This window comes from Citrobacter sp. Cb080, from assembly GCF_030334745.1.
In the GTDB taxonomy this organism is placed as follows: domain Bacteria; phylum Pseudomonadota; class Gammaproteobacteria; order Enterobacterales; family Enterobacteriaceae; genus Citrobacter; species Citrobacter braakii.
The window spans coordinates 1-57671 of sequence record NZ_JAOWDG010000079.1; the positions used below are offsets into that span (position 1 = coordinate 1).

49 protein-coding genes and 3 pseudogenes (1 of these 52 running past the window's edge) are annotated in these 57671 nt (G+C 53.2%); 25 read left to right on the forward strand and 27 right to left on the reverse strand.

Annotated elements, in window-relative coordinates:
- Positions 1 to 69: 69 nt before the first annotated feature.
- From OGV38_RS18435 to OGV38_RS18445, 3 genes are all read left to right on the forward strand, one after another.
- Positions 70 to 1050, forward strand: coding sequence for an IS5-like element ISKpn26 family transposase (locus OGV38_RS18435; RefSeq protein ID WP_000019450.1), 981 nt, complete (start codon positions 70 to 72; stop codon positions 1048 to 1050).
- A gap of 188 nt (positions 1051 to 1238) precedes the next feature.
- Entirely contained in the window at positions 1239 to 2333 is a 1095-nt protein-coding gene (gene ompD / locus OGV38_RS18440; protein ID WP_269517274.1) for a porin OmpD, read from the forward strand.
- Positions 2334 to 2416: 83 nt separating this feature from the next.
- Complete coding sequence (locus OGV38_RS18445; protein ID WP_029139539.1) at positions 2417 to 2857, forward strand: GFA family protein; 441 nt, start codon at positions 2417 to 2419, stop codon at positions 2855 to 2857.
- On the opposite strand, the gene OGV38_RS18450 is transcribed toward OGV38_RS18445, so the two are convergent.
- Positions 2858 to 4345 carry an MFS transporter gene (locus tag OGV38_RS18450; RefSeq protein WP_047417428.1) on the reverse strand — a complete coding sequence of 496 codons (1488 nt, stop codon included), beginning with the start codon at positions 4343 to 4345 and terminating at the stop codon, positions 2858 to 2860.
- 117 nt (positions 4346 to 4462) lie between these two features.
- Between OGV38_RS18450 and OGV38_RS18455 the strand changes: the two genes are divergently transcribed.
- From OGV38_RS18455 to OGV38_RS18485, 7 genes are all read left to right on the forward strand, one after another.
- Positions 4463 to 5041, forward strand: coding sequence for a TetR family transcriptional regulator (locus OGV38_RS18455; protein ID WP_047417424.1), 579 nt, complete (start codon positions 4463 to 4465; stop codon positions 5039 to 5041).
- A gap of 212 nt (positions 5042 to 5253) precedes the next feature.
- Positions 5254 to 6639 carry a NarK family nitrate/nitrite MFS transporter gene (locus OGV38_RS18460; protein ID WP_286474369.1) on the forward strand — a complete coding sequence of 462 codons (1386 nt, stop codon included), beginning with the start codon at positions 5254 to 5256 and terminating at the stop codon, positions 6637 to 6639.
- 113 nt (positions 6640 to 6752) lie between these two features.
- A complete protein-coding gene (locus OGV38_RS18465) occupies positions 6753 to 10493 on the forward strand; it encodes a nitrate reductase subunit alpha (RefSeq protein ID WP_286474373.1) in 3741 nt (1246 codons plus the stop codon).
- Positions 10490 to 12034, forward strand: a complete 1545-nt coding sequence (gene narH, locus OGV38_RS18470; RefSeq protein ID WP_016156550.1) for a nitrate reductase subunit beta — start codon at positions 10490 to 10492, stop codon at positions 12032 to 12034. Before OGV38_RS18465 ends, narH begins: the two co-directional genes overlap by 4 nt.
- Positions 12034 to 12729 carry a nitrate reductase molybdenum cofactor assembly chaperone gene (narW, locus tag OGV38_RS18475; protein WP_016153117.1) on the forward strand — a complete coding sequence of 232 codons (696 nt, stop codon included), beginning with the start codon at positions 12034 to 12036 and terminating at the stop codon, positions 12727 to 12729. The genes narH and narW overlap by 1 nt, the downstream gene beginning before the upstream one ends.
- The gene (gene narI, locus OGV38_RS18480) at positions 12726 to 13406 is read left to right on the forward strand and encodes a respiratory nitrate reductase subunit gamma (protein WP_149381950.1); all 681 of its coding nucleotides are present in this window, start codon (positions 12726 to 12728) and stop codon (positions 13404 to 13406) included. The genes narW and narI overlap by 4 nt, the downstream gene beginning before the upstream one ends.
- 135 nt (positions 13407 to 13541) lie before the next feature.
- Positions 13542 to 14435: a PhzF family isomerase gene (locus OGV38_RS18485; protein ID WP_269517272.1), complete on the forward strand. Its 894-nt coding sequence runs from the start codon at positions 13542 to 13544 to the stop codon at positions 14433 to 14435.
- A 57-nt stretch (positions 14436 to 14492) separates the two neighbouring features.
- On the opposite strand, the gene nhoA is transcribed toward OGV38_RS18485, so the two are convergent.
- Positions 14493 to 15338: an N-hydroxyarylamine O-acetyltransferase gene (gene nhoA, locus OGV38_RS18490; RefSeq protein WP_269517271.1), complete on the reverse strand. Its 846-nt coding sequence runs from the start codon at positions 15336 to 15338 to the stop codon at positions 14493 to 14495.
- Positions 15339 to 15495: 157 nt separating this feature from the next.
- Here nhoA and OGV38_RS18495 point away from each other — a divergent pair, with 157 nt between their 5' ends.
- Positions 15496 to 16068 carry a flavin reductase family protein gene (locus tag OGV38_RS18495; RefSeq protein ID WP_181545738.1) on the forward strand — a complete coding sequence of 191 codons (573 nt, stop codon included), beginning with the start codon at positions 15496 to 15498 and terminating at the stop codon, positions 16066 to 16068.
- A 220-nt stretch (positions 16069 to 16288) separates the two neighbouring features.
- A pseudogene (locus OGV38_RS18500) lies at positions 16289 to 18265 on the forward strand (alkyl/aryl-sulfatase).
- 38 nt (positions 18266 to 18303) lie between these two features.
- On the opposite strand, the gene pptA reads toward OGV38_RS18500, so the two are convergent.
- On the reverse strand, positions 18304 to 18531 hold the full coding sequence (gene pptA, locus OGV38_RS18505; protein ID WP_016156554.1) for a tautomerase PptA: 228 nt from the start codon (positions 18529 to 18531) through the stop codon (positions 18304 to 18306).
- A 34-nt stretch (positions 18532 to 18565) separates the two neighbouring features.
- Entirely contained in the window at positions 18566 to 19618 is a 1053-nt protein-coding gene (locus OGV38_RS18510; protein ID WP_370468755.1) for a LacI family DNA-binding transcriptional regulator, read from the reverse strand.
- Between the two features lie 271 nt (positions 19619 to 19889).
- Between OGV38_RS18510 and OGV38_RS18515 the strand changes: the two genes are divergently transcribed.
- Positions 19890 to 21086 (forward strand): L-talarate/galactarate dehydratase, encoded by a 1197-nt coding sequence (locus OGV38_RS18515; protein ID WP_016153126.1) that lies wholly within the window; start codon positions 19890 to 19892, stop codon positions 21084 to 21086.
- Positions 21087 to 21159: 73 nt separating this feature from the next.
- Positions 21160 to 22470: an MFS transporter gene (locus tag OGV38_RS18520; RefSeq protein ID WP_269517270.1), complete on the forward strand. Its 1311-nt coding sequence runs from the start codon at positions 21160 to 21162 to the stop codon at positions 22468 to 22470.
- Positions 22471 to 22538: 68 nt separating this feature from the next.
- Here OGV38_RS18520 and OGV38_RS18525 read toward each other — a convergent pair whose 3' ends face one another.
- From OGV38_RS18525 to OGV38_RS18555, 8 genes are all read right to left on the reverse strand, one after another.
- Entirely contained in the window at positions 22539 to 23156 is a 618-nt protein-coding gene (locus OGV38_RS18525) for a glutathione S-transferase family protein (protein WP_016153128.1), read from the reverse strand.
- An 83-nt stretch (positions 23157 to 23239) separates the two neighbouring features.
- Entirely contained in the window at positions 23240 to 24013 is a 774-nt protein-coding gene (locus tag OGV38_RS18530; protein WP_181545744.1) for an amino acid ABC transporter ATP-binding protein, read from the reverse strand.
- A complete protein-coding gene (locus tag OGV38_RS18535) occupies positions 23997 to 24923 on the reverse strand; it encodes an amino acid ABC transporter permease (RefSeq protein WP_016153130.1) in 927 nt (308 codons plus the stop codon). Before OGV38_RS18535 ends, OGV38_RS18530 begins: the two co-directional genes overlap by 17 nt.
- 9 nt (positions 24924 to 24932) lie before the next feature.
- Positions 24933 to 25442 (reverse strand): GNAT family N-acetyltransferase, encoded by a 510-nt coding sequence (locus OGV38_RS18540; protein ID WP_016153131.1) that lies wholly within the window; start codon positions 25440 to 25442, stop codon positions 24933 to 24935.
- 10 nt (positions 25443 to 25452) lie between these two features.
- Positions 25453 to 26385, reverse strand: a complete 933-nt coding sequence (locus tag OGV38_RS25155; protein ID WP_019076809.1) for an ABC transporter substrate-binding protein — start codon at positions 26383 to 26385, stop codon at positions 25453 to 25455.
- A gap of 12 nt (positions 26386 to 26397) precedes the next feature.
- A complete protein-coding gene (locus OGV38_RS25160; RefSeq protein WP_016153133.1) occupies positions 26398 to 27711 on the reverse strand; it encodes an LLM class flavin-dependent oxidoreductase in 1314 nt (437 codons plus the stop codon).
- 25 nt (positions 27712 to 27736) lie between these two features.
- Positions 27737 to 28858, reverse strand: a complete 1122-nt coding sequence (locus OGV38_RS18550) for an amidohydrolase (RefSeq protein ID WP_016153134.1) — start codon at positions 28856 to 28858, stop codon at positions 27737 to 27739.
- Entirely contained in the window at positions 28858 to 29856 is a 999-nt protein-coding gene (locus OGV38_RS18555) for an MsnO8 family LLM class oxidoreductase (protein ID WP_269517268.1), read from the reverse strand. Before OGV38_RS18555 ends, OGV38_RS18550 begins: the two co-directional genes overlap by 1 nt.
- A gap of 516 nt (positions 29857 to 30372) precedes the next feature.
- On the opposite strand from OGV38_RS18555, the gene OGV38_RS18560 reads away from it, so the two are divergent.
- A complete protein-coding gene (locus OGV38_RS18560; RefSeq protein WP_032931561.1) occupies positions 30373 to 31914 on the forward strand; it encodes a methyl-accepting chemotaxis protein in 1542 nt (513 codons plus the stop codon).
- A 93-nt stretch (positions 31915 to 32007) separates the two neighbouring features.
- On the opposite strand, the gene OGV38_RS18565 is transcribed toward OGV38_RS18560, so the two are convergent.
- From OGV38_RS18565 to OGV38_RS18575, 3 genes are all read right to left on the reverse strand, one after another.
- Positions 32008 to 32241: a hypothetical protein gene (locus OGV38_RS18565; protein ID WP_016156562.1), complete on the reverse strand. Its 234-nt coding sequence runs from the start codon at positions 32239 to 32241 to the stop codon at positions 32008 to 32010.
- Between the two features lie 29 nt (positions 32242 to 32270).
- Positions 32271 to 32750: an Hcp family type VI secretion system effector gene (locus OGV38_RS18570; protein WP_016156563.1), complete on the reverse strand. Its 480-nt coding sequence runs from the start codon at positions 32748 to 32750 to the stop codon at positions 32271 to 32273.
- Between the two features lie 239 nt (positions 32751 to 32989).
- Positions 32990 to 33682: a hypothetical protein gene (locus tag OGV38_RS18575; protein ID WP_019076815.1), complete on the reverse strand. Its 693-nt coding sequence runs from the start codon at positions 33680 to 33682 to the stop codon at positions 32990 to 32992.
- Between the two features lie 69 nt (positions 33683 to 33751).
- Here OGV38_RS18575 and OGV38_RS18580 point away from each other — a divergent pair.
- Both OGV38_RS18580 and ansP read left to right on the forward strand, forming a co-directional pair.
- Positions 33752 to 34386 (forward strand): annotated as a pseudogene (locus OGV38_RS18580) (Tn3 family transposase); the annotation flags it as partial.
- A 224-nt stretch (positions 34387 to 34610) separates the two neighbouring features.
- Positions 34611 to 36053 (forward strand): L-asparagine permease, encoded by a 1443-nt coding sequence (ansP, locus tag OGV38_RS18585; protein ID WP_286474386.1) that lies wholly within the window; start codon positions 34611 to 34613, stop codon positions 36051 to 36053.
- A 41-nt stretch (positions 36054 to 36094) separates the two neighbouring features.
- On the opposite strand, the gene OGV38_RS18590 is transcribed toward ansP, so the two are convergent.
- Both OGV38_RS18590 and yncE read right to left on the reverse strand, forming a co-directional pair.
- Positions 36095 to 36316 (reverse strand): YgdI/YgdR family lipoprotein, encoded by a 222-nt coding sequence (locus tag OGV38_RS18590; protein WP_003020157.1) that lies wholly within the window; start codon positions 36314 to 36316, stop codon positions 36095 to 36097.
- 136 nt (positions 36317 to 36452) lie between these two features.
- On the reverse strand, positions 36453 to 37514 hold the full coding sequence (gene yncE / locus OGV38_RS18595; RefSeq protein ID WP_269517266.1) for a 7-bladed beta-propeller protein YncE: 1062 nt from the start codon (positions 37512 to 37514) through the stop codon (positions 36453 to 36455).
- 260 nt (positions 37515 to 37774) lie between these two features.
- Between yncE and pqqU the strand changes: the two genes are divergently transcribed.
- The gene (gene pqqU / locus OGV38_RS18600) at positions 37775 to 39895 is read left to right on the forward strand and encodes a TonB-dependent receptor PqqU (protein WP_269517265.1); all 2121 of its coding nucleotides are present in this window, start codon (positions 37775 to 37777) and stop codon (positions 39893 to 39895) included.
- A gap of 30 nt (positions 39896 to 39925) precedes the next feature.
- Here the strand turns inward: pqqU and curA are convergent, their stop codons facing one another.
- Together curA and OGV38_RS18610 are read right to left on the reverse strand one after the other, a co-directional pair.
- Complete coding sequence (gene curA, locus OGV38_RS18605; RefSeq protein ID WP_080858791.1) at positions 39926 to 40963, reverse strand: NADPH-dependent curcumin/dihydrocurcumin reductase; 1038 nt, start codon at positions 40961 to 40963, stop codon at positions 39926 to 39928.
- Positions 40964 to 41021: 58 nt separating this feature from the next.
- Positions 41022 to 41597 carry a helix-turn-helix domain-containing protein gene (locus OGV38_RS18610; protein WP_046275593.1) on the reverse strand — a complete coding sequence of 192 codons (576 nt, stop codon included), beginning with the start codon at positions 41595 to 41597 and terminating at the stop codon, positions 41022 to 41024.
- 37 nt (positions 41598 to 41634) lie between these two features.
- Between OGV38_RS18610 and OGV38_RS18615 the strand changes: the two genes are divergently transcribed.
- Positions 41635 to 42153 (forward strand): GNAT family N-acetyltransferase, encoded by a 519-nt coding sequence (locus OGV38_RS18615; protein WP_016156571.1) that lies wholly within the window; start codon positions 41635 to 41637, stop codon positions 42151 to 42153.
- Positions 42150 to 42599, forward strand: a complete 450-nt coding sequence (locus OGV38_RS18620) for a DMT family transporter (RefSeq protein WP_016156572.1) — start codon at positions 42150 to 42152, stop codon at positions 42597 to 42599. The genes OGV38_RS18615 and OGV38_RS18620 overlap by 4 nt, the downstream gene beginning before the upstream one ends.
- Before the next feature lie 66 nt (positions 42600 to 42665).
- On the opposite strand, the gene OGV38_RS18625 is transcribed toward OGV38_RS18620, so the two are convergent.
- Together OGV38_RS18625 and OGV38_RS18630 are read right to left on the reverse strand one after the other, a co-directional pair.
- A complete protein-coding gene (locus OGV38_RS18625; protein ID WP_016153143.1) occupies positions 42666 to 42899 on the reverse strand; it encodes a YdcY family protein in 234 nt (77 codons plus the stop codon).
- A gap of 17 nt (positions 42900 to 42916) precedes the next feature.
- Positions 42917 to 44515: pseudogene (locus tag OGV38_RS18630) on the reverse strand (ABC transporter substrate-binding protein).
- A gap of 282 nt (positions 44516 to 44797) precedes the next feature.
- Between OGV38_RS18630 and OGV38_RS18635 the strand changes: the two are divergent.
- The 3 genes from OGV38_RS18635 to OGV38_RS18645 are packed head-to-tail and all read left to right on the forward strand — an operon-like array spanning position 44798 to position 51247.
- The gene (locus OGV38_RS18635) at positions 44798 to 46105 is read left to right on the forward strand and encodes an SrfA family protein (RefSeq protein WP_269517264.1); all 1308 of its coding nucleotides are present in this window, start codon (positions 44798 to 44800) and stop codon (positions 46103 to 46105) included.
- A 4-nt stretch (positions 46106 to 46109) separates the two neighbouring features.
- The gene (locus tag OGV38_RS18640) at positions 46110 to 49091 is read left to right on the forward strand and encodes a virulence factor SrfB (RefSeq protein WP_046275606.1); all 2982 of its coding nucleotides are present in this window, start codon (positions 46110 to 46112) and stop codon (positions 49089 to 49091) included.
- Positions 49088 to 51247, forward strand: coding sequence for a virulence factor SrfC family protein (locus OGV38_RS18645; protein ID WP_286474393.1), 2160 nt, complete (start codon positions 49088 to 49090; stop codon positions 51245 to 51247). Before OGV38_RS18640 ends, OGV38_RS18645 begins: the two co-directional genes overlap by 4 nt.
- 19 nt (positions 51248 to 51266) lie before the next feature.
- Here the strand turns inward: OGV38_RS18645 and OGV38_RS18650 are convergent, their stop codons facing one another.
- Positions 51267 to 51440 carry a GhoT/OrtT family toxin gene (locus OGV38_RS18650; RefSeq protein WP_016153148.1) on the reverse strand — a complete coding sequence of 58 codons (174 nt, stop codon included), beginning with the start codon at positions 51438 to 51440 and terminating at the stop codon, positions 51267 to 51269.
- Between the two features lie 192 nt (positions 51441 to 51632).
- Between OGV38_RS18650 and yncL the strand changes: the two genes are divergently transcribed.
- Positions 51633 to 51728, forward strand: a complete 96-nt coding sequence (gene yncL / locus OGV38_RS18655; RefSeq protein WP_071524268.1) for a stress response membrane protein YncL — start codon at positions 51633 to 51635, stop codon at positions 51726 to 51728.
- A 119-nt stretch (positions 51729 to 51847) separates the two neighbouring features.
- Here yncL and OGV38_RS18660 read toward each other — a convergent pair whose 3' ends face one another.
- Positions 51848 to 52627: an AraC family transcriptional regulator gene (locus tag OGV38_RS18660; protein ID WP_269517263.1), complete on the reverse strand. Its 780-nt coding sequence runs from the start codon at positions 52625 to 52627 to the stop codon at positions 51848 to 51850.
- 101 nt (positions 52628 to 52728) lie between these two features.
- On the opposite strand from OGV38_RS18660, the gene OGV38_RS18665 reads away from it, so the two are divergent.
- A complete protein-coding gene (locus OGV38_RS18665; protein ID WP_269517262.1) occupies positions 52729 to 53856 on the forward strand; it encodes a multidrug effflux MFS transporter in 1128 nt (375 codons plus the stop codon).
- A gap of 194 nt (positions 53857 to 54050) precedes the next feature.
- Here the strand turns inward: OGV38_RS18665 and patD are convergent, their stop codons facing one another.
- The 4 genes in view from patD to OGV38_RS18685 are tightly spaced (at most 21 nt apart) and all read right to left on the reverse strand, a layout consistent with a single transcriptional unit that may run on beyond the window.
- Positions 54051 to 55478: an aminobutyraldehyde dehydrogenase gene (gene patD / locus OGV38_RS18670; protein WP_016156580.1), complete on the reverse strand. Its 1428-nt coding sequence runs from the start codon at positions 55476 to 55478 to the stop codon at positions 54051 to 54053.
- Between the two features lie 21 nt (positions 55479 to 55499).
- Positions 55500 to 56306, reverse strand: coding sequence for an ABC transporter permease (locus OGV38_RS18675; protein WP_003020204.1), 807 nt, complete (start codon positions 56304 to 56306; stop codon positions 55500 to 55502).
- Positions 56296 to 57240 carry an ABC transporter permease gene (locus tag OGV38_RS18680; protein WP_016153152.1) on the reverse strand — a complete coding sequence of 315 codons (945 nt, stop codon included), beginning with the start codon at positions 57238 to 57240 and terminating at the stop codon, positions 56296 to 56298. Before OGV38_RS18680 ends, OGV38_RS18675 begins: the two co-directional genes overlap by 11 nt.
- Positions 57241 to 57671: the end of an ABC transporter ATP-binding protein gene (locus OGV38_RS18685; protein WP_016156582.1), read on the reverse strand. It continues 586 nt past the right edge of the window; only the last 431 of its 1017 coding nucleotides appear in the window; its start codon lies off the right edge, out of view; the stop codon is at positions 57241 to 57243.

The following is a 57671-nucleotide window of genomic DNA, read 5'->3' on the forward strand; positions in this document are numbered from 1 at the left end:
GGGAAGGTGCGAACAAGTTCCTGATATGAGATCATCATATTCATCCGGAGCGCATCCCAGAGGGACATCATGAGCCATCAACTCACCTTCGCCGATAGTGAATTCAGCACTAAGCGCCGTCAGACCCGAAAAGAGATTTTCCTCTCCCGCATGGAGCAGATTCTGCCATGGCAGAATATGACCGCTGTCATCGAGCCGTTTTATCCCAAGGCGGGCAATGGCCGACGGCCCTATCCGCTGGAGACCATGCTGCGTATTCACTGCATGCAGCATTGGTACAACCTGAGCGACGGTGCCATGGAAGATGCCCTGTACGAAATCGCCTCCATGCGCCTGTTTGCCCGATTATCCCTGGATAGCGCCCTGCCGGATCGCACCACCATCATGAATTTCCGCCACCTGCTCGAGCAGCATCAACTGGCCCGTCAATTGTTCAAGACCATCAATCGCTGGCTGGCCGAAGCAGGCGTCATGATGACCCAAGGCACTTTGGTGGATGCCACCATCATTGAGGCACCCAGCTCTACCAAGAACAAAGAGCAGCAACGCGATCCGGAGATGCATCAGACCAAGAAAGGCAATCAGTGGCACTTTGGCATGAAGGCCCACATTGGTGTCGATGCCAAGAGTGGCCTGACCCACAGCCTGGTCACCACCGCGGCCAACGAGCATGACCTCAATCAGCTGGGTAATCTGCTTCATGGAGAGGAGCAATTTGTCTCAGCCGATGCCGGCTACCAAGGAGCGCCACAGCGCGAGGAGCTGGCCGAGGTGGATGTGGACTGGCTGATCGCCGAGCGTCCCGGCAGGGTAAAAACCTTGAAGCAGCATCCGCGCAAGAACAAAACGGCCATCAACATCGAATACATGAAAGCCAGCATCCGTGCCAGGGTGGAGCACCCGTTTCGCATCATCAAGCGGCAGTTCGGCTTCGTGAAAGCCAGATACAAGGGGCTGCTGAAAAACGATAACCAACTGGCGATGTTATTCACCCTGGCCAACCTGTTTCGGGTGGACCAAATGATACGTCAGTGGGAGAGATCTCAGTAAAAACCGGAAATAACGCCAGAAATGGTGGAAAAAATAGCCTAAATAGGCTGATTCGATGTGTTTGCGGGAAAAAAATCGGCCCAGATCCGCGAAATTTTAATCAGCGAGTCAGCTTGGGAAGAAATGACCTGCTTATTCGCACCTTCCTTAGGAAACACACCAAGAAATAATTATAAGGATTATTTAGAATGAAACTTAAATTAGTTGCAGTGGCAGTGACTAGCCTGTTGGCGGCAGGTGCGGTAAACGCAGCTGAGGTATATAACAAAGACGCAAACAAACTGGACCTGTACGGTAAAGTTCACGCTCAGCACTACTTCTCTGACGATACCGGCAGCGATGGCGACAAAACTTACGCGCGTCTGGGCTTCAAAGGCGAAACTCAGATCAACGACCAACTGGTTGGTTTCGGTCAGTGGGAATATGAATTTAAAGGCAACCGTTCTGAAAATCAGGGTTCCGACAAAGATAAAACCCGTCTGGCATTCGCTGGTCTGAAATTCGCTGAATACGGTTCTTTCGACTACGGTCGTAACTACGGCGTAGCTTACGACATCGGCGCATGGACCGACGTTCTGCCAGAGTTCGGTGGCGATACCTGGACCCAGACTGACGTCTTCATGACTGGTCGTACTACTGGCGTTGCAACCTACCGTAACACCGACTTCTTCGGTCTGGTCGAAGGTCTGAACTTTGCCCTGCAGTACCAGGGTAAAAACGATCGTAGCGCCGACAAAGAAGCTAACGGCGACGGCTTCGGTCTGTCAACTACCTATGAGTACGATGGCTTCGGCGTAGGTGCAGCCTATGCGAAATCTGACCGTACTGACTCCCAGAACAACCACAGCGGTCAGTTCAAAGCTGACGGTAAGAACGCTGAAGTTTGGGCTGCTGGCCTGAAATATGATGCGAACAACATCTACCTGGCAACCACCTACTCCGAAACCCGTAACATGACTACCTTTGGTGGTACTGTTAAAGGTACTGAGATCATCGGTATTGCAAATAAAGCACAGAACTTTGAAGCTGTTGCTCAGTACCAGTTCGACTTCGGTCTGCGTCCGTCCGTTGCTTACCTGAAGTCTAAAGGTAAAGACATCAACGGTTACGGCGACCAGGATCTGGTTGAATACGTAGACCTGGGTGCTACCTACTACTTCAACAAAAACATGTCCACCTTCGTTGATTACAAAATCAACCTGCTGGATGCCAACAACTTCACAAGAGCTGCCGGTGTAAGCACTGACAACATCGTTGCTGTTGGTCTGAACTACCAGTTCTAATTTTGTTGTAGTCTGAATACAAAGCCAGTCCTTCCAGGGCTGGCTTTTTCTCTTAATGTAGACTCGGTCATAAGGAGTATGCCGTGCAGACATTCACTGGTCGTTGTCTTTGCGGGCAGAGTCATTTTACCGTCGACGTCGAAATGCTGGATGTCTATGCCTGTCATTGTACGCTGTGCCAGAAGTGGTCAGGTGGCATCGCTATGTATCTGGAAGCCAGCGTTCAGCCGCTGATGTCGCCGGATTCAGCAGAACCTTCGCACTTCCCATCTTCAAATCGTGGTGAACGTTTTTTCTGTTCCGGTTGCGGGTGCCCGCTGTGGTTTACCCTAACGGGCAGCGATCGTTATTTTGTGCCGTGGACGCTGCTGGAGCTGAATGAGGTGGATCGCCGCCGCCTGGTTTTAGCGGCAGAGATCTATACGGAAACACAGCCTGCGTTCTGGAGGCTGACGGGGCAATACGCTCGACTGAGTGGAAAAGAAGTCGAAGAGATGGATTACCCCTGTCATTTAGCCCATTAGTTATTGACGCTGTACCTTTGCCAGACTGAACCACATTCCTACCGCTAATACGATAAGCATGCTGCCGGCGCTGCTTAAGGCCACGCTGTGCGACCAGGTAAAAGCTTCTTTAGCAGCCGACAGCAACGCCTCACTCAGCGACGACGGGAGCGAATGTGCCAGCTGCACCGCCTCACCCATTGACGATGAGGCTCGTTCTATCTCCTGTGGATTAAGTCCGACAGGCGGCAGAATCGAGGCTGAAAAGCTGCGGCTCAACAACAAACCAAAGATAGCGATCCCAAGCCCGGCCCCCAGTTCATAAGCCATTGTCTCAATGGCGCCCGCGGCTGCGGCTTTTTCTGCCGGGGCTGCCGCCATGATAGCCGCCGTTGAGGCCAGCAGCGCACTGGCGGCGCTGAAACCGAGCAAAGCCATTAATATCCACGCTTGAATCTGCTGAGTACTGAAATCCGTCATCGCCAGGCCGTAAAAACTGACGGCGCTAAGCGCCATACCCGCCGTTGCCACACAACGTAATCCCAGGCGTGACACCAGCATACCGGCAATGGGGCCGCTGAAGCCGCTTGCCAGCATCACCGGCAGCATAAACAATCCCGCCTGATACGGTGTTAAACCATGAACAAACTGTAGCTCCTGAGCCATCAGTAACTCGAAACCCACCAGAGTTATCATGGCGGTCATCGCCATCACAACGCCGCTTAAGATGATACGATGCGTGAACAGCCGCATATCAATCATCGGGCGGGAAGCAGCGAGCTGAATGCGGACAAACTGCCACAACAGTAACGCGCCGGTTAACAGCGTCAACGCAATGGCAGCGGTCGCCGTATGCCCTTTCAGCGCGGTTTTAGCGCTGTAAACCAGCAGCAGAATGGCGACAATCAACATTACCGCATGACCGAAATTTAACGACTGATCGCGACGTCCGGCCTGGCGCGGCACTAAGCGTGCGGTTAAGGCCATTACCACCAGGACAATCGGCACATTAATTAAGAACACGGATCCCCAGTAGAAGTGCTCCAGCAGCATTCCACCAACCAGTGGGCCAAATGCCGCACCGCCGGAACCCACGGCCGCCCAGACACCGAGCGCCATATTGCGATGCCGTTGCTCAGCGAATGTGGCGCGAATACCCGCAAGCGTTGCCGGAACAATCATCGCCGCCCCAATCGCCAATACGGCCCGAGTGGCAATCAGCCAACCCGCGCTGTGGGCAAAGGCAGCGGCCAGCGATGCGAGGCCAAATAATCCGCCCCCTAACAGCAGCAAACGTTTAAAGCCGATACGATCGCCCAGCGCGCCCATTGGCAATACCATTCCGGCCATTACCAGAGAATAAATATCAATGATCCACAGCAGCTCGTTACCACTGGCACCCAGCGTCATACTCAGCGTGGGCGCGGCAACGTGCAGCACCGTTGCATCAATCGCAACAGGGATGTAGACCAGTACAATAATGACTAACGTTAACCACTGACGAAACATAAAACTCCCTAACGAAACTGAAACTGGACACGTGTCCAGCTTTAGCGATCCTACGGAAATTTGAACGTATGTCCAACTTTTTGTTAGACTGCGTGCTATACGGGCAAAGGAGGAAAGATGAGCTATCTGAATCGGGACGAACGTCGGGAAGTTATTCTGCAAGCGGCCATGCGTGTCGCGCTTGAGGAAGGATTTACTGCTATGACGGTGCGGCGTATTGCCACGGAAGCTCTGGTGTCCACCGGGCAGGTACACCATCACTTTACCTCTGCGGGTGAGTTAAAATCCCTCGCGTTTGTGCAACTGATACGGACCCTTCTTGATGCCGAACAGGTCAGTGATAACGCCAGCTTCCGCGAACGACTGCATGCTATGTTGGGCAGCGAAGATGGCGGGTTCGAACCCTACATTAAACTGTGGCGCGAAGCGCAGGTCCTGGCGGATAAAGATCCGGAAATCAAAAGCGCCTACCTGCTAACCATGCGGATGTGGCATGAAGAAACCGCCGCTATCATCACTCAAGGACAGAGTGCAGGTGAATTCTCAGCAATACCGGATGCGGCCGAGGTGGCCTGGCGCTTAATCGCATTGGTTTGCGGCCTGGATGGCATCTATGTCTTAGGCATTGAGGAAATGGCCGACCCTGCATTCGAACGCCATTTGGATCGTATGATTACGTTAGAGTTAGTTAATTGATGTTATAGATGAATTAATAATACATCTTTTATTTTTACAATTGGTAACACTTAAGCAACATGTAATTCCCTCATCACGCCGCGTTATTGCGCTTTTTTATCTATTCTTTCAGTCAATATTCCCAAAACTTTTCAATAGTTTCTAAAAAGAACTCGCGCGGCGCTGTGTGCGTTTATTTCTTTTTCATGAACGGCATGGGCATGGAGAATAATATGTCAGCATCAAATGAGAAAAATAATCGTTATCTTTTAACTGACTGGAAACCGGAGAACCCCGCCTTTTGGGAAAACAAAGGTAAGCATATTGCACGCAGAAACCTCTGGATATCAGTAAGTTGTCTGTTGCTGGCGTTCTGCGTCTGGATGTTGTTTAGCGCCGTGGCCGTCAATCTGAATAAAATTGGTTTTAATTTCACTACTGACCAACTGTTTTTATTAACGGCATTGCCTTCTCTTTCTGGCGCAATATTGCGCGTCCCCTACTCCTTTATGGTACCTATATTTGGTGGGCGCCGGTGGACCATTTTTAGCACGATTATTCTGGTTATTCCCTGCGTCTGGCTCGGTTTTGCCGTGCAAAATAACGCTACTCCGTTTGGCGTATTTATTATCATTGCGCTGATGTGTGGTTTTGCTGGCGCAAACTTTGCCTCCAGCATGGGTAATATCAGCTTTTTCTTCCCCAAAGCGAAACAAGGCAGCGCATTAGGCGTTAACGGTGGTCTCGGCAACCTTGGCGTCAGCGTGATGCAGTTGATCGCGCCGCTGGTGATCTTTCTGCCTATCTTTACCTTTTTGGGCGTACAGGGCGTACCGCAAGCCGACGGCTCGTTATTGTCGCTGGCCAATGCCGCATGGATTTGGGTTCCGTTACTGCTGATAGCCACCTTAGCAGCAGGCATGGGAATGAACGATATTGCCAGTTCGAAGGCCTCAATTGCTTCCCAGTTGCCGGTCCTCAAACGTTTTCATCTGTGGTTATTAAGCCTGCTGTATCTCGCCACCTTCGGTTCATTTATCGGCTTTTCGGCAGGCTTTGCCATTCTGGCGAAAACTCAGTTCCCGGACGTGAATATCCTGCAACTGGCGTTCTTCGGCCCCTTCATCGGCGCTCTTGCGCGATCGGCAGGCGGCGTGATCTCTGACAAATTCGGCGGTGTGCGCGTCACGTTAATTAACTTCATCTTTATGGCGCTGTTTAGCGCCCTGCTGTTTCTCACCTTGCCAGGGTCAGGCGAAGGAAACTTTGTCGCCTTCTACCTGGTGTTTATGGGCTTGTTCCTGACTGCGGGTCTGGGAAGCGGCTCAACCTTCCAGATGATCGCGGTGATCTTTCGCAAAATCACCATATACCGGGTCAAGCTGCACGGTGGTACTGAAGAACAGGCCCAACGTGAGGCGGTAACCGATACCGCTGCCGCGCTGGGATTCATCTCTGCTATTGGCGCTGTGGGGGGCTTCTTCATCCCCAAAGCGTTTGGTTCATCGCTGGCGCTGACCGGCTCTTCGGTGGGCGCAATGAAAATATTCCTCGTGTTTTACATCGTCTGCGTGCTGGTGACCTGGCTGGTCTATGGCCGTAAATCACAAAAAAAATAACAAAATGGATACCGTAGGATCGGACAGTTCGCTAGGCCGGATAAGGCGTTAACCGCCATCCGGCCTAGCGTTCGATTCACCGTCGGCAATATTCTCAAAGCAGGAGTTATGTCATGAGTAAACTGTTCGATCGCTTTCGCTACTTTAAACAAAAGGGCGATACGTTTGCCGATGGGCACGGGCAAGTGATGCACACCAACCGGGACTGGGAAGACAGCTATCGTCAGCGCTGGCAGTTCGACAAAATTGTGCGTTCTACCCACGGCGTTAACTGTACCGGCTCATGCAGTTGGAAAATCTACGTCAAAAACGGACTGGTGACCTGGGAAACGCAGCAAACCGACTACCCGCGTACCCGCCCTGACCTGCCAAATCATGAACCCCGTGGCTGCCCGCGCGGTGCCAGCTACTCCTGGTATCTTTACAGCGCCAACCGTCTGAAATATCCCCTGGTGCGTAAACGACTGATCGAACTGTGGCGCGACGCCCTGTCCCGCCAGCCCGATCCGGTGCTGGCCTGGGAATCCATTATGAACGACCCGCAAAAATGCCAGAGCTACAAGCAGCTACGCGGGCGCGGTGGTTTTATCCGTTCCAACTGGAAAGAGCTTAATCAGCTCATTGCTGCCGCCAACGTCTGGACGGTGAAAACCTATGGCCCGGATCGCGTGGCCGGGTTCTCCCCGATCCCTGCTATGTCGATGGTCTCCTATGCCGCAGGCACACGTTATCTTTCGCTACTGGGCGGAACCTGCCTGAGCTTCTATGACTGGTACTGCGATTTACCGCCTGCATCACCGATGACCTGGGGCGAACAGACCGATGTTCCAGAATCCGCCGACTGGTATAACTCCAGCTACATCATCGCCTGGGGGTCAAACGTGCCGCAGACCCGTACCCCGGATGCGCACTTTTTTACTGAAGTACGCTACAAAGGCACCAAGACGATTGCCATTACGCCGGATTACTCGGAAGTCGCCAAACTGTGCGACCAGTGGCTGGCCCCCAAGCAAGGGACAGACAGCGCCCTGGCGATGGCGATGGGCCACGTCATCCTGAAAGAATTCCACCTCGACAATCCCAGCGATTACTTCATCAATTACTGTCGTCGCTATACCGATATGCCGATGCTGGTTTTGCTGGATGCCCGGGAAGATGGCAGCTACGTGCCAGGGCGTATGATGCGCGCCTCAGACCTTGTCGATGATCTGGGCGAAAGTAACAATCCGGAGTGGAAAACCGTGGCCTTTAACACTGCTGGCGAACTGGTGGTCCCGAATGGGTCTATCGGTTTTCGCTGGGGCGAGAAAGGTAAATGGAACCTGGAGCCACTGGCGGCTGGCGCTGAAACAGAACTTTCCCTCTCGTTGCTTGGTCAGCATGATGAAGTGACCGGCGTGGCATTCCCCTACTTCGGCGGCAACGAAAACCCACATTTTCGCAGCGTGAAACAGGAACCCGTGCTGATTCGTCAACTGCCGGTAAAACATCTTACCCTCGCCGACGGCAGCCGTTGCCCGGTGGTAAGCGTCTATGATCTGGTGCTGGCGAATTACGGCCTCGACCGCGGTCTGGATGACGCTCATAGCGCGCAAGATTACAGCGAAGTGAAAGCCTACACCCCGGCCTGGGGAGAGCAAATTACCGGTGTCCCTCGTCGTCATATCGAACAAATCGCCCGTGAGTTTGCCGATACGGCGCACAAAACGCATGGCCGTTCGATGATTATCCTCGGGGCTGGCGTCAACCACTGGTATCACATGGATATGAACTACCGTGGAATGATTAACATCCTCGTGTTCTGCGGTTGTGTGGGACAAAGCGGTGGCGGCTGGGCACATTATGTGGGTCAGGAGAAACTGCGTCCGCAAACTGGTTGGTTGCCGCTGGCCTTTGCGCTGGACTGGAACCGCCCGCCGCGTCAGATGAACAGCACTTCGTTTTTCTACAATCACTCCAGCCAGTGGCGTTATGAAAAACTCACCGCTCAGGAACTCCTCTCTCCGCTGGCTGACGCGTCGAAGTTTAGCGGACATTTGATCGACTTTAACGTGCGGGCAGAAAGAATGGGCTGGCTGCCGTCCGCGCCGCAGCTCAACCTCAACCCTCTGAGCGTCAAAGCAAAGGCAGAACAAGCGGGAGTGTCGCCTGCACAATACACAGCACAGGCGCTGAAATCGGGTGAAATTCGTTTTGCCTGCGAGCAGCCGGATAGTGGTAACAACCATCCGCGTAATCTCTTCGTCTGGCGCTCTAACCTGCTCGGCTCCTCCGGTAAAGGGCATGAATACATGCTCAAGTATCTGCTGGGTACCGAAAGCGGGATCCAGGGGGAAGCGCTCGGTTCAAGCGAAGGTATTAAACCTGAAGAGGTGGAATGGCAGTCCGCGGCGATAGAGGGCAAGCTTGATCTGCTGGTAACGCTCGATTTCCGTATGTCGAGTACCTGCCTGTTCTCCGATGTCGTTTTGCCGACCGCCACCTGGTATGAAAAAGACGATATGAACACCTCGGATATGCATCCGTTTATTCACCCGCTGTCGGCGGCGGTCGATCCTGCGTGGGAATCGAAGAGCGACTGGGAAATTTATAAAGGCATCGCCAAAGTCTTCTCTGAGGTTTGCGTCGGGCACCTTGGGCAAGAAACGGATGTGGTATTGCAGCCGCTGCAACACGACTCCCCGGCAGAACTGGCGCAGCCGTTTGACATTCAGGACTGGCGTAAAGGCGAATGCGATCTCCTCCCGGGGAAAACGGCGCCCAATATTGCCGTTGTGGAGCGTGACTATCCCGCCACCTACGAACGCTTCACTTCGCTCGGTCCGCTAATGGACAAGCTCGGTAACGGCGGGAAAGGTATTACGTGGAATACCCAAGCGGAGGTCGATTTCCTCGGCAAGCTGAACTACACCAAACGCGAAGGTCCGGCGAAAGGCCGACCACTGATAGACACCGCGCTGGACGCGTCTGAGGTGATCCTCGCCCTGGCACCGGAAACGAACGGTCAGGTGGCGGTGAAAGCCTGGGAAGCGCTGGGAGCGATGACCGGACGCGACCATACGCATCTGGCGTTGAACAAAGAAGACGAGAAAATCCGTTTTCGCGATATTCAGGCGCAGCCGCGCAAAATCATCTCCAGCCCCACCTGGTCCGGGCTGGAAAGTGAACATGTCTCCTATAACGCAGGCTATACCAACGTCCACGAGCTGATCCCGTGGCGCACCCTGTCCGGTCGCCAACAGTTGTACCAGGATCACGCGTGGATGCGAGCGTTTGGTGAAAGTCTGGTGGCATATCGTCCGCCTATCGATACCCGTAGCGTCAGCAATATGCGCGAAGTTCCGCCTAACGGCTTCCCGGAAAAAGCGCTCAACTTCCTGACTCCGCATCAGAAATGGGGGATCCATTCTACCTACAGCGAAAACCTGCTGATGCTGACGCTGTCGCGCGGTGGCCCCATTGTCTGGATCAGTGAAACCGATGCTAAAGAGCTGGGCATTGAGGATAACGACTGGATTGAAGCCTTTAACGCCAACGGCGCGCTCACCGCACGGGCTGTGGTAAGTCAGCGCGTGCCGCCGGGAATGACCATGATGTATCACGCTCAGGAGCGAATCATGAATATCCCAGGCTCGGAAGTCACCGGTATGCGCGGCGGGATCCATAACTCAGTCACCCGCGTCTGCCCGAAACCCACGCACATGATCGGCGGCTATGCGCAACTGGCATACAGCTTCAACTATTACGGCACGGTCGGCTCTAACCGCGATGAGTTCATCATGATTAGAAAAATGAAAAATATTAACTGGCTGGATGATGAAGGTCGCGATCAGGTACAGGAGGCGAAAAAATGAAAATACGCTCACAGGTAGGCATGGTTCTTAATCTGGATAAGTGCATCGGCTGCCACACCTGCTCCGTCACCTGTAAAAACGTCTGGACCGGGCGTGAAGGGATGGAATATGCGTGGTTTAACAACGTCGAGACCAAGCCAGGCATTGGTTACCCGAAAAACTGGGAAGATCAGGAAGAGTGGCAAGGCGGCTGGGTTCGCGATGTTAACGGGAAGATAAGGCCGCGCCTGGGCGGCAAGATGGGCGTTATCACCAAAATTTTTGCTAACCCGGTGATCCCGCAAATCGATGATTATTACGAACCCTTTACCTACGATTATCAGCATCTGCATAGCGCGCCGGAAAGCAAGAATCAGCCCACCGCACGTCCGCGTTCGCTGATAGATGGCAAACGGATGGACAAGATTATCTGGGGTCCTAACTGGGAAGAGTTGCTCGGCGGTGAGTTCTCAAAACGTGCCCGCGACCGTAACTTTGAGAAAATGCAAAAGGAGATGTACGGGCAATTCGAAAACACCTTCATGATGTATTTACCGCGCTTGTGCGAACACTGCCTGAACCCAAGCTGTGTCGCCACCTGCCCGAGCGGTGCCATCTATAAGCGTGAAGAAGACGGCATCGTGTTGATCGACCAGGATAAATGTCGTGGCTGGCGCTTGTGCATCAGCGGTTGTCCGTACAAAAAAATCTACTTTAACTGGAAGAGCGGTAAATCAGAGAAGTGCATTTTCTGCTACCCGCGTATTGAGTCCGGCCAGCCGACGGTATGTTCGGAAACCTGCGTGGGACGCATCCGCTATCTTGGCGTATTGCTGTATGACGCCGACCGCATCGAAGAAGCAGCCAGCACCGAGCATGAGACCGATCTCTACGAGCGTCAGTGCGATGTGTTCCTCAATCCGCACGACCCGGCGGTCATTGAAGAGGCGTTAAAACAAGGTATTCCGCACAACGTCATCGAAGCGGCCCAACGTTCGCCCGTTTACAAGATGGCGATGGACTGGAAGCTGGCGCTGCCGCTGCACCCGGAATACCGCACCCTGCCGATGGTCTGGTATGTACCGCCGTTGTCGCCGATTCAGTCGGTCGCTGACGCGGGGGGACTGCCGCACAATGGCAACATTCTGCCAGCGGTTGAATCACTGCGAATTCCGGTTCAGTACCTTGCCAACATGCTTAGCGCGGGCGATACCGGTCCGGTACTGCGGGCGCTAAAACGAATGATGGCCATGCGCCATTATATGCGTTCGCAAACCGTAGAAGGCGTTACGGACACCCGCGCGATTGAGGAAGTGGGTCTGACCGTTGAGCAGGTTGAAGAGATGTATCGCTATCTGGCCATCGCCAACTATGAAGACCGCTTCGTGATCCCAACCAGCCACCGTGAAATGGCGCGTGATGCGTTCCCGGAGAAAAACGGTTGCGGATTTACCTTTGGCGACGGCTGCCATGGCTCAGATACCAAATTCAACCTGTTTAACAGCAGTCGCATTGACGCCATCGACATCACCGAAGTGCGCGATAAAGCGGAGGGTGAATAATGCAAATCCTGAAGGTTATCGGCCTGCTGATGGAATATCCCGACGAGTTGCTGTGGGAGTGTAAAGACGAGGCGCTGGCGCTTGTGGCCAGCGATGCCCCAATGCTTACCGAATTTAGCCAGGGGCTGCTCAATGCGCCATTACTGGATAAACAAGCCGAATGGTGTGAGATATTTGACCGGGGCCGGGCCACCTCTCTGCTGCTGTTTGAGCACGTGCACGCCGAGTCTCGCGATCGGGGCCAGGCGATGGTTGATCTGTTGGCGCAGTACGAAAAGGTCGGACTGCAGCTCGACTGCCGCGAACTGCCGGATCATCTGCCGCTGTATCTTGAGTACTTAAGCGTGTTGCCGGAAGCGGAGGCTAAAGAAGGATTGCAGAACGTGGCACCGATTCTGGCGCTGCTGGGTGGGCGTTTGAAACAGCGTGATACGCCGTGGTATCAACTGTTTGACGCCCTGCTACTGCTTGCCGGAAGCCCTCTTTCAAGTGACAGTGTCACTAAACAGGTTGGCACGGAAACCCGCGACGATACCCGACAGGCGCTGGATGCCGTCTGGGAAGAGGAACAGGTGAAGTTTATCGAGGATAACGCCACCGCCTGTGACAGTTCACCGTTACAAAACTATCAACGACGCTTTAGCCAGGACGTGGCACCTCAGTATGTCGACGTCAGCGCGGGAGGCCCGAAATGATACAGTACCTGAACGTCTTTTTTTACGATATCTACCCGTACCTCTGTGGCACGGTGTTTATCCTCGGCAGTTGGCTACGCTATGACTACGGGCAATACACCTGGCGAGCCTCTTCCAGCCAGATGCTGGACAAACGCGGCATGGTGTTATGGTCAAACCTGTTCCACGTCGGCATTCTGGGGATCTTTTTCGGGCACCTGTTTGGCATGTTAACCCCGCACTGGATGTATGCCTGGTTCCTGCCGATTGCGGTAAAGCAGCAGATGGCGATGATCGCCGGTGGGCTCTGTGGCGTGCTGACGCTGGTCGGTGGCGCTGGCTTGCTGGTACGTCGTTTGACCAATCCGCGCATTCGTGCAACCTCCTCCACTGCCGATATCCTGATCCTCTGCGTTCTGCTGATTCAGTGTATCCTCGGCTTAACCACCATCCCATTCTCTGCGCAGCATCCTGACGGCAGTGAAATGCTGAAACTGGTAGGTTGGGCGCAGTCGGTGGTGACCTTCCAGGGCGGCGCGTCTGCGCATCTGGATGGCGTGGCATTGATTTTCCGTGTGCATCTGGTTCTGGGGATGACTATCTTCCTGCTGTTCCCGTTCACACGCCTGGTTCACGTGTGGAGCGCGCCGTTTGAGTACTTTACCCGCCGCTATCAAATAGTGCGTTCACGCCGATAAATCCGCATTGAAATGTCGGGTGACGACACGCCTTATCCGGCCTACAACCAGGCACCGTAGGCCGGATAAGATAGCGATCATCGCCATCCGGCATTTTGCACGTTATGATGCTTCTCCATTCCAGGGAGAACGTTAATGAAACCACAGGTTTACCACGTCGATGCCTTTACCTCGGTACCCTTTCGCGGCAATTCAGCAGGCGTGGTTTTGCATGCTGACGGACTGAGCGAAGCGCAGATGCAACTCATTGCTCGCGAGCTGCGTCATTCGGAAACCGCTTTCCTGCTGACCAGCGACGACAGCGATGTTCGCATCCGCTATTTCACGCCGACGGTAGAAATTCCTATCTGTGGGCATGCTACCGTCGCTGCACATTATGTGCGGGCAAACGTGCTTGGTTTAGGCAACAGTACAGTCTGGCAAACCTCGCTGGCTGGTCGTCATCGGGTGGATATCGAAGCTACCGGGAAAGACTATCGTATCAGCCTTGAGCAAGGCGTACCCGGATTTGAACCTCCGCTGGAAGGGGCTATTCGTGGTGCGATTATCGAGGCCCTACACCTGAGCGAAGACGATATGCTGGCAGGCTTGCCGATTCAGGTTGCTACCACCGGGCATTCGAAAGTGATGATTCCGCTCAAGCCCGAGGTGGACCTCGACGCCCTTTCCCCTGATTTGCAGGCTTTGACAGCCATTAGCCAACAAATTGGCTGTAACGGCTTCTTTCCTTTTCAAATCCGCCCGGGCGAAAACGCCACCGATGGCCGCATGTTTTCGCCTGCAATTGGGATTGTGGAAGACCCGGTTACCGGCAATGCCAACGGTCCAATGGGCGCGTGGTTGGTTCACCATGGGCTGATGGCGCATGATGGGAAAACGTTACGTGTTCAGGGACATCAGGGCCGTGCGCTCGGGCGCGACGGTATTGTTGATGTGACGGTGACTATCCGTGATAACCAGCCAGAAAAAGTCACCATTACCGGTTCGGCGGTGATCCTGTTTCACGCAGAATGGGCGATAGATTTTTAATTGTTCCCGTAGGCCGGATAAGGCGATTACGCCAATCCGGCACTAATCCCGATGCCCCTATTTCCCCGCCTCCGGATGCGTATCAAACGCCGCCATTACCGTCGCCAGCTCATCCTGGGTAAACCCATGCTTCACGTCATCCACGCCCAGGCCAAACCGCTCCTGCAACAAGGCATACAGGCTGGGGACGTCAGGCAGATTAATCTGTTCTACCGCGTGTCCATCCTGATAATGGGTGAAATGAAAATTGGTTAACGTTAATTTCCCGCCGTCAGGCAGATGACGACACATCAGCAAATGATGGCGAAAATGTGATTGCGGCCAGTGAGCGGACCAGAAGTTGCCTATCAGATAATCGCTCTGATGCTGGACGACCAGGTCGAAACGGTACATTGATTGCCAGTGTTCGTGATGACAGAACTGTAGGATCCAGTCTTCACCTTCCTGAATCAACCGATACTCGCCGTGTGGTGTCTTCTGCTCAATGTTCGCCTGCAGACGAATCGGCGCCGTCAGCGTCTGCCCGCCGAAACCAACGTCGGCGATCCACCGCTCTCCCTGCAACTCAACCAGCAACAGACGATGCGTGCGTGGTGGCAGGCTTGACGGGTTCGCCAGTACCACACGTCCGAGCAGACTGCGTACGGTAAAACCGATTTCGCGTAGCGCTCGCTCAAATACTCCGTTCTGTTCAAAACAGTAGCCGCCGCGACGCGCCGTCACCAGCTTCTCCTCCAATGACAAATCGTCAAGCTGCATCTCTCTTGGAAGCAATACATCCAGGTTTTCAAAAGGTATGGCGGCGTTGTGCAGTAAATGCAGCGCCCGTAAGGTTTCAATGTTGACCCTGGCCAAATCTGACCAGCCAATACGGGCAAAATAAGCGGTTAAAAAAGGCGTCATACGGAGTTCCTGTTCGATTAATGCAGTACTTATAGCGCATTTTTAATTTTGCGCCGTCGATTTTGTGCGTTGTTCCTCCAGACGAGGCGACAAAATCTCTAATACCGTTAATATCTATGTTTATTGTGGTGTGTTATCTCTCAGCCAAGGAGCATCCATGAGCCATTTTCGTCCGATCGAATTAAAACATGCCAGTCGGTTGCTAAATCACGGCCCAACGATATTAATCACCAGCCGGGATGAGCATACCGAGCGGCGAAATGTGATGGCTGCCGCGTGGTCAATGCCCGTGGAGTTTGAACCACCGCGGATCGCGATTGTTGTCGACAAGACCGCCTGGTCACGTGAGCTCATTGAACGTAGCGGCAAATTCGGCATCGTTATTCCGGGCGTTGCCGCCGCCAACTGGACCTGGGCCGTAGGCAGCGTTTCCGGTCGTGTGGAAGATAAATTCAACTGCTACGGCATTCCCGTGGTGCAGGGACCGGTACTGGGTTTACCGCTGATTGAAGCAAAATGTCTGGCCTGGATGGAGTGTCGCCTGTTGCCTGCCACTGCGGCACAGGAAAAATATGACACGCTGTTTGGTGAAGTGGTCTCGGCTGCCGCTGATGAGCGAGCCTTCGTGGAAGGACGCTGGCAGTTTGATGATGGCAAGCTCAATACCCTGCATCACCTTGGGGCCGGAACGTTTGTCACCAGTGGAAAAAACATTACTGTAGGTGAATAACGATGTACAAACGGATGGCAGGACTCTCCTGTCATCCTCGATAATTTGCATCCCCCTTAAAAATCAGCCAGATAAAGCATATTCCTTCGCTTTCTTGCTGAATCATTCGCATGAATTATAGTTATTCCTGCACTAACTCTAATATCTCTTCAAAAGGCTATCCGTCAACGCAGCACAGCATCCCCCAACTGTACTTATAAAGTGTCAGAGAGGTTTTACGATGCAACTTAATAGAATCGCACAAAGTTTTATACTTGCTGGGTTACTCACATCGTTTGCTGTTCCCGTTATGGCCGCTGAAGCCCCCAAAGACGCAACCGCCGCCACGCAACAAGTCAACAACGCGCTATACAACCAATTGCCATTCTCCGATAACACCGACTTTACCGATGCCCACAAAGGCTTTATCGCTCCGCTCCCGCAGGAAGTGATCAAAGGCGAACAGGGAAATGTTATCTGGAATCCGCAGCAATACGCGTTCATTAAAGAAGGTGATAAAGCGCCGGATACGGTAAACCCAAGCCTGTGGCGCCAGTCCCAGTTGATCAACATCAGCGGGCTGTTTGAAGTAACGGATGGCGTTTACTAGATCCGTAACCTCGATCTGTCGAATATGACCATTATTGAAGGTAAAGAAGGCATCACTGTAGTTGACCCGCTGGTTTCAGCAGAAACGGCTAAAGTCGGGATGGATCTTTACTTTAAAAATCGCGGTCAAAAACCGGTTGTCGCGGTGATTTATACCCACAGCCACGTTGACCATTATGGTGGCGTACGCGGTGTTGTTGATGAAGCCGACGTTAAAGCGGGCAAAGTAAAAATTTATGCGCCAGCCGGATTTATGGAAGCGGCGGTCGCTGAGAATATTATGGCCGGTAACGTCATGAGCCGCCGTGCGAGCTATATGTACGGCAACCTGCTAAAACCTGATGCCAAAGGTCAGGTCGGCGCGGGACTGGGAACCACGACCTCCGCAGGAACCGTTACCCTGATTGCGCCAACGAATATCATTGAGAAAGATGGACAAAAAGAGGTCATTGATGGCCTGACCTATGACTTCATGCTGGCTCCGGGTTCTGAAGCACCTTCGGAAATGCTGTGGTTCATCGAAGAAAAGAAACTGATTGAGTCTGCTGAAGATGTCACTCACACCCTGCATAACACCTACTCTCTGCGCGGGGCCAAAATCCGTGAACCGCTGCCGTGGTCTAAATACATCAACGAAGCGATTGTACGCTGGGGTGATAAAGCCGAAGTACTGATGGCGCAGCACCATTGGCCAACCTGGGGTAATGACAAGGTGGTGGGTCTGCTGAAAAGCCAGCGCGATCTGTATCGATACATCAACGACCAGACGTTGCGCATGGCCAACGAAGGTCTGACCCGCGATGAAATCGCTGCGAACTTTAAGCTGCCGGACTCACTGGCCCATACCTGGGCTAACCGTGGTTACTATGGCTCCGTTAGCCATGATGTAAAAGCGACCTATGTGCTCTATCTTGGCTGGTTTGACGGCAACCCAGCCACGCTGGATGAACTGCCGCCGGAAGAATCTGCGAAGAAATTTGTCGACTATATGGGCGGTGCGGATGCCATTCTGCAAAAAGCACAAGCTGACTATGACCAGGGTAACTACCGCTGGGTGGCTCAGGTAGTGAGCAAAGTGGTGTTTGCCGATCCGAATAATCAGGCCGCGCGTAATCTGGAAGCTGATGCGCTTGAGCAATTGGGGTATCAGGCTGAATCCGGGCCGTGGCGTAACTTCTACCTGACCGGGGCGCAAGAACTGCGTAGCGGCGTGGTCAAAGGCCCAACGCCGAATACTGCCAGCCCGGATACCGTTCGCGCCATGACGCCGGAAATGTTCTTCGATTATCTGGCGGTACATATCAACGGACAAAAAGCGGGCGATGCGAAATCAGTATTTAACATCGACCTCGGCAGCGACGGCGGTAAATACAAGCTTGAGCTGGAGAATGGCGTACTGAACCATACCGCCAATGCCGAAGCGAAAGATGCCGACGCCACGATCACGCTGAATCGCGACACGCTGAATAAAATTATCCTCAAGGAAGTGACGCTGAAACAGGCACAGGACAGCGGAGATGTGAAGATAACTGGCGACGGTGCCAGGCTTGATGCCATGCTCGGCTATATGGATAAGTTCGAGTTCTGGTTCAACATCGTTACACCGTAAGCACAACGAAAACGGGCGGAAAATCCGCCCATTTTGTCTTACATGCTGTAGCCGGGTTTTTTAATCAACCTGGCCATCTGCGGCGCAATCTCCGCATCCCACACGCCCTGCCACGCCTCGGGCTCAATTTCATTAAGCGCCACACTCACTGAACTGTCTTTGCTTTGCAAATGACGAATAATGACGTCGGTAATATCCGCCGCCAGCGCGGATTTTTGTTCGTCGTTCAGGTCGCGAGGAAAACATTTGATATCGACGTGCGGCATAGCAGATTCCTTATTGTTTTGGGATGCAGGTAACTTATGCGGATTCTCGTTCCACCAGGTGAAATCCAACATCAATGATATCGTCTTCACGCGGAATTTGTTCGATACGATCGGCAAGCAGAGAGGCGGCGCGTTGTCCAATAGCCCGTCTGTCGACGCTGACGGTGGTGATGGCAGGTCGGTTACTGGCGGCAAAGTCGAGATCGCCAAAACCGATTACCGCTAATTCCTGCGGCACGCGTAGACCACGGCTTTCGGCTTCCATGATCGCCCCCTGAGCTAACGTATCTGAGCTACAGACGATGACATCAAACGCGCGTTCAGCCAATAGCTGTGCCAACCCGCTACGCCCCAATGCCAGAGAGGCAGGAAGCGGGACATCCACCTGTGCACCAGCCGCAATACCATGACGGCTCAGCGCATCGCACAGTCCTTGTTTACGCTGGCCAGCCCGGCGATCGGCGGTCCATAGCAAACCAGGACGGCGATACCCTTTGTCCAGCAAATAGTCTGCTACCGCCTGCCCGACTTTTTCATGCGAAAACCCCACCAGCATATCGATGGGCGTTGGCGTTAAATCCCATATTTCCACGACCGGGATGGCCGCATTAAGAATCACCTTTTTCAGCTCGGCGGTATGATGGATACCGGTGAGCACTACACCATCCGGGCGACGAGAAAGCAGCGTCGCCACCAGCTCAGCCTCTGTTTGCGGCGTATAACCCGACACGCAAAGCAAGATGTGGTATCCGCGTTCAGCCAGTTCATCGCTTAATGACTGGATGGTATCGACAAACATATTGTTGTTAATTTGTGGGACAACCACAGCAATAAGCTTACTGCGACGCGACGCCAGCCCCCCGGCCAGCGCGTTGGGAATATAGCCAGTGGCGCGTACCGCCTGCATCACTTTTTCTACTGTTCTCGGGCGCACCAGTTGCGGGGTATTCAACGCCCTGCTCACCGTCATGGGCGACAATCCCGCGGTACGGGCAACATCTTCCAGCGTGGGTGCGCGCGGAGGTCTGGGATTTTTCACTGTCGATGCCCTTGTCAAAAATCGCTGATTTATCCTGGCATTATTCATCATGATTTCGGCTATTGCCAGCGCCCCTCTACGATAACGCTGAGAAAACAGCAGCTTAGTTAATTAGCGCCATCTGAAATGATAGCGCCATCATAATGACTTGTGCATTTACCCATAAAGTATTGGAATGTGATGCTGTTTACAAGTTACTGCCCTTTTGTCTCAGTATTTGTGAGCGATTGTTCAAAACGCATTCAATTCGCTGGCGCAATGATTGCCCTAACACTAAAAATGTTAGCGCAATCATTTGTTATCACCAGGAGAGATTAAAATGTCATTAAGTGCGAATTCCGATGCCGTAACGTATGCCAAATCAGCCAATGCAAAAACCGCGGCTGAAACCGGCGACCGTATCGAGTGGGTTAAGCTGTCCCTGGCTTTCCTTCCCCTGGCAACACCCGTGAGCGATGCCAAAGTGCTGACCGGTCGCCAGAAACCCCTAACCGAAGTTGCCATTATTATCGCGGAGATCCGCAGTCGCGACGGGTTTGAAGGCGTTGGATTTAGTTACTCCAAACGGGCTGGCGGCCAGGGAATCTATGCTCATGCCAAAGAAATTGCCGATAACCTGTTAGGCGAAGATCCAAACGATATCGACAAGATCTACACCAAGCTGCTGTGGGCTGGAGCTTCCGTAGGGCGCAGCGGCATGGCGGTTCAGGCTATCTCCCCTATCGATATCGCCTTGTGGGATATGAAGGCCAAGCGTGCAGGGTTGCCGCTGGCAAAGCTATTGGGTGCACACCGGGACTCCGTGCAGTGTTACAACACCTCCGGCGGATTCCTGCATACGCCGCTGGATCAGGTGCTCAAAAACGTCGTTATTTCCCGTGAAAACGGCATTGGCGGCATCAAACTCAAGGTTGGTCAGCCAAACTGCGCCGAGGATATTCGCCGCTTAACCGCGGTGCGTGAAGCGCTGGGCGATGACTTCCCGCTGATGGTCGATGCCAATCAGCAGTGGGATCGAGAAACCGCCATTCGTATGGGACGAAAAATGGAGCAGTTCAATCTGATCTGGATTGAAGAGCCGCTGGATGCCTACGATGTGGAAGGTCACGCCCAACTGGCCGCCGCGCTTGATACCCCGATTGCTACCGGTGAAATGCTGACCAGTTTCCGTGAACATGAACAGCTGATCCTCGGTAATGCCAGTGATTTTGTGCAGCCCGATGCACCGCGTGTGGGGGGAATTTCACCGTTTCTGAAAATTATGGACCTGGCGGCGAAACACGGTCGCAAACTGGCTCCGCACTTTGCCATGGAAGTTCACCTGCATCTGTCCGCCGCTTACCCGCTTGAGCCATGGTTGGAACATTTCGAATGGCTGAACCCGTTATTTAATGAACAGCTTGAGCTACGCGATGGGCGGATGTGGGTTTCCGACCGTCACGGCCTGGGGTTCAGCATCAGCGAGCAGACACGTCGCTGGACGCAATTAACCTGCGAGTTTGGTAAACGTCCTTAATTTATTTGGCGGGTAAGTAATACCCGCCCTCTTCCCTACAGAAACGCTCTCAACCTTATGAAAGGAGTGGGTGATGAACACAATAATAAAGCGCACAAAAGTGCGTTACGGTATTTTGATATTTCTGTTTCTTGCCACCGTATTTAATTACGCCGATCGCGCGACGTTATCCGTCGTGGCTCCGATTATGAGCAAAGAATTAGGTTTTGATCCCGAAGCAATGGGGCTGGCCTTTTCTGCCTTCGGTATTTCTTATGTCATTATGCAATTGCCTGGCGGCTGGCTACTTGATCGCTACGGTTCTCGTCTGGTATACGGCTGCGCCCTGATTGGCTGGTCGCTGGTGACCATGTTTCAGGGCACCATTTATCTGTATGCCAGTCCACTTGTGGTATTGATTATCTTACGTTTACTGATGGGTGCCATTGAGGCTCCGGCCTTTCCTGCCAACAGCCGATTAAGCGTGCAGTGGTTTCCTAATAACGAACGAGGATTTGTCACCTCAGTTTACCAGGCCGCGCAATATATCTCGTTAGGGGTAATTACACCGTTAATGACGATTATTTTGCATAATCTCAGCTGGCACTTTGTTTTTTATTACATTGGGGCGATTGGCGTTATTCTTGGCATCTTCTGGCTGGTAAAAGTCAGAGATCCTATGCATCATCCGAAGGTAAACCAGCAGGAAATTGACTATATCCGGGAAGGCGGTGGCGAACCGTCGCTGGGAAATAAAAAAGAGCCACAGAAGATTACCTTTGCGCAAATAAAAAGCGTCTGCGTCAACCGCATGATGATTGGCGTTTACATCGGGCAGTTCTGCGTGACGTCAATCACCTGGTTCTTCCTGACCTGGTTTCCTACCTATCTGTATCAGGCTAAAGGAATGTCGATCCTTAAAGTGGGGTTTGTCGCCAGTATTCCTGCTATTGCCGGTTTTATCGGTGGATTGTTAGGGGGCGTTTTTTCAGACTGGCTATTAAAATGCGGCTACAGCCTGACGGTTGCTCGTAAGCTGCCCGTTATCTGCGGAATGTTACTTTCCTGTGTCATCGTTATCGCTAACTACACCTCGTCAGAATTTGTGGTTATCGCGGCGATGAGTCTGGCATTTTTCGCTAAAGGCTTTGGCAATCTGGGGTGGTGCGTACTTAGCGATACTTCACCAAAAGAAGTGCTCGGCATTGCTGGCGGCGTATTCAATATGTGCGGCAATATGGCGAGTATTATCACGCCGCTGGTGATCGGCGTCATTCTGGCGAATACCCAGTCCTTCGATTACGCCATTCTGTACGTCGGTTCGATGGGGCTGATTGGCCTGATTTCTTATCTGTTTATCGTGGGGCCACTGGATCGTATTACGCTGAGCCCGTCCGTCGCGTAATGTAAGCTTATGGCGATAGTTCGCCCGCTGTTCCGGGATTTGCACTCCTGCGGAACAGCGTTTTTTTTTCAAATAATCTTATTATTTTTCAGTACAGTACGCAGTCGCGGGTGCTGGCAAACCGCGTCAGCGATGGCGCTGATATTGGGCGTGTTGTCCTGAAACCAGTCATGCCCTGGCCCCCAGGTGCGCATAACGGCAATATAAACGTCCAGCAGTGTTAGCTGATCGCCAAACGCGTACGGCTCAGCGCTTAGCTGGTCGTTCAGCCACATATAAAGCGATTTGCGGTACTCAATACAGTTCTTTTTTAACTGCGCCGCGGCGTCTGGTACCCAGCGTTGTGGATAATCGGCATAGGTAAACGTTGGATAGACATTTGCCACCAGCCATATCAACAGACGCTGAAACTGCTGGCGCTCAGCGTGCCCAACGGGTGGCGCAAGTTCAGGACAACGATCGAGGATCATCAGGGCGATGGCCGCCGTTTCCGTCATCACGTTACCATTTTCCAGTATCAGTGTGGGCACCTGGCACAGCGGATTCATTTTTTTAAGCAACTCCCGCGAAGGCCCGTCGCGGTCAAAACCATCCACATCAATAAAGCTGTAAGGGATCTCCGCCAGTGTGAGCATCACTTCACTGATGGCCGATCCCCAGCCCGGCACCCCATAGACCTTAATCATGCTGCAACCCCCCAAAGTTAAAACCCTAAGTGTAGAGCAGCATTCGTCAGTCTATGCAGACCAGCCTATCTTTCCCTGCAAGTTCACAGCACTTTCGACAAGAATTGCTGGGTGCGCGTGTGGCGTGGATGATTCAGCACCTGCTCGCTGCTGCCCTGTTCGACAATTTTGCCATCGACCATAAACACCACCTGATCCGCCACTTCCCGGGCGAACCCAATCTCGTGCGTCACCACAACCAGCGTGGTTCCCGACTGCGCCAGTGCTTTGATAACATCCAGAACTTCGCCTACCAGTTCAGGATCCAGCGCTGAAGTGGGTTCATCAAACAGCATAACGCGTGGATTTAGCGCCAGCGCACGGGCTATAGCGATACGCTGCTGCTGACCGCCGGAGAGATGACGCGACCAGGCACCGGCTTTATTACGCAAGCCAACGGCATCAAGCAGAGTTAATGCCCGCTCGGTGGCGGCTTTACGCGATGCCAGACCGTGCGCAATGGGCGCTTCAATCAAATTCTCCAGCACTGTTAAGTGCGGGAACAGATTAAAATTCTGGAACACATAGCCGACGTTAACGCGCTGGCGCAAAATTTCCGCCTCTTTCAACTCATACAGCTTGTCTCCCTGCCGACGATAACCAATGTAATCGCCATCGATTTGAATAAACCCTTCATCGACGCGCTCCAGATGGTTGATCGTCCGCAAGAGTGTGGATTTTCCTGAACCGGACGGGCCAAGAATAACCGTTACCGTTCCGGGAGGGATCTCTAGCGACACATTATCCAGCGCTTTGTGGCGACCGAAGTATTTGCTGACGCCGGTAATGGAAATATGGCCTTCAGGCGAGTGGGACATGGACGGCCTCCTGCTGCGGACGTTGACGGTTGCGTTTTTCTGCACGGCTCACCCGGGCGGTATTGATTGCGGAACGTCGCTCGCTGCGGGCCAGCGCGCGTTCGACCAGGTGCTGAATTAACGACAGAACGCTGGTGATCACCAGATACCACACCGCACCCACCATCAACAGCGGGATCACTTCCTGCGTGCGGTTGTAGATCATCTGGATGGTGTAGAACAGCTCTGGCATTGCCAGCACGTATACCATCGCCGTCCCTTTCGCCAGACTGATGATTTCATTGAAGCCAGCAGGCAAAATGGTGCGCAGCGCCTGCGGCAGAATAATTCGCAGCGTACGTCGCCATGCGGGTAAGCCCAGCGCTGCCGCTGCCTCGTACTGGCCGTGGTCAACCCCTAAAAATCCACCACGAATAATTTCAGCGGTATAGGCGCTTTGCACCAGCGTCAGGCCAACCACCGCGGTGGAAAACTGGCCGAGCACATTGATGGTCTCAAAACTGCCCCATTGAATGGGAGTAAACGGAATACCAATCGCCAGCGTGTCGTACAAATAGGAGAAGTTGTACAAAACGATGAGCACCACAATCAGCGGTAACGAACGAAACAGCCAGATGTATCCCCATGCCAGACCGTTCAGTAGCCAGGAAGATGAAAGCCGTGCCAGCGCCAGCAGACCACCGATGATAATACTCAACAGCGTACCGATAAGCGTCAGTAGCAGAGTTTGCCCAAGGCCGGACAAGATAACCGGATCAAAGAACCAACGGGCAAACACGCCCCATTCCCAGCGCGGATTAAACGCCACGGACTGGATAATCACCGCCAGGACAAACAAGGCAATGACTGCTCCTGCGGTGCGCATAGGATAGCGCGCCGGTACGACTTTAATACTCTCCGTCGTTTTCATCTTCTCTCCTCAGGCTATTCTGGCCTGACCGGCGATGGTCAACAGTTTGGTAAAGCGCAGCCGGCCATCAAACGGTGGCAGGCTGTACTCTTCGGGATCGCGCGCTGTATCAAATTGCGGATCGTAGCCTTGGCTTAAATAAAGTCGCACGGCCTCCGGCTGGCGAAATCCCGTGGTCAGATAAATCCGGCTGTAGCCCGCCAGCAGCGCCCTGCGTTCCAGCTCCTGCACCACGCGCGCCGCCAGCCCCTGCTGACGCAGGCTGCTTTTCGTCCAGATGCGCTTAATCTCGGCGGTGTCTTTGTCGTAAGGTTTGTAGGCCCCGGTGGCGATAATCTCGCCGCTGCGCTCCAGTACCACGAAAAGTCCCTGCGGTGCCAGATACCATTCGGTCAGCTCCACTTCAGCGTCGCGAGAAAAATAATCGCCATAGCGGGCGGCATATTCACCGAACAGACCGTTCAAAATTGGCTGCAGCTCGCTGGCTTCAGGTGAGACCACGCGAAATTGATCGCTCACGATGACCTCCTTAGTCGCCTAAACCGGCCGGGTTGATTTCAGATTGCGGAATACGCTCCACCCCTTCTCCCCAGCGGTTCAGCACCTTGTCATAGTCGCCGTTGCCAATTACGCCGTTGAGGGCGGTTTGTACCGGCAGAACCAGACCGCTGTCCTTTTTCAGCGTCACAGCGATGTGTGCCGCTTTTGGCCAACCGCCATCAACGCTGCCCACCCGTTGCGTTTTTCCGTTGAGTGCAGCTTTCCACGCGCCGATAACGTTAGGACCGAAGTAAGCATCGGCACGGCCTGACTGCAGGGCCAGGGTTTGCGCGGCATCATCTTTGGTATACACCGGCGTAAACGGCTGCAACCCTTTCTTCACGTTCTCATCGTTCCAGGCGAGCAGGATGGCTTCCTGATTTGTCCCCGAACCGACGATGATGCGCAGACCGGCGATATCTTCTGCCTGCTCGATTTTCTTCAGCTTACTGCCGGTTTTGACGTAGAAGCCAAGGGAGTCCTTACGATACGTCGCGAAATCGAATTTCTCTTTGCGGGCTTTGGTGACGGTAATATTGCTGATCGCGGCATCATATTTGCCGGACGTGACGCCCAGCGGCCAGTCTTCCCATGACGTGGGCACGACGTTGAGTTCCAGCCCCAGACTGTCAGCCACCAGACGAGCGATGTCCGCCTCGCTGCCGATCAGTGTCTTATTGTCATCGGCAAAGACGGTCAGCGGCGGCTGGCTTAACCCGGCAATCGCCACGGTGAATTTACCCGGTACGGCCAGGTGCAGGTTCGCGGGCAACTGCGCAATCGCCTGCGGATTTTTTGCCGTATTAATTGGCGTTTTATTGGCTTCCAGGCTTACGCCCGTACCGTTAATAGTCACATCATTTGCCCAGACGTTAGCGCTGAAAGCCAGTGACAGCGCGAGGAAGACTGATTTTTTCTGCATAGCGTTTTTCTCTTATTGTGTGAATTGGTTTGCAGGTGTCGCGAGTCCCAGGCTTGCGCGCAGGGTCGTACCGGGATATTCATGGCGGAACAGGCCACGCGCCTGAAGCACGGGGACAACCTGTTCGACAAAACGCGGGAAGGTATCTGGCGTTCCCCCCTGGATAATAAAACCGTCTGCGGCTTTTTCGTCGAACCACTGCTGAAGACCATCGGCAACCTGTTGCGGCGTACCGCTGAAACGTGGGCGTGGACTGGCCGCTTCCAGAGCAACCTGGCGTAGCGTTAAGCCACGCTCACGCGCGTTGCGTTTGATCTCATCAGTCGTACTGCGAAAGCTGTTTTGTCCAAGGGAACCCAAATCCGGGAACGGTGCGTCCAGTGGATATTGGGCGAAATCATGATGTTCAAAATAGCGGCCCAGGTAGTTCAGCGCGTCGGTAATAGAGACCAGCGCAGCGGTAGTCTGATACTGCTGCTCAACATCCTCTGCGCTGTCGCCAACAATCACGCTGACGCCCTGGAATATATGCAGTTGTTCGGGATGTCGCCCGGCGTAGGCCAACTGGCTTTTTACATCCTGATAGAACTCTTTGGCCTCCGCCAGCGACTCCTGATGGGTAAAAATAGCATCGGCATGCTGCGCCGCTAATTTCTTACCATCCTGTGAGGCGCCCGCCTGGAATATAATCGGACGGCCTTGTGGCGTGCGCCCAATATTTAACGGCCCTGCGACCTGAAAATAATCTCCATGATGGTTAAGCGTGTGCAGTTTTTGCGGATTAAAAAACTCTCCGCTTGCCTTATTACGGGTAAAAGCATCGTCTTCCCAGGAATCCCACAGTCCTTTCACTACCTGTAAATATTCATCGGCGATACGATAACGCAAGGCATGTTCTGGATGCTGGGCACGGGAATAGTTCTTTGCCGAACCCTCCAGAGGTGATGTGACCACGTTCCATCCGGCTCGCCCCTGGCTGAGATGATCAAGGCTGGCGAACTGCCGTGCGGTAGTAAACGGCTCGCTGTATGACGTGGATACCGTGCCAACCAATCCCAGATTTTGGGTAATGCTGGCCAAAGCAGATAATACCGTCAGCGGCTCAAAGCGATTTAAAAAGTGTGGGATTGATTTTTCATTAATATACAGACCATCGGCGACAAAAATAAAATCCAGCTTCCCTTTTTCCGCAATAAGCGCCGTCTCTTTGACAAAATCAAAATTAATACTGGCATCGGCCTGTGCCGCCGGATGACGCCATGCGGACATATTTCCCGCTGCGCCATGCAGAATAGTGCCGAGCCGTAGTTGCCGATTTTCAGCCATAATAACCCCTACCCAACAGGTAAACTTAAAGATGTGCGAATGCCGTTTTTGCTAACTGTGCAAAGTAATGCGCGGCAGGTTCAATTAAACGTTCGTCCGGATTAAAGCCCGGGTGATGTAATCCGTATTCACTGGCGCTGCCAATACTGACAAATGCCCCAGGCGTATTTTGCAGATAGACAGCAAAATCCTCGCCGCCCATATGCAGGTCGGCATGGTGGGTGGTGTAGCCTGATTGTTTCGCCACGGCGGTGGCGATATCGGCCCAACGTGCATCGTTTACCAACGCGGTCGGCCCCGCATGCCAGATAACGTCGATTTGTGCGCCAAAGGCGTGGGCAAAACCGGCGGCGATGTCATTAACCCGTGCTTTAACCTGCTGCTGCACCGAAGTCCGGTGCGTTCTGAGCGTCCCTTCCAGCTCAACGGATTCTGGCAACACGTTCCATGTATTTCCTCCCTGAATACGGGTCACGCTAAGCACAACTGAATCCAGTGTGTTAACGTCGCGACTGGCAACGCTTTGCAACACCGTGACCAGTTGGCTGGCGAGCAGGATGGCATCTCTGCCTTCATGCGGACGCGCCGCATGTGCGCCCTTGCCATTAATACGCAGCACGAAGCGATCGACGTTGGCATAGAACGCGCCGCCGCGTGTGGCAAATTCCCCCACTGGTAAACCTGGCTCATTGTGCATGCCAAAAATAGCCGCAACGTTGTGCAGCGCACCGGCGCGGATCAGCGTTTTTGCGCCACCGAAACTCTCTTCAGCGGGCTGAAACAAAATACGTACTCGACCCGGTAAGTGTGTTTCCTGTTGTTTAAGCAGCAGCGCGGCGCCCAGCATGACGCTGGTGTGGACGTCATGCCCGCAGGCATGCATCACTCCCGGAGTGAGGGAGCGAAACGGCACATCGGCGCTTTCTTCTATCGGTAGCGCATCGATATCCGCTCGCAGCGCGATGACATCTTCTCCCTGCCCGATTTCCGCGACCAGACCGGTTTTCAGGTCGAACGGCAAAATCTCGACGTCCGCTGCGTGCAGCCAGGCGTGAATGCGCGCCGTCGTTGCCGACTCTTGCAGGGAAAGCTCCGGGTGCTGGTGTAATTCACGACGCCAGTTGATAAGCGTTGAGGCCAGAGTCATCAGAGCACCTCCACGGCGTTATGGGCTTGCGCCAACAACCGCAGCGATGTCAGACGCGCGTGACCTTCCGCCACTGGCGTGTCGATAATGAACTCCTCAATGCCAAATTGCGTATGCAGGGCATTCAGCTTCGCCATCACCTCCTGAGCCGTGCCGTGTAACAACGCCTGCTCACGACGCGCGATTTTGCGTGGCGGACTGCCGGCCTGCGCGGCGAATGCCAGCGCCTGCTCTTCACTGGCTACCGTGACACGTTGACCATTCTCCAGCTCCACGCCCCAGATTTGCACGTTTTCCGCAAGCTGCGCGGCGGTATCGTTACTGTCAGCCACAATCACCTGGACGGCAACTATCGTTGGACGTGCGCTGTGGGTCTGCCAGAAGGACAAAACGTCACGCAATAACGCGCGGTCACCGTTGAGGTGTGCCGCGAAGATAAAATGCCAATTAAATTGCGCTGCTAACTGTGCGCTTTGCACACTGGCTCCCAGGACAAACCCTTCCGGCGGTATCGGTGGGATTGGCGTCGGAAATACCGTTTCCCCGCTTTCCGTGCCGCTCAGCGTTAGCCAGTCGTTAAGCTGGGAAAGTTGGTCGGCAAAACTGCCTTTTTCATCCTGATGCACTCCTTGCTGTAGTGCCTGAGTCGACAGTGGTAAGCCGCCAGGGGCTTTCCCTACGCCGAGATCGACACGCCCGGGTGCCAGCGAGGCCAGAAGATTGAAGTTTTCCGCCACTTTGTACGGGCTGTAATGTTGCAGCATCACGCCACCGGAGCCTACACGAATACGCTGGGTTTGCCCGAGGATCCAGGCAATCACCAGCTCCGGTGATGGGCTGGCCAGCTGTGGCGTATTATGGTGTTCCGCGATCCAGAAACGATGGTATCCCCACTCTTCTGCCCGCTGCGCCAGACGTAACGTCCGGGCAAGCGCAATCGCGGCGGTTTCACCTTCCCCGAGGGGGCTTTTATCCAGAATACTCAGGCGATATGACATGTTACGGGCCTATGCTTGTTAACATGTCATTATTATTAAATTATCAGATAACCATGCAGAAACATTTAATTCACATTTGCTCAGCTAAAAAGTAGATAACCAGCCCTGACGCTGTCAGGGTTAAAGTTCGGATCGCCTTGTACTGGTCGGAACACGAAACTGAAAACACGCGGAATGTATGGCCTACAAAATATAATAGGGTCGTTGGTCTCACGGGAATAACATCCAAATCATTTCATGCCAGTTTTCTTTTTACGAAAACGTTTTTTAACGCGATTTACGTTAAGTCAGGTTAAATGACTTAAAACGTTATGCGGTTGTATAAAATGTTTCAGTTTTATGACCCTGAATGAATATTCCACAGAGATTTTTTAATTTAAATACTTCCACAGAAATGATGATTAGTAGAGAATGCAGCGTTTCTTATTAAAACGGTTTAAAACGGCTTTTTAATATTCCTCCCGATTTTATTGCGGGAATTTTTGTATGGATTATACATATCATTATGGGGCCTCTATGAAAAGTAACATGCCCGTTACACAAATTGAGCACGCACTTAACGACAAAGCGACGCTGCTTTCAACGACGGATAAAGAAAGTCATATTACCTACGCTAACTCTGCTTTTATCGATGCCAGCGGATTTAACGAAGATCAATTAATGGGCGAAGCGCATAATATTATTCGCCATCCTGACATGCCTCCCGCTGCATTCGCTGATATGTGGTACACGCTACAGCAGGGAGACAGCTGGACGGGTATGGTGAAAAACCGCCGCCAAAATGGTGACCATTACTGGGTTCGCGCCAACGTTACGCCGGTCTGGCACAATGAAAAACTCACCGGTTACATCTCAGTGCGTACCGTTCCTTCGCGTGATGAAATAACTCACAGCGAAAGTTTATACCAAAAAATGAATAGTCAGCAGTTTAAAAGCTTTCGACTTTTTAAAGGGATTATCATTCGTCGCGGCTTATTGGCATGGACCTCCATGTTTAAATGGCTGAATATCAGCCAGCGCGTCAATTATTCTTTAGGGGTGACGGCCCTGCTCGCTTTGTTATTTATCTTCGCCCCGTTTAATCCCTTTATTCAGTCGGGTGGCTTGCTGGTGTTATTTCTGGCGTTGGCTATTTACCTTAAGTATCAAATTTGTCAGCCAGTTAATACGCTCCTGACGCAAATGAAGAAAGTGGTGTCCGGACGTAAACCTGATAACTGTCATTTAAATCGGGTGGATGAGATCGGAATGCTAATGCGACTGGTTAATCAGTCCGGGCTTAATCTGAATTCTCTGGTCGATGACGTCAGTACGCAAATTTCCGGTATTCGCGCTATCAGTCAGCGGGTGTCAAAAGAAGGTACGGCGCTGCATCAGCGTTCAGAAGAAACCTCTGCCGACCTGCAACAAACCGCTGCGGCCATTGAAGAAATTGGTAGCGCGGTACAGCAAACCGCTGAGACGGCGGCACATACCATGACCATGGCCGATAAAACCAGCGCCAACGCTGCAGAAGGCGGCGATATCATGAAACAAACTATCGCCATGATGCAGGCGATATCGCGTGACAACGGGCAGATCGTTGACATCATTGGCGTGATCGACAGCATCGCCTTTCAGACCAATATTCTGGCGCTCAATGCCGCGGTTGAAGCCGCGCGAGCCGGGGAATCCGGGCGTGGCTTCGCCGTTGTCGCGGCAGAAGTCCGCAATCTGGCCCAACACTCGGCGTCTGCGGCAAAAGAGATCAAACAGCTTATTGAGAAGAACGTCGCCAATGTTAATAGCGGCGTCAAAATGGTGGAGCAAACGGAAACGCATCTCACCGGGATGATTGGGGATGTACTGCAGATGTCGATGATGATCAAAGACATTAGTCTGGCCACGCGTGAGCAAACCCAGGCTTTGGATCTGATTAACGATTCAATTTCACGCGTTGGCACCATGACACACAATAATGCCGAGATGGTGGAGCGCGTCACCGACGCCACCGCCGATCTGACCCAGCGTTCATCACGCTTACAGCAGGCCGTTCAGGTCTTTGGCGTATCGGCATAACGTTACGGCGCTTATTGGGTGAATGTCTCGATAAGCGCACTCCTCTACATGGGGCTCTACGCCGGAACCGCCGAAATTTCCGGTCCGTTGCTTTTAGTGATCTTTCGGTACCTCAATGACTCCATCAGCAATGCCCTGAGCCAGCCTTTCGATCCATTTTGCAAAGCGAAATATCCAGGGTATTGCAGGCATCTGGACTTTTGAAGCGCTGTCCATCACCCGTTTAAAGGCATCCATATAGTCATAACAGCCCTGCAATAATTGAGCATCACCATTATCATGAACTATCTTCGCTAACTGCTGTTGTTCAGCAGTTAAGTCGACCATTTTCTTTCCTCCTTTGGTGCCCCTCGTCATCAGGCACAACAACGATCGTTCCATGAGTCTCGATAGATAATATTACCCTCCATATACTTCCAGGTAATCGCCTCATAACGCAACTCGAGCGTTTCAAGGTGAGTACTACTCATACCGTTAGGTGACAGGTATGGCGCAACCGTTGTGAACTTGACGTTTTCCAGAATGATATTGAAATACTCCGCCTCGATGCCCGATTCCAGGATACGGTACATCTTGATTGTCGCCTTCTTCATGGTTCGGCCTTCACAGACAGCGCGGTACAGGAGCGGTGTTGTCTGATCAAATTCCTTCACTATCGTGATCGGGCTATGAACGCGCGTCCCTGTAAGTTTGCCCCAATTGGGGTCTACTGGAATGGTTACGCCGTGCGAAAATGATTTTAATTCGATGGAACCCAAACGCAGGGGCATTAAACAACTGCCAACAATCGGCGATCCATTTTCATCTTCAAGCCATAAATGAGCGGGAGTAGACATATAATTTCCTTATCAGTGATGATTTAAGTAACTGTGATATTAACGCTGTCACCATTTACAGTAACGCGTGAAAATAACAATCATAACTATGGCGAATACGCCTGTAGGCCAGACAGGGCTGTCAGGGAAAAAATATCCCTGGAGCAATGCGAAAATAATCGTAAAAATGACAGGTCCGTACAGCGATGATAAAAACCTGAGCTGCCACAGTAGAAATTTCTTTAGTGATCGAATCATGGTTATCTGATCATCCGGGTGATGATATGTGCTATACCGGAATCAGATGACCATTGCGCTTCAATTGCGCCCGCGCGCTCAAATACCGGTTCAATCAGGAAATACATCATATCCAGTTGTTGCATGTAAAGTGCAGAGTAATAAGCTGGATACTGGACGTGTAGACGACGAGCACTATCCGCCGCTTTCTGAACCAAGCCGTACGTGGCCACAACCCCCGCAGTCGTACCCGCTGCACGTCCCGTAAGAGCACTGAGTTGCATACTTAGATGCAATCCGATACGGACGCTGGTAGCGACCGCTAAAGCGTACCCCGCACCGGTAAGGGTGCTGGCCGCGATATGAACATTTACAGCCATAAGTGCTTTTTTAATATGCTCTAATTGGGCATTAGTTTTGTATTTGAATACTTCTTCAAAGTAGACACGAAGCATTTCATAGACAACGTCACCATGCTGGATAATGCGAATAACAGCATTCCTGAAGCGCAGATCCTCCGTTTTTTGCTGCTGGCAAACATCATTATATTCATCGGTAAAGCAGGACGTGTAATACAGCAGACGGGTAGCGCCCTTTCCCAAGGTTTCAACTTGATTTGTAACCTGCTGACCGACGGCAGAAACTGCATGATCGAGCTTTAATGCAAGGATCCTGTTAGCCTGTAGGTAACTGATGACTTCATTGTTGTTGTACATAACCGCTCCATGCTAATTTCATTACATCCAGTTTTTCATTACTTTTCTCGGGAAAGCGTCCGATAAAAGGATTCGTCAGCATATAAAAAATGCCTGATCCAGCCTGCGGGCAGATTGTTCTGGACCTTATCACACGCGAAAAAAGCAATCTTGATCGCATCGTCGCCACGCCGGGGCTGAAGGAAATGAGGCAGGGAACGCTGATCCGCAAGTTATGTACATATACAACGGCCAACCCGACAAGACAGGCGATATTTGAATACGATCGGCTGGTTCGCAGTATTTACACGCTGAAGTATCTGCGTGACCCGCAGTTGTAACGCAATATCCGTCGCTCCCAGAATCGCGTTTAATCTTATCACCAGTTACGTGCATCAGTCGCCAAAGTCGGCGGTAAGAAAGAGTTAACAGGGAAAAATGATACTGAAACGGACATCAGTACCCAGTGTGGGCGATTGATCTCCAATGCGATCATTTATTACAACTCCGTGTTCCTGTCACGTTTGCTGGAGAGACTGGAAGCCGAAGATAATACCAAAGGCGTCGAGGCGCTGACCCGGATATCACCGATGGCCTGGCAGCACATTTTACTGAACGGGCATTACACCTTCCAGAGCAGCAATGAACTTATCGATCTGGATACTCTTGTTGCCGGACTTAAACTGGGTTTCGGCGGTTCCGGCGTAGAACCTCTACAGGTATAAATGCCCTTCTCCTTTACTGGCTGAATCGAGGCCACACCGCGCCAGTACCGGCTGCATAAAAATGCTGAATTCTTGTTACCGGGGCTTTGCGGAACCAATCAATTGAATGTAGGATGCTCGGCCGGCAGTTTTCCCCCGTAACACAATGAAGGGTAAGGCTGTTTTCGCCGCAGCAGGTGCGGCAAAAAGGATGTTGTATTTTTGTCAGGTCAACAGGAATCGTAATGAACACAAACAACACGCAAGCCGCGGAACAACATGCGGCGAAACGACGCTGGTTGAATGCTCACGAAGAGGGGTATCACAAAGCGATGGGCAATCGACAGGTACAAATGATCGCCATTGGCGGCGCAATTGGTACCGGGTTGTTTTTAGGGGCAGGCGCACGCCTGCAGATGGCCGGCCCGGCTTTGGCGCTGGTCTATCTGGTATGCGGTATTTTTTCGTTCTTTATACTGCGCGCGCTCGGCGAACTGGTTTTACATCGCCCTTCCAGCGGTAGCTTCGTTTCCTACGCCCGTGAATTTTTAGGTGAGAAAGCCGCCTATGTGGCTGGCTGGATGTACTTCATCAACTGGGCGATGACCGGCATTGTCGATATCACCGCGGTGGCGTTGTATATGCACTACTGGGGCGCGTTTGGCGACGTGCCGCAGTGGGTGTTCGCCCTCGGCGCGCTGGCTATTGTCGGCACCATGAACATGATCGGCGTGAAGTGGTTCGCGGAGATGGAGTTTTGGTTTGCGCTCGTTAAGGTACTGGCAATTGTGATTTTCCTGGTGGTAGGTACCGTTTTTTTAGGTACCGGAAAGCCGCTGGATGGTAACGCCACGGGTTTTCACCTGATTACCGACAACGGCGGCTTCTTCCCGCATGGCCTGCTGCCTGCGCTGGTACTGGTACAGGGTGTGGTTTTCGCCTTTGCCTCTATTGAACTGGTGGGTACCGCCGCCGGTGAGTGCAAAGATCCGCAAACGATGGTGCCGAAAGCAATCAATAGCGTTATCTGGCGTATTGGTCTGTTTTATGTGGGTTCTGTCGTGCTGCTGGTTCTGCTACTGCACTGGAACGCCTATCAGGCGGGGCAAAGCCCGTTTGTGACCTTCTTTTCCAAACTGGGCGTGCCGTACATTGGCAGTATCATGAATATTGTGGTGCTCACCGCGGCGCTTTCCAGCCTTAACTCAGGGTTGTACTGCACCGGGCGTATTTTACGCTCCATGTCGATGGGCGGTTCGGCACCGAAATTCATGGCTAAAATGAGCCGTCAACAGGTGCCCTGGGCCGGGATCCTCGCCACGCTGGTCGTGTATGTCGTCGGGGTATTCCTGAACTATCTGGTGCCGTCACAGGTGTTTGAGATCGTGTTGAACTTCGCGTCACTGGGCATTATTGCGTCGTGGGGATTTATCATGGTCTGTCAGATGCGTCTGCGCCGGGCCATAAAAGAAGGTAAAACGGCAGACGTCAGCTTTAAACTGCCGGGCGCACCGTTTACCTCGTGGTTAACGCTGCTGTTCCTGGTGAGCGTACTGGTATTGATGGCGTTTGACTATCCAAACGGCACCTATACCATCGCGTCATTACCGCTGATTGCCATCCTGCTGGTCGCGGGCTGGTTCGGCGTGCGTAAACGCGTTGCAGAGATCCACCGCACCGCGCCATAACGGCAGAAGGCCTGACAGGTTAATCCTTCAGGCCTTCTTTTTTAGTTCGCTTCAATCAACTGCGCTACGTCGTTGCTGTTAATTTCCCGCGCATTCCCATCCTGATCGGTATAGCTGGTCATTCCCGTGTCTTTATCCAGTTTTGGCTTACCCTGGGTGGTGATGGTTTGTCCGCTTTTGGTCGTCATAACGTAATCGGTGGTGCATCCTGCCAATGTAAACAGCATTACGCCTGCACAAAGACAGATAAATGGCTTTTTCATGGTATTCCCGTGTTATTCAGTTAGCCGTTGAGGGCGTAGTGTAAGTCCCTGAAGTAGGTCAGGCTACTGGCGGGGTGTAACGAGGCGTATCGGGGGATTTAGAGAAGTGACAGGAGGGGTTTCCCCCTCCGGTTAATTACAGCGCAATACGAATAACATCGTCCGGCTGGGTGGCTTCCTGCTCGCGGGTGGACTTCTGTTTCACGCTCACGTACAGGGTTTTACCGTCGGCGGAGAGCGCCAGGCTATTCGGGAATGTTGGGGTCTCGAACGTTTTAACGACTTTATAGCTTTTCGCGTCGATCACGCTCACTTTGCCGGCCTGACGATGGGTCACGTAGGCCTCGTTACGCGCCGGGTTAAACAACACGGCCAGGGATTCCGGCGCGGCGACTTTTGCCAGGACGTTGCCATTACGGGTGTCGATTACCAGCACTTCCGCCGCTTTAGAGTCGGTGACAAAGGCGCGGTTGCCCGCCGTGTCCAGGCTCAGGTTGATGAAGAAATGCTCTTTTCCATCATCCAGCAGCTTTTTACGGCTGAGAATTTTGTTGGTGGTGGTATCGATGGTGATGAATTCACCGTCCGCATTGGCGGTGTACAGGCGTTTAGCCTTGCTGTCGACAGCCAGAGCGGTGCTCATTTTGCCGGTATTTTGAATGGTGTCCTTCAATGTAATGGCATCACCGTCCACCACCCAAATCACGCTATCTTTACCAATACCGCTAATGTATACCGTGTTGGTGACGTCATCGGCGACCAGCTCACGCGGCTGAAGTGGGCGAACGTCTTCAGAACGCTTACGCGCATCCAGCACCAGACGTCCTTTCACCGCGCCCGTTTTGGCATCCATTGCCGTCACCGCGCTGTTTACCGTGTTGCCGAACCACAGCGTTTGCGTGGCGTTGTTGATGGTGGCGCCAAACGGTTTGAGATCGTTATGAATAACCTGAGTCACTTCGAGGGTGACCGGGTCAAGACGGTAAACCACCCCGCCGGTATCCAGTTTGCGGCTCTGCGAAGTCGCCAGCCACAGCGCGTTCTCTTGCTGACTGTATGCCATTTCATAGGCGCCTTTGCCCACGGCTTTGCGCAGCAGTTCTTCTGCAGCCTGCGTAGTAAAAGATGATGCAACGAGCAGTGAACCTAACAGTAAAGAACCACGCAGACGCGGCGAAAACAGATGACGTAAAGACATGACGACTCCCTTTGATAAATTCGTTTGTTACTGCTTCACATAGCTTCAATGAGCAAAATCATGGTTTTGCCCTTTTTAAGAATGAGAATAGTAATCATTATTTATCTCAAAGTGGAGCACTTCTTCACATATTGACTACAATCGTTGTCATTGCCCGAAAAATTAGCGCAATTCAGCAGCGCTAAAATTCATCTTTTATAAAAAAATTCACGCGCTTATCGCTGGTGTTACGGCGTAAGCATCATTAACTGGCCTTGTTCATGACGATTTTTTCAGCCCGCTACACTGCACTTCCTGTTTATTTACTGCCTGTCTTCCTCTCGCCTTATGCCGTGGCAGAAAGTGAGATAAACGATCAAACGCTGATCGTTAGCGCGACACCACAGTCCATTTCTGAACTGGACACCCCTGCCGCCGTCAGCGTCGTTGACGGAGAAGATATGCGTCTGGCAACGCCGCGAATTAACCTGTCTGAATCCCTGACCAGCGTCCCTGGGCTACAGGTGCAAAATCGGCAGAACTACGCCCAGGATCTCCAGTTGTCGATTCGCGGATTTGGTTCGCGAACCACTTATGGCATCCGCGGCATTCGTTTGTATGTCGACGGGATCCCGGCAACCATGCCGGATGGGCAGGGTCAAACATCCAATATTGATATCAGCAGCGTACAAAATATTGAGGTTTTACGCGGCCCCTTCTCTGCTCTGTATGGCAATGCGTCTGGTGGAGTGATAAATGTCAGCACTGAAACGGGACATGAGCCGCCAACCATTGAAGCCAGCAGTTATTACGGCAGTTTTGGCAGTTGGCGCTACGGGTTAAAAGCAACGGGCGCATTGGGCGATGGCACACAGCAAGGGGATGTGGATTACACCGTTTCAACAACCCGGTTTACTACCCATGGTTATCGCGATCGCAGCAGCGCACAAAAAAATCTGGCCAATGCCAAACTGGGCGTGCGCATGGACGATACGAGCAAACTAACCCTGATTTTCAATAGCGTAGAGAGTAAAGCTGACGATCCTGGTGGTCTTACCGAGTCAGAGTGGCAGGCCAATCCGCAGCAATCTCCCCGCGCTGAGCAATACAACACGCGAAAAACCATCAAGCAGACCCAGGCGGGGTTGCGCTATGAACGCCAGCTTAGCGCGAAGGATGATATCAGCATCATGACTTATGCAGGCGAGCGTGAAACCACTCAGTATCAGTCGATCCCGATGGCCCCGCAGTTAAAACCCTCTCATGCCGGAGGCGTTATTACCCTGCAACGTCATTATCAGGGGATAGACAACCGCTGGACTCACCGTGGCGAGCTGGGCGTACCCGTGACCTTCACCACCGGTCTGAATTACGAAAACATGAGCGAAAACCGTAAAGGCTACAACAACTTTCGCCTTGATGATGGCGTGCCAGAATATGGTCAGAAAGGCGACTTACGACGTAACGAACGTAACCTGATGTGGAATGTCGATCCCTATCTGCAAACCCAGTGGCAATTAACGCAGAAACTCTCGCTGGATGCCGGGGTTCGCTACAGTTCGGTGTGGTTTGATTCTAACGATCGCTATATTACGCCTGGTAACGCAGATGACAGCGGTGACGCCAGCTATCACCAGTGGTTACCTGCCGGATCGTTAAAATACGCCATCACCGATGCCTGGAACGTCTACCTGGCCGCGGGACGCGGGTTCGAAACGCCCACCATCAACGAGTTGTCTTACCGCTCCGACGGCCAAAGTGGGATGAATTTTGACCTACAGCCTTCCACAAACGATACCGTGGAAATCGGCAGTAAAACGCGTATCGGCGATGGGCTGTTTACCGCAGCGCTATTCCAGACCGATACCGATGACGAGATCGTGGTTGACAGCAGTAGCGGCGGGCGGACAACCTACAAAAACGCTGGAAAAACCCGCCGTCAGGGAGGTGAGTTATCCTGGGACCAACGCTTTGCCGCAAGCTGGCGCGTAAAAGCTGCATGGACCTGGCTGGATGCGACCTACCGCAGCAACGTCTGTGGCGATCAAAACTGCAACGGCAACCGCCTGCCTGGCATTGCGCAAAACATGGGATTTGCTTCGCTGGGCTACGTGCCTGATGAAGGTTGGTATGCGGGAACTGATGTTCGTTATATGAGCAACATTATGGCCAATGATGTAAATACGGCGCAAGCCCCGTCCTATACCGTAGTGGGTTTAAATACCGGCTATAAATTTTATTACCGCAGTCTGATGATCGACCTGTTCGGTCGGGTGGATAATCTGTTTGATAAGTCCTACGTCGGTTCGGTGATAGTGAATGAGGCAAATGGTCGATATTACGAACCGGCGCCAGGACGAAACTATGGCGTAGGGATTAATCTGGCCTGGCGTTTTGAATAGCACTGGCGGGAATGACTCCCGCCATCCGTTTTACGCATCGTCTGCAAGACGAATCACCACTTTACCGAAGTTTTTGCCGGTCAGCAGACCGATAAAGGTCTGCGGCGCATTTTCCAGACCGTCGGTGATTTGCTCGCGGTAATGGATTTTGCCCTCTTTAACCCAGCGCCCCATCTCCCGCTGAAACTCCTGAATGCGGTGACCATAATCCTGACCAATGATAAAGCCCTGCATCCGAATTCGCTTTTTCAGCAGCGTTGCCATCAGCAAAGGTAATCTATCGGGTCCGCCTGGAAGCGATGTGGCGTTGTAACCGCTGACCAGTCCGCACAGCGGAATGCGCGCAGAGGTATTGAGCAATGGCAGAACGGCGTCAAATACCTTACCGCCAACGTTTTCGTAGTAAATATCGATCCCCTGCGGACAGGCTTTTGCCAGCTGTTGCGCAAAATCTTGTGCATGGTGATCGAGGCAGAGATCAAAGCCCAAGACCTCGGTGGCATGTCGGCATTTCTCTGCCCCGCCTGCAACCCCGATCACCCGGCAGCCTTTGAGCTTACCAATCTGCCCTACCGTTGCGCCAACCGGGCCGGTGGCGGCGGCCACAACCAGCGTTTCCCCTGCTTTTGGCTGACCGATATCCAGCAGCCCCATATAAGCAGTAAATCCTGGCATCCCCATCACTCCCAGCGCCCAGGAGGGATGTTCAGGATTATCGCCAAGCTTCACCAGCCCGTTACCGTCGGAGATGTCATAGTCCTGCCAGCCGCTGTAGCTCAGCACCCACTCGCCTGGCTGGTAATCAGGATGGTTGGAGGACACCACGCGACTCACGGTCCCGCCAACCATCACGCCGCCAATCTCTACCGGCGGAGAGTAAGACGGCTCATCGCTCATGCGTCCACGCATGTAGGGATCGAGGGAAAGAAAAATGGTGCGCAGCAAAACCTGGCCTTCACCCGGCGTTGCCACCTCATCGTCTTCAAGACGGAAGTTTTCAGGGACCGGCGCGCCATGCGGGCGGGAAGCCAGTACCCAGCGGCGATTGCGATTAGTCTGTTGACCCATGATGTGCTCCTCTGCTTTTGGCATGATTCCATCAATAGTAGCAGCCTGTGTCCGCCAGTTAGCTGACGACATGATTTAACCGCACAACCAGGTAAACGCAGGGGTGTGCGGTTTCATTGATAAACCGACAATCATTCGGCGGACCAAGCTCCAGGCAATCGCCAGCCCGCATTTCATGACGCACGTCCCCTTCCACAAAGACCAATTCCCCCTGCTGTAGCCAGATAAGTTGTCTTGCCTGCACGTAGGAAGAGGCTGGCATCGGGATATCGCTTCCGGCGGGCAATTCTATCTGCACCAGATCAATAGGTAGATCGCTGCGCGGTGAAACGTGGCGGCGCAGATAGTGGCTTTGCGGGTCGTGCCAGACAGGCTGATCAGCGAAGCGCAGCAGCTTGCCCTCCTGCATTTCGGCCCGCGCCATCAGCATAGACATGCTGATACCAAAGGCACCGGAGAGCCTGCCCAGCAGCGTGGCCGTTGGGCTGCTCTCACCGCGCTCTATTTTATGGATCATCGCCCGCGACACGCCTGCGCGTTCAGCGAGTTCCGTCAGAGACCAGCCGCGAGACTCCCGCTCAATGCGAATTCTTGCACCGATCCGTTGATTTATGCTGTCTTCAATAGTATTCATATTGTAATACTATAGTGAACAATCCCTGAGGTTCAACATGTCCATTCGATTTGCCAGCAAAGAAGACTGTGCCGCCATTGCAGAAATCTACAACCACGCGGTACTGCATACGGCGGCTATCTGGAACGATCAAACGGTCGATGCCGAAAACCGTATCTCATGGTATCAAGCCCGCCAGTTGATGGGCTATCCGGTGCTGGTGAGTGAAGAGAATGGCGTAATTACAGGGTACGCCTCCTTTGGCGACTGGCGTAACTTTGATGGATTCCGTCATACCGTTGAACATTCGGTATATGTCCATCCTGCTCATCAGGGTAAAGGCCTGGGACGAGCGCTGCTCAGCAGGTTAATAGAAGAAGCCCGCGCGTGCGGCAAGCATGTGATGGTTGCGGGCATTGAGTCTCAGAATCAGGCGTCGCTGCATCTGCACAGCACGCTGGGTTTTAAAACCACCGCGCAAATGCCACAGGTTGGCACGAAATTTGGGCGCTGGCTGGATCTGACTTTTATGCAGTTGCAGTTAGACGATCGCCGCGAACCGGATGCCAGCAGATGAACCAGACGCTAACCCTCTCCTTTCTGATTGCCGCAGGTATTGGTCTGGTGGTGCAAAATACCTTGATGGTACGCATCACGCAGACGTCCTCGACGATCCTCATCGCCATGTTACTTAACTCGCTGGTCGGGATCGTGCTGTTTGTCAGCATACTGTGGTTTAAGCAAGGTATGGCGGGGTTTGGGGAACTGGTTTCCAGCGTGCGCTGGTGGACGCTAATCCCTGGCTTGCTGGGATCGTTCTTTGTTTTTGCCAGCATCAGTGGATACCAAAATGTGGGCGCAGCAACCACTATCGCGGTGCTGGTGGCCAGCCAGTTAATCGGCGGACTGGTGCTGGATATTCTGCGCAGTCATGGCGTGCCGCTGCGGGCGTTGGTGGGGCCGGTCTGCGGCGCGGTGCTGCTGGTCGTTGGGGCCTGGCTGGTGGCAAGACGTTCGTTTTAATTGCGCTTATCCGGCCTGAACATGCAGGCCGGATAAGGTGTTACTTCGCCATCTGACAACAACGAATTAAAGGATTGTGCCGCCTTTGGTCAACTGTTCGCGACGGGTTTCCATATCCTCTTTATGCTGACGGCCATGATGTGCGATAGCCGTACGCAAACGCTGTTGCTGGGTGTAACGTTCTTCCCGGCTCAGCACGACATCATCGCTGAGTTCAATCAGCAATTCATTCATATGCGTAATGACGCTCTCTTCAATGGCGGCATCAACACGTGCGCTGACCTCATCCAGATGCGACATAACCTCTCCTTAACTCATTAATTTAATTTTGCTTTTGAAAAATCGCTGCCCATCAGGCTAACGCTGTATCCGCTGACGTTGCTGCGCGTCGCGTAAAACGTTTTCCCGTTTGCCAACGCGATCCACGGAGCCTGCTGGTAGAAAATCTCTTGCGACTGCTGGTAAAGCGCGGCGCGTTCTTCCGGTTTACTCACCAGTTTCGCCTTTTGAACCAGCGAATTATACTCTTTATCGCACCAGCGCGCGGCGTTAGATCCGGTTTTAATGCTGTCACAACCCAGCAGTACATCGGCGAAGTTATCCGGATCGCCGTTGTCTGACATCCAACCGAACAACGCGGTGTCATGCTCACCTTTACGCATTCCGGAGAGATATTCGCCCCACTCGTACGACACAATTTTCGCCTTCACGCCAACCTTCGCCCAGTCGCTTTGGATCATCTCGGCAATCCGTCGGGAGTTCGGGTTGTATGGGCGCTGAACCGGCATTGACCACAGCGTCGCTTCAAAGCCGTTTTCCAGTCCCGCCTGTTTCAGCAGATCTTTCGCTTTTTGCGGGTCATAAGCGTAATCCTGCAGATCTTTATTGAACCCCAACATATTCGGCGGAATTGGCGATTTTGCCACCGTACCGGAACCTAAAAAGACGGCGTTAATAATGGCCTTTTTGTCTGTCGCGTAGTTAAGCGCCTGACGCACCAGCACGTTATCAAACGGTTTTTTCTCGGTATTAAACGCCAGATACCCGACGTTCAGCGCTTCAACCGAATGCAGCGTCAAATCTTTATTCTTCTTAATCTCGTCAAACTGTACGGGCGCAGGCGCCGGAATTATCTGACATTCATTGGTTTGCAGTTTCGCCAATCGGGTCTGAACGTTTGGCGTGATTGAGAAGATCAGGTGCTTCGTGGGGACGGCGCCGTCCCAGTAGTTTGGGTTGGCGAGATAGCGGATTTGCGAATCCTGCTTGTACTGCTGCAACACGTATGGCCCGGTGCCAATTGGTCAGTTATCGACGTTTTCCGGAGTGCCTTTTTTCAGCATCACGTCGGCATATTCCGCAGAGAGGATGGAGGCAAAATCCATTCCCCAGTCGGCAAGAAACGCGGCGTTAGGTTCATTAAGGATAAACTGAACGTGATAATCATCGACCTTCTTCACTTCTTTAATCAGTTTATCCAGACCGACATCATTGAAGTATTCGTAGCTTCCCTGAGAAATTTTGTGGTACGGATGATCGGCATCTTTCTGTCGTAATACCGAGAAAACCACGTCATCAGCGTTGAAGTCACGGGTTGGTTTGAAGAATTTATTACTGTTGAATTTCACGCCCTGACGCAGGGTAAAAGTGTAGGTCTTACCGTCCGGCGAAATCGTCCAGTCCGTTGCCAGAGACGGAACTGGGGTATTTTTTACCGGATCAAAGTTGATGAGTCGGTTGTAGAGCACCTGTGAGCTGGCCACAAACGATGGACCGGAACTGGCGATTTGCGGGTTAAATGACTCTGGCGACGCTTCTGAGCAGTAAATGAGAGTGTCAGTATTGGCCGCGAACGCCGCGCCTGATGGTAAGACGGCGCTGAGCGCCAGCGCGAGTAACGTTTTCCTTGCAATCATGGTTATAAGCCTTCTTATTTTATTATTAACCGGGATATCAGAGCATAGCTGACAAAAACTGACCAATAACAAATCACTATCAGGTTATTCTAATCCGGTGTATTTCGCTGAATAATTCATCACCCTAAGCGAATTAATTTCCCTTAAGTCTTTTTCAAAACGTCAAGATTTTTCCCGGCACTCTATGCCATGAAAATTCGCCCCTTTTTGCCTCTCTTCCACCGTTTGCTCGTTTTTATAAAACGTAAAGTAGATACGTGAAGAAGTCTAAGGGGCAACAACGTGGCAAAAACTCTCTTGCGCAGCGGCAATTTGGATGACTATCAGGCCGTGGGCGGCGGTGGTCAGGCCGTGTTTGATTCAGCATTGCAAATTCGTGAAACGCTTCGCCTGCGTAAACAGCAGGCGATGGTGGATTGTCTGGCGATCCCACAAATTAACGACAACGGCGATCGCGTTGACTGGTATTCGCCGATTGAAGGGAAAGCCGTTGCATGGAAAGCCGCTGATGAAGAGGCCCGTTTTCGTGCGCTGCGCTATCTGGGAAGCACGCTGGAAAATGCGGCGGCGCTGAGCCGTAAAAGTCTGCAATCGGGTAAAACCTCCCTGCAACTGTTTGGCTCACTGCTGGAAAAAGCCATCCAGTTTCCTGGTGAGAATCACGTGTTTCTGGTTGAAGGTAAACCCGTTATTACGTTCTGGGGTTTCATCAATCTGAATGAAAATCCTCGCGACGATGTGCTCGATTGCCTGCGCCTTGCCGATATTCCTCCGGTCGTCACCGTAGCGGAGCCTGAGCCGGAAGAGGAAATCACTGCCCAAATCACCTTCGTCGAGGCCGACGCACCTTTGCTGACTCCAGTCGTTGAGCTACCTAAACCGGCGGAACCTGAACCACAACCCCCGGTCGTTGTTAACGAACCGGAAGTCTCGCCGCCGCTCGCACAGAAGAAACCCGCACGCCGCCTGCCTTTGTGGAGCCTGCCCGTTGCCGCGGTGATCATTGCAGCCATGGTTGGGCCGCTGCTGTGGAAGCAACAGCCCACCCCGCCCGTACCCGCTGTTCCCCCAAGAGTCGTCGCTAAGGCAGATATAGCACCGCTGCCAGAACTGACATCTGCACTGCCGTTGCATCGGGCTGAAGTGGCTCCGGCTGCGAAAAAAGAAAAACCTGTCGAAGGACCGGTCGTGATCGCCGCGATTCCGAAAGATGCGCTGGTGATGGATGCCAACCAGATGAAGGCAGGAACGACGCGTTTTCTCAACGGTAACTGGCGCGTAATGGTTGATGTTAAAGATCCGGTTAGCGGTAAAGCGCCGTCGCTGCGCTATCAGATCCAGGCCAATAAAGGTACTGCGCGCGTGGTCCATGGCGACAATATTGTTTGTCGTGCCGAGATTTTCTCCGGTTTGCATCAGTCAGGTGAATTAATGATTAAGAGTCGCGGGAATGCCCGTTGTACGGACGGGTCACGTTATCCGATGCCGGAAATTACCTGCAAAGCGGGAACCAATGACGTCGCCGCCTGTACCGCACGTTATGACGATCACGCGGAAATCCCTCTGACGATCAAAAAGATAGGTGCCTGATTTTATGTTGGTGAATCTGTGTGACTACAAACAGAGCGTGACGCTCATCGCCAATAGCGGTGTGCAATTTCTGGATTTTGGCCTGACGCCGCAGGAATCTGCGCATCATGGACGCTTTGTGCGCAAAACGGCAAACGGTCCCCTGCTGCGGCTGGATTTCGATCTGACAACCGGACGTTATACCTTACCTGGCAGCACCGGCGGTCAGCCCGAAGTGGTGAAGCCGGAAAGCACCCAGAAGCTGCATTATTCGCTGGACGTGCTCGACGGTGTCTGGCTGCCGCTGCCGTTCCTGCGCTTCAACCCGCCGCGTACGTTTGTTGAAGGCCCGGATAACTGGGCGCGCGTACAGGTGCGAAAGCTGGCGCAACCTGACAGCGCGGGCAACACCCACCGCGTCACCGTGGCGCTGGACAGCCAGCTCACTGAAAATGCCCCTGCGGCGTTAACCCCCAACGAAAATGACCTGCTGAACGGTACGCGATTTGCGCTGGCCTGGCATGACAACGAAATTGCCGATTTCCTCGACCAGACCTGGATTGACGGCTGGTTGCGCGAATCCTTTATGCATCATGTCACACAGCATGAGAACCGCTCAGAACAAGAGATCCAGCAGGCGCTGCGTAACTTTGAATATCAGGCGCACTGGCTGAATGTGCTGACCCTGTTAGGCGAGCAGCTTTCCGTTCCGGAAGTGAAACTGGTCACGCATACCCTTAGCACGCCCGCCATTCCCGTTGATCTTATCCTGGATATCGGTAACACCCATACCTGTGGCGTCCTGATTGAAGATCACGGGGATGCCAATGACGGACTGCGCCAGACAGCCGAATTGCAGGTGCGTTCGTTAAGCGAGCCACAGTTTCTCAACGATCCGTTGTTCACCAGCCGACTGGAGTTTTCCGAAGCGCGTTTTGGTAAGCAGCACTTTTCCGTGGAGAGCGGTCGTGATGATGCCTTTATCTGGCCGTCGATTGTCCGCGTTGGCGATGAAGCCCGAAAGCTGGCGATGCAGCGCATGGGCACTGAAGGCAGCAGTGGGATCTCCAGCCCGCGCCGTTATCTGTGGGACGAAACGCCGGTGTTGCATGACTGGCGCTTTAGCCAGATGAATGGCAAAACCCAGCGCGAACCACTGGCTACCGCCTTCCCGCTGATGAACCTGATGAACGATGACGGGCAACCGCTGTTCAGCCTGCCGCAGGATGATCGTCTGCCGGTCTTCTCACCGCAATACAGCCGCAGTACGCTGATGACGCATATGTTGTGCGAAATACTGGCCCAGGCGCTGGGGCAAATTAACAGCGTGGCGACGCGTTTGCGCCTCGGATTCCCGGCATCTCCTCGTCAGTTGCGTACGCTGATCCTGACCCTGCCGTCGGCGATGCCCAAACAGGAGCGTGAGATTTTCCGCCTGCGCATGTTTGAAGCTATTGCGTTGGTCTGGAAAGCAATGGGCTGGCACCCGCAGGATGAAGACTTCACCACCCGTAAACAGCAGGAAAAGAGCGTGGTTCCCGTACCTGAGATCCAGATGGAATGGGATGAGGCCAGCTGCGGGCAACTGGTGTGGCTGTATAACGAAGCTATCTCTCACTACGATGGTCACACCGAATCGTTCTTTAACGCCCTTGCCCGCCCGGACCGTCTGCCGGAGCCTGGTGAGACTAAAGGTCGTGCGCTGCGCGTGGCATCGATCGACATTGGCGGCGGGACAACGGATATGGCCGTCGTCCATTACCAGCTTGATGACGGCGTGGGTACAAACGTCAAAATTACCCCGCACCTGCTGTTCCGTGAAGGCTTTAAGGTTGCGGGCGATGACATGCTGCTGGACGTGATTCAGCGTTGCGTGTTGCCTGCGCTGCAAACCCGCCTGCAACAGGCTGGCGTGACCGACGCCGCCGCATTGCTGGCCACGCTATTTGGCGATTCCGGGCGCATCGACACCCAGGCGATTTTGCGTCAACAAACGGCGTTACAACTCTTTATGCCGCTCGGTCATGCGGTACTTTCTGCCTGGGAACAAAGTGATATTAACGATCCGGTAGCGGGTCTGCATGCCACCTTTGGCGAACTCCTGAGCCAGCAACCAACGCGCAACGTACTGAATTACATCCAGCAGGCTATCGATCATGCGTTGCCTGCTGGATCGCCAGCGTTTGATGTGCTGAGCGTGCCGTTACAGGTGCAGTTCAGGCAGTTACAAGAAGCGTTACTGGCGGGCCAGTTTACCCTGACCTCCCCACTGCACGCGGTCTGTGAGGCCATTTCACACTATCGCTGCGATATTTTATTAGTGACCGGCAGACCCGCCTGTTTACCTGGCGTACAGGCGTTGATCCGCCATCTGCAGCCCGTTCCGGTTAATCGTATGATCTGGATGGATAACTACCGCGTACATGAGTGGTATCCGTTCAGCCAACAAGGGCGGATTGGTAACCCCAAATCCACCGCAGCAGTTGGTGCCATGTTGTGTAGCCTGGCGCTGGATCTACGCTTGCCGCGTTTCAACTTTAAAGCTGCCGATATCGGCGCTTACTCGACCGTACGTTATCTCGGCGTGTTGGATAATACGGTCAATACGCTGCGCGATGAGAACATCTGGTATCACGATATCGATCTGGATAAGCCCGGCGCGAAGCTGGATGCCCGCCTGCACTTCCCATTGCGCGGCAACGTTACGTTAGGTTTCCGTCAACTGGCCAACAGCCGTTGGCCTGCCACACCGCTGTATACGCTCAGCATAAATTCTGCCGAACTGGCAAAAACCATCGCCGGAGATGGCGTGTTGAATGTACGGCTGCAGCTACGCGGTGGTAGCAAAGAAAGCGGCCCGGAGTTCTTCGTACTGAGCGATGCGTGGTTACAGGATGGCACTCCCGTTGCCGCCAATGCCTTAACGTTAAAACTGAATACGCTGGCAGACCGTCGCCATAGCGGGAGCCATTACTGGATTGATAGCGGGAGCGTGTACCTGAAATGAGTAAGATGTTAAACACCGCGCAGGCCGCCATCGAGTGGGTAACTGATACCCGTCAGCGTGCGGCGCGTCTTGATGATGAAGCGGATGCCCTGTTGGCGCAGCTCACCCTGGCCGCCGTTAATGAATCTGCGTTGAAGACGACCTTTTCATCGCGAGGATGCGTTGGGCTTTACGGACATTCGCAATCGGCAAAAGCGCACCTGCTCACAGCATTGTGCAGCAACGCCAATGGCAAAGTGAATATCGTTACCCCGGATCGCAGCTTTGATTACTTTTCACATATTAATCCTGGTCATGCGCCAACCAATATGGCGATCCGCTTTACGCGTGATGAAAATCCGCTCGATGGTGAATGGCCGTTGCGCCTGCGGCTACTCAGTGAAGCCGAACTGGTACAGCTATTTATTACCCAGTTCTGTGCGCTTGCGGACAACCGCCAGGTCGAGAAATCGATTATTGAGGCGCGCCTGGAAAAATGGCAAACGTTGCGCCAGCGTCATCCGGTGCCGGGCATTACCGCGCATGATGTCGCGGCAATTGGTCGTTTCTGGCGCGCCTGCGTACCGGCCAGACAGCAGCAATTTGACGACGCGCTATGGCATCAGTTTGCCACGCTGCTACCCGCACTGGATCTGACTACCCGGGCAAACGCCTGGGCGTTACTGTGGGGAGAACAGCCAGAGTTGACGCAACAGTGGTTGGCGCTGGCGCATACGCTGCAACAAACCGGGAGCGCGCAAGAACTCGCGGCTCCGCTGAGCCTGCTGGTTGACCATTTTGGTTTACCTGTCGAGAGTTTCCTGACTCAGGTAGCATTGAACGGGAATGAGGCGCAAAGCGATGTGGTGGTTCATCCAATAGAAAATGATCAGTTGCTCAATGCGGTCAGCCTTTCTCAGGCTTCGCTGGCGCTGCTCACGCGCGAGCTGGTCCTGACGGTTGAAGACGCGGTACTGGAAAATGTCGATCTGCTGGATATTCCCCTCGCCCCGGATGTTCATCCCCATCCATTGTGGCAGGCCAAATTAGGCTGGATGCTGGAACATTATCGCCAGCATCTGCAACCGGATGTACTTTTAATCTGTAATGCGGTATCTACCCGCTCCCAGACGCCCGCCATCACCCGCAAACTACTGGGCTGGGTTAACGACACTCAGCCCGTACATGACGCCGCATTGCCGGGAGTGGTCTGGGCCATTACTCCGCAGGATGCGCGGTTTAGCACTCAGCAAAATCTTGATGAATCTGTGCAGCAATTAATGGGCAAACCCGGACTGCACTGGGGCACGCTGCAGGCGCTGGATAAACACAGCTTACAACGCCTCGTCGAATGGCTGACTCAGGCAACCTCGCCCCAGCAACGCCAGGCGAGATTGACCTCCCTGCGTGAGCAGCACCAGCAGCGTGTACGCGAAACCCTGATCGGCTGGATTAACCCCGTTGAAACCGAATCGGGTAGCAATGAGTCGGTGATCCGCCAGCTCCAGGCCCAGGCGGCAAAACATGGCGAACTCCTGGACGGTTTGCTCCCGCCGATGCGCCTCTTTGAGTCGCTACTGCGTGTTCAGCAGCCGCGCGAGGAACAGGTGAGCGGATTATTTAATGAAGAGATTGACCTGTTTGCCGAGGTGCGTGACACACCGCACTCGCCGGAAAGCAAAGAGACCGGGTATCAGGCGCACAAAATGTGGGTTAACCACGTGCGCCAGTGGTGTCGCGATGAAAATAATGCGCGCCGTTTACGTCTCGAGCCGCGTACGCTAAGGCAGGTTGCTGATATCCTCGTCACCACCAGCTATCGGCTGGAGATGCCGCAACGCTTACAGCGCATTATGCAGCGAGAAAACGTCTGCGCCGCGCAGCTTCACGCCGATATTGGGGATTTTATTACCTGGCTTGGATTTGCCAGCGTGGCAGAGGAACAGCGTCCGGCCAGCAGGATCCAAAAAGGATCGGCTATTTTTAGTGCCCCGGCGCAACAGCCGATGTTACGGTTGACGAAACTGGATGAACAACCTTCGCATGGCGCAAGCCGTTACGTTTACGACTGGCTGGTCGCTTTGTATACCCGCGCCAATGAAAACGTGGGATATCAGCATCCAATGGATGTTTGCGCAGCCGACAAAAAACGATTAGATACCCTGCTTTCCTCCTGAAACGGCGTTTACGCCGTCATCAGAAGAGAGAAAACATTAACGCGACGGGAAAACTCATCGGCCAGGTCGCCCCGACTAATACCGCGCTGAGAAAACGAATCCGCTTTTTATCGCGGGAAAGAAACCAGGTGATGATTGCCGTGATAGCGGCCATCACCGCATAAAAAACCAGCATTTTTTGGTACAGAGACATGTCAGGCATCCGGGCCGAAAGGTAAAATCGCGCGCAATATGCTCTTTTTCATGACCCACATCAAGTTTTATTAATTATTTTAAGAGAAACGCCGGTAAAATAAGCCGTTTTCATTATGTTCAGAATCCGTACTATTGCGGATAGTTATAACCCGTACTATACCCATAAGGGTTAAAACGAAAGGTGGCACAAATGAATGTTTCCAGTAAAACTGTGGTGCTGATAAATATATTTGCTGCTGTAGGACTTTTCAGTCTGATTTCCGCAAGGTTTGGCTGGTTTGCTTGATGTCGTTCTTCTTGATTAATTGCAGCGTCCGCTGGCAGAGAGGCTCTTCTCTCTGCCATTAGTACACGATTTTCCCACTCTCCTGCCACCCGGTAAATTATCCTTAGTATGTAATACCCCTAATCCTTCTGCGGCATTATATTGCCCGCATAACGGCTCGGTGTTGTGCCGGTATGCTGATGGAAAAAAGCGATAAAAGCACTGTCACTGACAAATTCCAGATATTGCGCCACCTGGCTGATCTGCCCCCCGTCAGCCAGCATCTCCATGGCTTTTAATAGTCTAAATTGCTGCCGCCAGCTCTGATAATTCATCCCGGTATCCCTGGTAAATATTCGACTGATCGTCCTCTCGCATGCCCCAACTCGTTGGGATAATTGATTTAGTCGTGGTGGCAATTCGCCCATGCGTACTTCTTCAAGCCACACGTTCAGCCGTGGATCTGAGGGAAACTGCAACGTCCAGTTTTCACTGCGGGCGGCCCGCATTTCCTCACAGAAAACGGTGATAAGACTGGCCTGCTGCGCGGCAGGCATTTCCCACGGCCAGAAAGCCATACGTTCTATTACTTCAAAAAAGAGAGGATTAACGTCGACTATCTGCAGCGGTAACTTAGATAACGGCAATGTAGTTGAAAAATACAACGAACGATAAGCCATCCCCCCGCGCATTATGGCGCGATGTACCGTACCAGCCGGGATCCAGACCGCGCGCCGTGGCGGTAGCAGACACAGGGCATTCTCCAACTCAATCGTAATGCTTCCCGCTGCCGAAAAAAGTAGCTGATGACGAAGATGGCTATGCCGGCCGGAATCGTGTACGCCCATCTCGGAGGCAATCCCGATTACCGGTTTATCAAAGCTATCCGCATCGAAATCATCATCTGGGGCAATTTCCATTATCTGTCCGATAGTTGATATTTAAAGTCTTGATAATGGTAATGCGACACCTCCCTTTCAGCAATAATGCCCGCCAGTTTTCTGTCTCTCTGGATATTGCTATGAACACTCTTCGCCGCCCGCCGCTGTGGCTTCTTACTTTGCTGATTATGTTTCCGCAACTGGTGGAAACCATTTATAGCCCGGCATTGCCAGGAATCGCCACGTCTTTTCACGTAAGCAGTGAGCGCGCGGCGCAAACACTCTCCGTTTATTTTATTGCCTTCGCCATCGGCGTGGCAATGTGGGGTTGGCTGAGCGACTGCCTCGGTCGACGTTGGGCGATGCTGGCAGGACTTATCTGCTATGGGTCAGGTTGTGCCCTGGCCGTGGTTGCCACTGACTTCAGCGTTTTGCTGCTGGCGCGGATGATCTCAGCCATCGGCGCGGCTGCCGGGTCAGTGGTGGTACAGACCATGCTACGGGACACTTATGAATCAACTGCACTATCTCGCGTCTTTTCCGTGATGGGCGCTGCGCTGGCATTGAGTCCCGTTTTCGGCCTGCTAAGCGGAGGTTGGTTGGTTAGCCTATATGGTCATACCGGTGTATTTATTGCCCTTGTGCTGCTGGCGCTGCTACTGCTACTACTGACTGCGACCATGCTGCCAGAAACCCGGCCCGAAAATACGCTCAGCCCCAGCCTTGCTGCACTGCTCTCCCGCATGATGCGTGACCGCGAGCTGTGGAAAAATACCATGCTGGTTGCGCTGCTGAACACCATGCTGTTTAGCTATTACAGCCTGGCTCCGTTTCTTTTCGGGCAATTGGGATGGAGTTCCAGAGCCTTTGGCTGGACGGGGGGACTACTTGCGTTTGCTTCGCTGTCGGGCAGCCTGCTGAACCGGAGATTATTGACGACAGACCTGACGTCGGAACAGAGGGTACGTTATGCCTGTGCGCTGGCAGCATTGTCAGGCCTCGCCGCGTGGTGGTTACAGCACTCCGCGTGGATTCTGATACCGGTTTTCGGCGCGGTGATTGCCTATGGCATCGCGATCCCTAATGTGCTGAGTCAGGCCCTACGCCACTATCGTGAACAGGCCGGGGCCGCCGGTGCATTATTCGGATTAAGCTATTACCTGTTGCTGGGAATGATGCTGGGGGCTGCAGGCATGGTGCAACAATTGGGGCTGGTTCTGAGCGTCTGTGCGCTACTTGCCTGGATTTGCAGCTTGCGCCGCGGATAACCGGATGAGGTTCCTGAAAGCACAAAGCCCTGACATTAATAAGCCGGGGCTTTGTTGTATTAATAGCCTGACCTCGCGGATATTTCCAACTTACCGCCGTCCGATGGCGACGAGGCCAGTGGCGCGAATAATATAGACACACGTTTGCCAGTATTTAGCTATCCGTGCCGCATTTATTGCTCGCGCTTCAGATATTACTCATGCTTGATCATGACATGGCGAACAATCGTGTAATCTTCCAGCCCGTAAACCGACATATCCTTGCCATAACCAGACTGTTTTTGTCCGCCGTGCGGCATCTCGCTGACCAGCGTGAAGTGGGTATTGACCCAGGTGCAACCATACTGCAGGCGAGCGCTAAATCGATGCGCGCGCCCCACATCCCGAGTCCAGACGGAGGATGCCAGGCCGTATTTCGAATCGTTAGCCCACGCCAGTACCTGATCTTCATCCTCAAACACAGTGACGCTGACCACCGGACCGAAAACTTCCCGCTGCACGATAGCATCTTCCTGCTTCGCCCCGGCCAGCAGCGTCGGAGCAAAGTAGTAGCCTGCGCCGTCCACTTTTTTACCACCGGTGATGACTTTGATATGCCCCAGTGCTTTGGCTTCATCGACCGCTTTAGTCACGCGATCGAGGTGCGCCTGCGAGCTTACCGGCCCCAGCTCCGTCGATTCGTCATTCGGTGCACCGATTTTCAGGCTGGCAACCGCGGCACCGAGTTTCTCAACCAACGCGTCATAAATGCCTTTCTGGGCATAGATTCGACAAGCGGCGGTACAGTCTTGTCCGGCGTTGTAATAGCCAAAGGTTCGCACGCCGCTCACCACCGCATCCAGATCGGCATCATCAAAAATGATGACCGGGGCTTTGCCGCCCAGCTCCATATGTGTGCGCTTAATCGAAGGCGCGGTGTGCTGGATAATGTGTTCACCGGTCGCAATGGAGCCGGTCAGGGAAACCATCCGGACTTTTTCATGACCGGTCAGCGGGTCACCCACCGTTTTGCCACGGCCAAACAGCACGTTGATAACGCCTGGCGGATAAATATCTTTGGCAAATTCAGCCAGTTTAAGTGCCGTTAGCGGGGTAATTTCTGACGGTTTAATCACCACACAGTTACCCGCCGCCAGCGCCGGTGCCAGCTTCCACGCCGCCATCATCAGCGGGTAGTTCCACGGCGCGATAGAGGCCACCACGCCCAGCGGATCCCGCCGAATCATCGACGTATGCCCTTCCAGATACTCTCCGGCCGCCTGCCCTTGTAGAGTACGAGCAGCCCCGGCGAAGAAGCGGAAAACGTCGACGATTGCCGGAATTTCATCGTTAAGGACACAGTGCAGCGGCTTACCACAGTTAAGCGATTCCAGCTCAGCGAAGGTTTGCGCGTTATCGGCGATAGCATCCGCCAGTTTCAGCAGCAGTTCGGAACGAACTTTCGGTGTGGTTTGTCCCCAGGTGGCAAATGCGCTGTCTGCTGCACGTACCGCCGCATCAACCTGCCCGGCTGACGCCTCGGCAATCTCCAGAATGCGTTCTCCAGTGGCAGGGTTATAGACTGGCTGCTTTTCACCTTCACCGTTGACCAGCTCGCCATTAATCAGTAATTGATGTTGCATAGCAATTTCCCATATCGTCGTTTATTTACCGTTTCCGGCGAGAGTGTCGCCTTCACGCGTTAGCCACCAGGCCCCTAAAATTGGCAGTGTTGTCACCAGCATTACCAGCAATGCCACAACGTTGGTGACAGGCACATCTCGTGGTCGACCCAGTTGATTGAGCAGCCACAAAGGAAGTGTTCTTTCATGTCCGGCGGTGAACGTTGTCACGATGATTTCATCAAACGACAAAGCAAACGCCAGCATCCCTCCCGCCAGCAGTGCCGATGCCAGGTTTGGCAGCACGACATAACGAAAGGTTTGCCAGCCGTTGGCGCCAAGATCCATAGACGCTTCAACCAGACTCCATGAGGTACGGCGAAAACGCGCCACGACGTTGTTAAATACCACCACCACACAAAACGTCGCATGGCCGACCACGATGGTGAGAAAACCGGGTTCCAGGTTGATAGTTTTAAACGCCGTCAGTAGCGCCAGACCGGTAATAATCCCCGGCAGCGCGATCGGCAACAGCAGCAACAGCGATATTGCGCTTTTACCAAAAAAGTCCCTGCGCCACAGTGCGGCAGCGGCCAGCGTCCCCAGAACGAGAGCAATGGCCGTCGACAATGCAGCGATTTTAAGTGACAACGTCACCGATTCCAGAATGTCGCTACGTTGCGCCGCAACGCTAAACCACTTCAGCGTTAACCCCTGCGGTGGAAAACTAAAAGCAGCCTCCTCAGTATTAAAAGCATAGGTGGCGATGATGAGGATGGGAAAGTGCAGGAAAATAACCCCGCCCCATGCCGCCAATTTGAGTAACCAGGGCGCGCGTTCAGAGTGCATCGAAAGCTCCCAGACGCTTCACGAACGCCAGATACAGTGCGATTAACACAATCGGCACCAAAGTAAATGCCGCCGCCATCGGCATATTGCCGATCGCCCCTTGTTGCGAATACACCATATTGCCGATGAAATAGCCTGGCGGCCCCACCAGTTGCGGCACGATAAAATCGCCCAACGTCAGAGAAAAAGTAAAGATCGACCCTGCCGCGATACCGGGTATCGCCAGTGGCAGGACCACATAGCGGAAAGTCTGATGCGGACGAGCGCCCAAATCAGCGGAGGCCTGTAAGAGCGAAGGCGGAAGTCTCTCCAGCGCGGCCTGTACCGGCAGGATCATAAACGGCAGCCAGATGTAGACGAACACCAGAAAACGCCCTAACCCTGAAGTCGACAACGTATTGCCGCCGACCGCTGGCAGCGTCAGGAACGAAAGCAGCAGAGGCTCCAGTCCCAGATGAGTTAAAAACCACTGCGCCACCCCGTCTTTAGCCAACAGTAACGTCCATGCGTAGGCTTTAACAATGTAGCTGGCCCACATCGGCAACATCACAGCAATGTAAAAAAAGGCTTTCATTTTGCCACTGGTATATCGCGCCATATACCACGCCATCGGAAACGCCAGAATCGCGCTGGCAATGGTGACTGCCACCGCCATCGTCAGGGTACGCAAAATGATGTCGTAGTTGGCGGGATTAAACAGCGCCTGCAAATTCGCCAGCGTCAGGTCGGGCGTGACCGACATGGTGAAATCATCGAAGGTATAAAAACCTTGCCACAACAGCGTCAGTAATGAGCCGAAGTAGACGATCCCAAACCACATCAGCGGTCCGAGGAGCAGCAAAAACAGCCCCAGGCCCGGATTACGCCAGAAGAACCCTGAGATCCGGTTCAGACTTGTCGACTGTGGAGGCGAATGTAAGACATTCATAGCCATTCACCTCTCCTCAACCAGCGGTACCATCACGTCGCGTGACCACGATGCCATCACCTGTTGACCCGGCGACAGCGTTGTCGGCAGCATTTCTCCCGTCAGGTTCGCCTGGCTAACCAGCAATTTTTCACCGCCGACAAGTTTCAGCTCAAAACGTGTCGCGGCACCCTGGTACTGCACCGCCTGGATAACCCCCCGGGCCTGGACTTCACCACTGGTATCATTCAAGCGAATGTGTTCCGGACGCAGGGAAAACATACCCTGTAGCCCGCAAACGTTCGCTGACATCGTTTCATCAAAAACATTTGACGTCCCGACGAAACTTGCCACAAACGGTGTGCGCGGACGCATGTACAGTTCACGCGGAGAATCCACCTGTTCGATGCGACCATTATTAAACACCGCCACACGATCGGACATCGACAGGGCTTCAC

Excerpts from the sequence above, each read along its gene's own strand:
- OGV38_RS18435 (WP_000019450.1), top strand. The coding sequence starts at position 70 with ATGAGCCATCAACTCACCTTCGCCGATAGTGAATTCAGCACTAAGCGC.
- ompD (WP_269517274.1), top strand. The coding sequence starts at position 1,239 with ATGAAACTTAAATTAGTTGCAGTGGCAGTGACTAGCCTGTTGGCGGCA.
- OGV38_RS18450 (WP_047417428.1), bottom strand. The coding sequence starts at position 4,345 with ATGTTTCGTCAGTGGTTAACGTTAGTCATTATTGTACTGGTCTACATC.
- OGV38_RS18455 (WP_047417424.1), top strand. The coding sequence starts at position 4,463 with ATGAGCTATCTGAATCGGGACGAACGTCGGGAAGTTATTCTGCAAGCG.
- OGV38_RS18460 (WP_286474369.1), top strand. The coding sequence starts at position 5,254 with ATGTCAGCATCAAATGAGAAAAATAATCGTTATCTTTTAACTGACTGG.
- OGV38_RS18465 (WP_286474373.1), top strand. The coding sequence starts at position 6,753 with ATGAGTAAACTGTTCGATCGCTTTCGCTACTTTAAACAAAAGGGCGAT.
- narH (WP_016156550.1), top strand. The coding sequence starts at position 10,490 with ATGAAAATACGCTCACAGGTAGGCATGGTTCTTAATCTGGATAAGTGC.
- narW (WP_016153117.1), top strand. The coding sequence starts at position 12,034 with ATGCAAATCCTGAAGGTTATCGGCCTGCTGATGGAATATCCCGACGAG.
- narI (WP_149381950.1), top strand. The coding sequence starts at position 12,726 with ATGATACAGTACCTGAACGTCTTTTTTTACGATATCTACCCGTACCTC.
- OGV38_RS18485 (WP_269517272.1), top strand. The coding sequence starts at position 13,542 with ATGAAACCACAGGTTTACCACGTCGATGCCTTTACCTCGGTACCCTTT.
- nhoA (WP_269517271.1), bottom strand. The coding sequence starts at position 15,338 with ATGACGCCTTTTTTAACCGCTTATTTTGCCCGTATTGGCTGGTCAGAT.
- OGV38_RS18495 (WP_181545738.1), top strand. The coding sequence starts at position 15,496 with ATGAGCCATTTTCGTCCGATCGAATTAAAACATGCCAGTCGGTTGCTA.
- pptA (WP_016156554.1), bottom strand. The coding sequence starts at position 18,531 with ATGCCGCACGTCGATATCAAATGTTTTCCTCGCGACCTGAACGACGAA.
- OGV38_RS18510 (WP_370468755.1), bottom strand. The coding sequence starts at position 19,618 with ATGAATAATGCCAGGATAAATCAGCGATTTTTGACAAGGGCATCGACA.
- OGV38_RS18515 (WP_016153126.1), top strand. The coding sequence starts at position 19,890 with ATGTCATTAAGTGCGAATTCCGATGCCGTAACGTATGCCAAATCAGCC.
- OGV38_RS18520 (WP_269517270.1), top strand. The coding sequence starts at position 21,160 with ATGAACACAATAATAAAGCGCACAAAAGTGCGTTACGGTATTTTGATA.
- OGV38_RS18525 (WP_016153128.1), bottom strand. The coding sequence starts at position 23,156 with ATGATTAAGGTCTATGGGGTGCCGGGCTGGGGATCGGCCATCAGTGAA.
- OGV38_RS18530 (WP_181545744.1), bottom strand. The coding sequence starts at position 24,013 with ATGTCCCACTCGCCTGAAGGCCATATTTCCATTACCGGCGTCAGCAAA.
- OGV38_RS18535 (WP_016153130.1), bottom strand. The coding sequence starts at position 24,923 with ATGAAAACGACGGAGAGTATTAAAGTCGTACCGGCGCGCTATCCTATG.
- OGV38_RS25155 (WP_019076809.1), bottom strand. The coding sequence starts at position 26,385 with ATGCAGAAAAAATCAGTCTTCCTCGCGCTGTCACTGGCTTTCAGCGCT.
- OGV38_RS25160 (WP_016153133.1), bottom strand. The coding sequence starts at position 27,711 with ATGGCTGAAAATCGGCAACTACGGCTCGGCACTATTCTGCATGGCGCA.
- OGV38_RS18550 (WP_016153134.1), bottom strand. The coding sequence starts at position 28,858 with ATGACTCTGGCCTCAACGCTTATCAACTGGCGTCGTGAATTACACCAG.
- OGV38_RS18555 (WP_269517268.1), bottom strand. The coding sequence starts at position 29,856 with ATGTCATATCGCCTGAGTATTCTGGATAAAAGCCCCCTCGGGGAAGGT.
- OGV38_RS18560 (WP_032931561.1), top strand. The coding sequence starts at position 30,373 with ATGAAAAGTAACATGCCCGTTACACAAATTGAGCACGCACTTAACGAC.
- OGV38_RS18565 (WP_016156562.1), bottom strand. The coding sequence starts at position 32,241 with ATGGTCGACTTAACTGCTGAACAACAGCAGTTAGCGAAGATAGTTCAT.
- OGV38_RS18570 (WP_016156563.1), bottom strand. The coding sequence starts at position 32,750 with ATGTCTACTCCCGCTCATTTATGGCTTGAAGATGAAAATGGATCGCCG.
- OGV38_RS18575 (WP_019076815.1), bottom strand. The coding sequence starts at position 33,682 with ATGTACAACAACAATGAAGTCATCAGTTACCTACAGGCTAACAGGATC.
- ansP (WP_286474386.1), top strand. The coding sequence starts at position 34,611 with ATGAACACAAACAACACGCAAGCCGCGGAACAACATGCGGCGAAACGA.
- OGV38_RS18590 (WP_003020157.1), bottom strand. The coding sequence starts at position 36,316 with ATGAAAAAGCCATTTATCTGTCTTTGTGCAGGCGTAATGCTGTTTACA.
- yncE (WP_269517266.1), bottom strand. The coding sequence starts at position 37,514 with ATGTCTTTACGTCATCTGTTTTCGCCGCGTCTGCGTGGTTCTTTACTG.
- pqqU (WP_269517265.1), top strand. The coding sequence starts at position 37,775 with ATGACGATTTTTTCAGCCCGCTACACTGCACTTCCTGTTTATTTACTG.
- curA (WP_080858791.1), bottom strand. The coding sequence starts at position 40,963 with ATGGGTCAACAGACTAATCGCAATCGCCGCTGGGTACTGGCTTCCCGC.
- OGV38_RS18610 (WP_046275593.1), bottom strand. The coding sequence starts at position 41,597 with ATGAATACTATTGAAGACAGCATAAATCAACGGATCGGTGCAAGAATT.
- OGV38_RS18615 (WP_016156571.1), top strand. The coding sequence starts at position 41,635 with ATGTCCATTCGATTTGCCAGCAAAGAAGACTGTGCCGCCATTGCAGAA.
- OGV38_RS18620 (WP_016156572.1), top strand. The coding sequence starts at position 42,150 with ATGAACCAGACGCTAACCCTCTCCTTTCTGATTGCCGCAGGTATTGGT.
- OGV38_RS18625 (WP_016153143.1), bottom strand. The coding sequence starts at position 42,899 with ATGTCGCATCTGGATGAGGTCAGCGCACGTGTTGATGCCGCCATTGAA.
- OGV38_RS18640 (WP_046275606.1), top strand. The coding sequence starts at position 46,110 with ATGTTGGTGAATCTGTGTGACTACAAACAGAGCGTGACGCTCATCGCC.
- OGV38_RS18645 (WP_286474393.1), top strand. The coding sequence starts at position 49,088 with ATGAGTAAGATGTTAAACACCGCGCAGGCCGCCATCGAGTGGGTAACT.
- OGV38_RS18650 (WP_016153148.1), bottom strand. The coding sequence starts at position 51,440 with ATGTCTCTGTACCAAAAAATGCTGGTTTTTTATGCGGTGATGGCCGCT.
- yncL (WP_071524268.1), top strand. The coding sequence starts at position 51,633 with ATGAATGTTTCCAGTAAAACTGTGGTGCTGATAAATATATTTGCTGCT.
- OGV38_RS18660 (WP_269517263.1), bottom strand. The coding sequence starts at position 52,627 with ATGGAAATTGCCCCAGATGATGATTTCGATGCGGATAGCTTTGATAAA.
- OGV38_RS18665 (WP_269517262.1), top strand. The coding sequence starts at position 52,729 with ATGAACACTCTTCGCCGCCCGCCGCTGTGGCTTCTTACTTTGCTGATT.
- patD (WP_016156580.1), bottom strand. The coding sequence starts at position 55,478 with ATGCAACATCAATTACTGATTAATGGCGAGCTGGTCAACGGTGAAGGT.
- OGV38_RS18675 (WP_003020204.1), bottom strand. The coding sequence starts at position 56,306 with ATGCACTCTGAACGCGCGCCCTGGTTACTCAAATTGGCGGCATGGGGC.
- OGV38_RS18680 (WP_016153152.1), bottom strand. The coding sequence starts at position 57,240 with ATGGCTATGAATGTCTTACATTCGCCTCCACAGTCGACAAGTCTGAAC.